The sequence below is a fragment of the Lientehia hominis genome (assembly GCF_021044755.1).
Classification (GTDB): Bacteria; Bacillota; Clostridia; order Lachnospirales; family Lachnospiraceae; genus Lientehia; species Lientehia hominis.
In genome coordinates this window covers 1-57,671 of sequence record NZ_JAJNOR010000008.1, presented here as the reverse complement: position 1 = coordinate 57,671, position 57,671 = coordinate 1, and the positions used below count along the sequence as shown (strand labels likewise).

The following is a 57,671-nucleotide window of genomic DNA, read 5'->3' as shown; positions in this document are numbered from 1 at the left end:
CCATCCGGGACGCAGCATTTTCCCACGCTTCCGCCTCCGAAATACACCGCTCCTCCGAATAAGGCCGTTTTTCTCCGAAACAGGCCGTTTCATAATCATGCTGTTCAAAATAAGCGGCCAGTTCCAAACGGATATTATCGTTGTCCTCAATGATCGCGATTTTATACATCCAATCCTCCTGTACAGTTATCAAAAGTATAATAAAAGAATAAAAGGGAGGAAAATCCCCCCTTATTCCCCCGCCTGTTTCAGGCGGCGTTTTATCCTTCTGGTCTCTTCACTGCCGAAAGCGGCTCCTTCCCAGTTTTTATATACCACCACGGCTGCTATCAGGATATTGCCCACGCAGATTCCCGGCAGACTGCCGCAAAGCAGCGCAATGGCTGAAACCATACCAAACAGCAAGAAGGTATAGACGCTCCGCCGTTCGTTGGGCCGTATGACCACAATCAGAGACAAGAACAGATAGATCAGCGCCAGCAGCCAGACACTATGGCTGTACCGCTGTACACCCAGGAGCACGCCGAAGCTGACCGCTATTGCCTTTCCGCCCCGCATGTTGCGCCAGAACGGAAATGCATGCCCGAGGACCGGCGCAACCATGACTCCCGCAAACCAGAGACTGACCGGAGCCATGAACCTTCCTGCCCACATCAAGGGAAGATACCCCTTTCCGATGTCCAGGACAAGACAGAGGATTCCCAAGGGAAGCCCCGCGTATTTCATCACATTGGCCGTCCCCGGATTGTGATCCTCGCTCAGCTGATCGATGTCCATATTCTTCCGGTACTTTGGCAGAAGATACCCGAACAGTACGCTTCCCGCCATGTATCCCGCAGCCATAAACAACAAGCTTTCCAATAAACCCCGACTCATTCTGTCACCGCCTTATCTGCCGCGGCAATATGCTTCCATATAGTCGCAGATATCAGAAGCGGCCTTCGCATTGATATAGTGCTTCTGCGCCTCTGTCATATTTCTTCTGGCCGCTTCATTCTTCAAAAGTTCCAGAACCCACTTCCCCACTTCTTTCTCATTCTTTCCCAGCACTGACATCCCATGTCTGGAAAAGAAATCCGCGTTTTTCGTTTCGCAGCCGGGTATCGGCTCCGAATGTACCATCGGTATCCCTTTCGCAGCCGCCTCGGTGCTGGTGAGACCGCCCGGCTTTGTCACCAACACGTCGCACATATCCATATACAGATCTGCCTGCTTCGTATAGTCCAGCACTATGACCTTTTTATTTCCCCTGAAGTCCCTTCTCAGTCTTCCCTTCAGCTTTTCATTGTTTCCGCCGAGTACGATGATCCTGCCGTCTTCCGGAAGGCCCCTGCCGATTCGTTCGACCATTCCGGAAACATTTCCGAAGCCCATGCTTCCCGTCATGATCAGCACTACCGGCCCTTCCGTTCCCAAGCCCAGGCCGAGTCTCGTCTCCATTTTATCCCGCCTGTCCGTAAATTTCCGAAAAACCGGAATTCCGGTGGGCACCAGTTTTTCTCTGGGTATCCCTCTGTCAGCAAACTCAGAAATCAGCTCGTCGCTGGGAATGAAATATGCCTCCGCGTCTGTCTCCTCCATGAATGGAATACAGGTATAATCCGTGGCCACCGCAAAGCAGGATGCCTTAAGCGGATAATGCTTCTTAATATAAGTTATCGCCTCAGCCGGAAACAGGTGAGGAAGAACAACGCAGTCAAAGCCTTCTTTTTTGATATAGTAATACAAAACCTTTCCGTAAAAAGTGTTTGCAAAATAAACCGGCGACTTGCGTCTGGCAGAGCTGATGACGCCGCCCGCTTTATACGCCAGCCCAAAAGCACTCGGAAATGAAGTAGTGGTAGTCACGTAAACTTTTGTAGTCCGCCTGGAAGTCTTCGGCTTTGCGAACCTAAGAGCGTCCAGCATCTGACATTCAATGCCTCTCCGGCACAGCTCTTCCTTTACCGCCCTCCCGGCGGTATTGTGTCCCTGCCCTGTATTGCATGAAAGAATCAAAGCTTTCATAAGCGCTCCTTTTTGTCTATCAAGTCAAATATTGAATGGGTGAGCAGCAGATAATACCCTTTGGTGATCTCATCCGCGGACATCTCCATCCTGTCCTCCGTGATCCATCCCTTTATCACGCTGGCAAGGCTTATGGAATAATATTTGGCGATGACCTCCTCTTTCCAAATCTTTATGCCCGGCTGAATCTTAAGGGGATATTTTGACAGACATTCCATGAATATATGATACAAGTACTGCTCCAGAATCTCCTCAAAGGAATTCTGACCGGTGATCTCAAACGCCTTTTTGTAAAAAGCTCTGTCCCGCTCCATTCGGAGAAAGAGCACCCGGATAGCGTCTTCTTCCATGCCGTCCTGAACCAGCTCTTCCATCCGCCCGGCGATATCGCCCTGAAACACGCCCTCTAAAAGCTCATACTTGTCACGGTAATAATTATAAAATGTGGGACGGAGGACCCCTGCCTCATCTGTGATCATTTTTACCGTGATCTTGTCAAAGGAACGAGTCTTCATAAGCTCTTTCAGCCCTTCCTCCAAGAGGATTCTCGTCGCTTCTCTTTTCCGTTCCATGTCAACCGCCCTTTCACCAGCCGCAAAGCGGCCCGGTCAGTCTCCGTTCTGTGCAGTGCCGGACCGGTATTGTCTGCTTCATCCCATATATTATAGCATAAATTCTCTCCGGCATAAAGTATCTGTCCTATTTTCTTCCCCCTATTAATTTTTATAATTACAGTACCCCTTTTGTTCAAAGTGATGTCTCTCCCAGAGCGCCTCAGCTTCCGGCTTCCATTCCTCGGCATATTCCCTGCATTTTCCGCAGAGATGTTCCACCGGCTCTTCTGACTGAAGATCTGTGGAATGTGCCCCCGTCTCCCGCACCATCCGCTCCAGGATCTCCGGATTCTCAAGCATGGGGCAGGGGCGCAGATGATTTCCGTTGAAAGGCTGGTTATTCCGGTAGGCCATAAAAAGCGGCTGCTTCAAAGCCTCTAAGAGCGTGGTCTCCCGAATATTCGCACCGGAATAATGGATGAACACGCACGGCTCCACGTCACCGTTGGGGTTGATATGACAGTAATTCCTGCCTCCGGCGATACAGCCTCCCACAAACTCACCGTCATTCTGAAAGTCCATGGCATATATCTGCTTGCCCCCGATATTCCCCCGAATCTCACGGATTCTGTGGTACATATAAGTCCGCTGTTCTTTTGTGGGCAAAAGCTCCGGCGCCGCCTCATTTCCAACCGGCATATAATGAAAATACCAGGAAAAGCGGCATCCCTTTTCTATGATCATATCCAAAAATTCATCAGAAGTTACCGTCTCCACATTTCTGCTGGTATAGCAGATGGACGTGCCGAACAGCTGTCCGTTCCGCTTCAGGATATCCATGGCCTCCATGACCCGGCCGAATACGCCGTCTCCTCTCCGAAGGTCATTGATCTCTTCAAACCCTTCCAGACTGATGGAAAGAGAGAGATTTCCGACCTCCTTCATTTCTTTGCAAAAAGTCTCATTTACCAGCGTCCCATTGGTAAACGCATGGAAAGCACAGTCATGATGCTTTCTGCAAAGCCTGATAATGTCATTCTTTCTCATCAGAGGTTCTCCGCCGGTCAGCATATAGAAATAAATACCCAATTCTTTGCCTTGTGTGATGATACTGTCCATCTCTTCATAGGTCAGGTTCAGCTTATGTCCATATTCTGCGGCCCAGCAGCCGGTACAGCGGAGATTGCATGCGCTGGTGGGATCCATCAGAATCAGCCACGGGATGCTGCATCCATGAATCTCCCTCATCTGCCGAATAGTTTTTGTCCCATGAAAAGCGGCTTCAAACCCCAGGTTAAGAGCCGACATCTTAATGACGTTGGGGTCGATCTCGTCCAACAACCGGTTGACATACTGCATCCACTTGGATTCCGGATTCTGAATCATCCTCCTGGCCCCTTCGTAGGACTCAGGAAGGAATTGCCCTCCCATGAATTTCTCCGCCAGATCCACCAGCTGCAGCAATCCTTTTTCCCTATCCTTATTTACGTGCTTTAGTGCCGCGTCAATGGCTGATCCAAAACCGGCCCTCGCAGCTTTATGCGATAATGTGCTCATATCTTCTTTTTCCTTTCTGTTTATCTGTACTGAAAATATTTTTCAGCCCTGCAAAAGATAACTGATAAAAATTTCCATACTGACCAGTGCGAGCAAAAGGCCGCCAATGAAATGTGCCTTGTATTTCTGCTCATATCCCAGACGGTATCCGGTGTAAATGCCCAATACTACAGCCGCCGCAGTCAGAATCCCCACTGTAAGAGTTTCCTCCGCAAGACCCGTCTCCATGAATGCGAACCCGACACCCGTCAGAAACGCATCTACACTGGTGGCAAGTCCCAGCAGACACATCTCCTTCGTGCTCCCCCAGGCCTCCAGCTGTTCAAAAATAGGCTCTTTCCGAATCCCCTTCTGAAGCATATAGATTCCGACCCCCAGAAGTATGGCCGCGGCAATCCCATACCAGACCATGGTGATGTGCCGGGACTGCTCTGCAAATGCCGGAACCAGCATGAACAGATTTCCGGTCAGAAGCGCACCTACCTGCCACGCGGAAAAGATCATGCACATCTGAACCAGCTTTTTTTTATCAATCTGTCCTACTACTGCCCCTTTGCAGATTGCGACCGCGTATACATCCAGAGAAAGACCTGCGGAGGTGAGAATCATCTCCCAAATATTCACTTTCCTACCATCCCCTATCCATTCCATTTTCTTCCGCACCTTTAGTTATCTTTTCTGTCTTTTTCGCCAATTATAATTACATTATAAAATTTTTCTTTTCCCATTCCCAGATACAGACCTCATCCGGTGTCGCACAAAATACTACACTTTTTCCAATGTGTAATATTTGCTTTCTGACCGGAACCAGGATATAATAGTTAAAACACACCTGACTCAGTCACAGACGAAAGAGGTAAATCTCCATGAAGAAACTCAAACAGATAGTCTGTATTATATGCGCGGCCCTGCTGGCCGGCATTTATATCATCACTTTGATCTTTTCCATAGCGGACAGCTCTCAGGCCAAATCCTGGCTGAGCGCTTCCCTGTATGCCACGGTCGCCGTCCCGATACTCCTGTACGCATTTCTGCTGATCACCAAGCAGATGCGAAACCGAGATTCTTTGGGACCGGAAAATATGCCGGAGAAAACAGCAAAAGAAGACGGACAGGCTGAAAATAAAAAAGAGTCTTCCAAATAGTCTCCCTGCACGAAGAGACAGCCCGCGGCAGTACGCCGCGGGCTGTCTCTTTCTTCTGATGCCGATTTTATTTATGTTTTTTCCGGGTCAGCATCATCCCTCCTACCATAGCCGTAAACGGAGCGACTGTAACCAGCCCAATGCTTCCTACAACAGTATGCAGGACCTCCGAGGCTATATGCTTATAGTTCAGGATATTATAGACGGGGGTCCCCTGGGCCATGAACACCATAAGGAGCGTCAGATATCCTCCGGAATACGCAAGAAGAAGCGTAGTGGTCATGGTCCCCATGGCGGCACGGCCCACATGGATACCCGATCTCACGGCCTCCCGCCTGGAGATGTCCGGCCGTTTTTCTACGACTTCGTGAATGGCCGAGGTGATATCCACCGCCAGATCCATCACAGCTCCGGAGGCCCCGATAAAGATACTGCTCATAAATATCTGGGTCAGATTCAGATTTTCAAATCCGCTGTATATCAGGCTTTCTGAGTAAGGCATGACCGCCCCGTGTATCTGAAACACATTCGTCAGGAGTATCCCCAGGATACAGGTGGCCGCAATTCCCAAAAGAGAACCGCAGACAGCCGTCAGAAACCGTCTGTCAAACCCATACACCAGAGCAAAGATCACTGCCGTCAGGATGCTGACGATTAAAAGGCTGATGAGGATAGCATTCATCCCGTTCAGGCAGGCCGGCACAATAATCTTCCATATGGAAAGAATGGTAATTCCAAAAGACAGGAGGGCCTGGAAACCTTTCCTCCCTGCGAAACAGACCAGGAGAAGCGCAAAGGCAATTCCCAGCCACAGCTCTTTGTCCATCCGGTAAATGTCGATCATATTGACGGACAGGATTGTGTCATTCTTGTAGCTGATGACTACCATGGCCCTGTCGCCTTTCTGGAAGATCTTGTCTTGTTCCAGGGAACCTGTCAGCATATTGATGCCAACAGTCTCCTGCCCTTTAAAGCGTCCGCCGTCCAGCTCTATGATACACCTCTGTTCCCCGGAACGTATCAGCCCCGTGTCGATGATCGTACTGTTGTCCACCGACACCACAGTCGCTGCACATCTGTCTGTACCCTTATAGATTACGGCATCCTCATAGCCCGTGGGAAGGGCTGCGAGGATGATCAGGAGTACGATTCCAATAAAAAGCGGCATTTGGTCCCAAATCTTACGCCTCATTCATTCCTCCGTGTACTGCTTCACTCGATTCCCGTGAGGGATGCGATCTTATTATAAATATCCGTATTGTCGTAATATCCTTCAAACAGTTCGCTGCCTGCGCCCTGAGCAAATACCGGCACGGGAAGTCCCGTATGTGAATAAGAGGTAAACGCGATGCCGGACTTATTATTGAGGATATGAGTGATCGTCACCGAGAATGGCTCATAGGTACCGTAAAGAACATATTCTTCCTGGCTCATCTCGTCCTGTTTCGCGGCGCCCACTTCCAGAGTCCTGTTGTATGCCGTCTCCAGTCTCTGAAGCTCATAATCTGTAAGCAATAGGGCAGAGTCCTCTGAAGCATCGGGATCATCGGCTTTCATCAGACCAAACAGTTCCTTCACATCGCCGAGGACTGTATCAAAATCTGTCTTCTCTTCTTTATATTTTGCGACATACTCTTCATCAAATCTTGCATAAGAAATCTTCTGATTGCTCAGATTTGTCATGTAGGTATCATAGTTTGTACCTGCGAATCCGATGGTCAGTCCGCCTGTCTCATGGTCGCCTGTTACCAGAATCAGCGTCTCATCAGGATGTTCCGTGTAGAAGTCAAGGGCCTTCTCCACCGCCGCGTCCAAAGCGGTCACATCCCCGATGCTGGATCCGGCATCATTGGCATGACAGGCCCAGTCGATCTTTCCGCCTTCAACCATCATAAAAAACCCATTGTCGTTGCTAAGGACTTCAATTCCCTTTTCCACATAGTCGGCCAGGACCATCTGATCGTCCTTTACGTCTACCTGGTAATTCATGGAATCCGCATCTGCCAGCTGTTCTGCAATGATGATCGCTTTTCCGTCTTCACCGGTCAGCGCCTGAGCCTCCGCTTCTGTCTTGATCACTTTATATCCGGCTTCCTCTGCCAGATCATAAATGCTGATCTCATCCTTGTCGGCGCCTGTATCCTTTAATAAAGCGCCGCCGGCAAAATAATCAAATCCGCTGTCGATGAGTTCCCGGCCAATCTCATAATAGTTGTTCCTGGAATCCTGATGAGCGTAAAATGCGGCAGGAGTCGCATGATTCAAGTTCACGGTAGAAAGAATGCCGATTTTATATCCCATCTGCTCCTTCAGCTTTTCTGCCATTGTCTCATAGGGAACAGTCAGCGAAGTATCCATATTGATGACGCCGCTGTACGTCTTATTTCCCGTGGCAATCGAAGTTGCCGTTGAAGCGGAATCGGGACAGAACGAGGTACTGTCAAAGGTCTGTGCGGAACCTGCAACCGGGAAGTCCATAAAGGACAGTTCGTCTGTCTCCACTCCTCCTGAACTCCCTGTGGTTCCCATATAATATGCGGCAGACTGTATCTGAGGATAGCTCATACCGTCTCCGATAAACAAAAAGATATATTTGGGGATTCTTGTTTCTGCCTGCTGTTCCTGGATATCTGCCGTTTCCGCACTATTCCCTGCAGCCGCCTGTACCGTCTTAGTCGTATCTGATGCAGCCGCATCAGACGACCCGCAGCCTGCCAGGGATGCCATAGCCATCCCCACGGCCATTGTCACGGCTGCGATCTTCGTCAATCTCTTTTTCATGGTTTTTTCTCCTCTTTTATATTATCCACATTCCCTCCAGGGAAAGTTACATGATCACTATAAACGCTCTATGTAAATTCTGTTTGCTGCAGGCAGTAAAAACGAAGTAATTTTTTAAAGAATCTTTTATTGAAAAAAGCTGCCCGCGGCAGTATCCCCGCCGCGGGCAGCTTTCCTACAAATCATTTTAATCTGTTCCTCTTTCGTCTGTTCCCTTTTTCAGCGCTTGATGCAGTTCATGATAAAGGACATTCACGTCAATAGGTTTTGAAACGAATCCGGTCATTCCTGCTGCTATTGCAGAATCCTCATCCTCTTTAAACGCATTCGCCGTCATTGCAATGATCGGGACAGTTTCTGCGTCCGGCCGCGGCAGTCTGCGGATAGCCGCCGCTGCCTCCAGTCCGTTCATCTCTGGCATCTGGATATCCATTAGAATTGCAAGATACTCTCCTGAACAGCTCTTCTCAAACATCTCCAGGGCTGCTTTTCCATTTTCAGCCCGTTTCACTTCCGCTCCTCCTGCGCGGAGCAGCTCTTCTGCAATCTCCGCATTCAAGTCATTGTCTTCCGCCATCAGGATCTTGATCCCCTCCAGCTTCTCCATTCCGGTCTCCAGACCCGCTGTCTGTTTTTCATCCAAACGCCCTTTCCGGAGCGTAAACGTGAAATAAAATTCGCTTCCCTTCCCAGGCTCGCTCCTGAGAAACAGTTCACTCCCCATCAGCTGGACAATACTTTTACTGATGGCCAGGCCGAGTCCAGTTCCCTGGCTCATGGAATAATTGGAACCAAGCTGTTCAAAGCTTTTAAAGATACGCTGCTGATCTTCCGCCGCGATTCCAATCCCCGTATCGATGACCCGTATGGTAAAAGAAGCATCCTTGTCGGACGAAGCATCCTCTGTGATCCGGAGCAGAATTATCCCGCCGGAAGGAGTGAATTTAAACGCGTTGGAAAGCAGGTTGAGCATCACCTGTCGCAGGCGGATAGCGTCGCCCTCCAGTACATCGTCCTGTATTTTCTTCTCCAGATAAAATCTGAGTCCTTTTCCGACAGCCTCCTGTTTCATCATATCCTCTATTTCATCCAATATGGCGTGAAAGGAGAATGGTTCTCTGGCCACTGTCATCTTTCCGCTTTCAATCCGGCTCATATCCAGGATATCATTGATCAGACGAAGGAGATATCGGGAAGAGGACTTTATTTTTACCAGATTCTCCTTCGCCTTTTCCGGCAGCCCTTCTGTCATCCCCATCAGATCCGTCAGCCCCACAATGGCATTCATAGGCGTCCGGATCTCGTGGCTCATGCGGGACAGGAACTCACTTTTTGCCCAATTATCCGCTTCTGCTTTTGCCAGCTCAGCGTGCATAGCGGCCGCATGAAGACGAGACCGGCTGATGATGATCACCACGATCAGCAGAAGGATGAGAACCGTAGCTACCACGCCCACCGCCAGTGCCGGATTGGCGTATACGATATTGAGCAGGGTCATATGAGATTCTCCGATGGAGATCATATTCCGGCTGCCGATCGCCGCCTTCTCCTCACTGGAAAGAGTGTTGATGGATTTATTCAGAATGGAAAGAAGCTCCGGCTGCGCCGGACTTTTCAACGCAAAACTTATATTTTGAATGTCATTGACCAGGTTCACCTGCATCAGATTTGTAAAATTGTTCGCCTGAATGATACTTTCAAGACGAGCGGAGACTCCATAAAAAAAGTCTACCTTGCCGCGGTTGACATCCGCCAGCGCATCTGTCATATTCGCATACTCTATCACTTTGTCCGCCATGATATTCTGCGGCATCTTCTGACCTTTCAAAATGGCTCCCGTAAGCCCTTCCGCAGGATAACTGGATTCCTTATTCCTCACTAAAATAGAATCCAGTTCCACATAGGACGCCGTCAGAGCCAGATCCTCCTCTATGGCATCTTCATCAGAACCCAGATAAAATCCCTGAACGTCCGCTTCTCCGCTCTGGAGCTTTTCAAGGGCCTCATGATAACTGTCGCAGTACAAATAGGAAAACTGCAGCCCGGAGTAATCAGAGATCTTTTCGAGAATATCCGGTATAAAGCCGTTATGACTGGCGTCAGAATTAAGACAGAACAGAGGATGCCACTCCCGCGGGACCGCCACGATCACAGTCTCCCTCTGCCGGATATATTCCTTTTCCTCTTTACTTACAGCTGCGTTCAGATTGGCAGCCTCTGGAAAATTCGCTTCATATAATTTTTTTGCAAAATTCGGATCTGCCTCATAGATTTTTTCCAGCGCCATATTCAAGCCGTCCAATATCTCCTGACTGCCAGGCACAGTGACAATATAATGAGGCTGAGAATCAAAAGAGGCAGCTATATAGAACGATTCTCCAGAATCGGCGCTGTTGCCCAGCAAAAGGTCCACTTCACCGCTCTCCAGAAATTGGTTCAGATTACCGGTTTCCATCAGCTGGTCATAATTATAATATTTAAGCGTACAGTCCAGATCATTGAGGTCCAGGTATATCTGAAGCCTCCGAATGTTTTCTGATGCCCGTTCAAACACTCCGATGGTCTTGCCGTTAAAGGAGCTGAGATCATAACTTTTGATCCCGTCATCGTCCTTTCGCGCCAGCAGAATCAGTTTGCTGTATCCGCAGTTATACTCCGGATACCCAAAAAATTCTTCCAGACCTTCCATGTAGTACTGGCCGCCCATCAAATCAAATTCGCCGGTTTCAAAGCGCTCCAGCAGATTCTCACTGTTCACATCAATATACTCATATTTCCATCCCGTATACTTGGCTATCTCATCAAGAGCATCAACGATCAGCCCATAGTGTTCCCCATCCTCCGCAGTCATGGAATACCCTTTCGTCTGCGGAAATGCAACGCGGAGCACCTTTGGTTCTTCCGACGCCGTACTGGGCAGAGCTGACGCTGCCAGAAACAGTACCGTGAGCAACAGAGCCGTCATACCTTTTTCCATACGATTCCATATATATTTCATAAGATTACCTTCCTCGCTGTCCAAATAACCTGCCGGCTTTTCGCCGTAAAGACTGACCGTTCTGCATCCGGCCTTCTACACGGGCAGCGGACAGCGTTTCTCCTCCTGCTCCAGAAGTTCTTTCCATTCCCTGGAGAAAGCTTCTATATCACGTCTCTCTAAATACCCGGCCATCCGCGCTGCTGATTCTGAATATATCATATCAGGAGTTTCAGCCCTCTTCTGCAAAAATGTAAAAGGACGCCCCCAGGACGCCAACCCTGTCAGCTTTTCATAACATTCCCGGACCATCGCCAGAGGGCATTCCTTTACGAGAAATGTAAGATAGACATCAAAGCATAGATAGCTCTGCTTTTGCCGGCGGATCCGGAACAAGCTTTCCTGCAGTACTTTCAGTTTCTCTTCTGTTACACGTCTCAGAGTATAAAGCGATACGTCCTGAACCGTCAATGCCAGAAGCTGCAGGCTTTCCCGGTACAGCTCCAGACTCCCCCTGATCTCTGTCCCGGAAAGATCAAGCCCGGTAAATTCCATGCAGACCTGCGTCCCCTTCCCCTGAAAGGATCTCGTGACGCCAAGGGCCTCCAAAAGACCCAGCACCCGCCGAACTGTGATCAAGGACACTCCATAGCGCTCCTTCATCTGCGGCAGAGACGGCAGATAGCTGCCGACTGGATACTTCCCGTCCATGATCTCCCGGATGATCTGTGAAGCAAGCACATACCGTATCTGTGGACGCCGGCAGATATTCCACCGGAACGGAACCGGCTCCATATGCGTCAGATGGTATTTTTCCGGCGCCTCTTCTATGAAGAAAAACAGATTATCCACCATATCCTCAAATGATTTTTCATATTCCCGTTTTAATATAGAAACAAAATCTTTTTGAAGATCTTTTTCCAGTCCCGGTATGGCGTTTTTTGGTTCATCTCCGCCGGATAAATATGGAAAACGCAGATAACGGATCCCCTCCCAAAATAGGCTGAGGATCAGCTGATTATCCCATGTGCTGAGTACGATCATATAAAATTTCATCGTGAGGGGTACATCAACAGGTGTGACAGCGTTCAGATCCCGCCGGATCTGTTTCCATCTTTCTTCCTCCCAATTTCGCAGAGCCGTTTCCCATAACGGTACAATCAGAAGGCGTCCTGACTCGGTAAAGTCCAGGATGCCTTCTTTCCTCGGCACGTAATATTTTGCGGCGTTCTCCCTGAAAAGGCTGAGATCTGCCTGGAATACCACTGCCGCGGCTTTTCTCTCCTCATTTCGGATATATCCATTCTTTTCCAGAGCAGCCAAAGCAGACCTGACAGTCCCCCGTCCCAGATGAAAGACCGTACAAATCTGGGAAATGGGCGGCAGATTGTCTCCAAATTTGTAAAATCCAAAGCGGATCTGTGTTTCATAATAGTCATATACAAGCCTGCACAGACCATTACTATTATTCATCGCTTCACTCTTCCACATCGTTCTCTGTCACACCTTCCCCGTTTCTGTCACTGCTTTTTGAACATTGATCCAGTAATTTCCTTCTCTTAACTTCTGCGTTTCACCACTCTGCACAGAGCAGCCCGCAGGATTTCCACATCTATCGGCTTTGCCACATGGGCGTTCATTCCTGCTTCCAGGGACAGCTGTACATCCTCGGCAAAGGCATTGGCCGTCATCGCGATGATTGGTATCTCCGCTGCATCCGGCCGCTGTTCCATCCCCCGGATGGTCCGCGCAGCTTCATATCCGTTCATATGCGGCATTTGAATATCCATCAGAATCGCGTCATAAGTCTCCGGAGCCGCCTCCTTAAACGCTTCCACTACCTGCCGGCCGTCGTTCTTCACCACAGCTTCCGCTCCATACATCTCCAAAATGCCGCAGGCAATCTCTGCATTGATCTCATTATCCTCTGCCACCAGAATACAGCACCCGGCCAATGCCGCATCATCCGCCGCGCTCGTCTTATCTCCGATCCCGATGTCCGCAGGTGTCTCCGCCTCTTCTTCTGTCTCACATTCCAGTTCTACCTGAAAAACCGTCCCCCGTCCGACCTGACTGGACACGGAAATCCTGCCGCCCATCAGATCCACCAGGCCCTTCGTGATACTGAGCCCCAGGCCCGTCCCCTCTATCTGAGCCGTATCGTCACTTCTGAAAAATGGTTCAAAAATATGGGGGAGAAAATCTTCCGAAATACCTATTCCCGTATCTCTGACAGTAAAACGGTAACGCACAGCACCTTCCCGCCCAGACGGGAGTTCCTCTGTAAGAAGGCTCACTCTGCCGCCTCCTGACGTAAATTTGACCGCATTGCTCAAAAGGTTGATGAGAATCTGATTGATTCGCAGGGAATCTCCATAAAAGTGAGTATGACGTACGTTCTCCGTCAGAATCTTAAAATCAAGACCGGCCGTTTTAGCCTGGGGTATCATTATCGCGGAAAGCTGCTCCAGCTGCTCGGTAAGAGAAACGTTCATACGATTCAGCTTGATCTTCGATCCGTCTATTTTGCTCATATCCAGCACATCATTGATCAAGCTCAGCAAATGTTTGGAGGAAACTGAAATTTTCCGCAGATATTCCTCTACACGCTTCCCATCATCCAAATGGGCTAAAGCTAAAGCGGTCATACCCATGATCGCGTTCATGGGAGTACGGATATCGTGGCTCATGGCAGAAAGGAACTCACTCTTCGCCTGATTCGCCTTCCTCGCCTGGTCCAGCGCATTTTCCAGCTCATACTGAGACTTTCGCTCCGCAGCCAGCATATCCGTAACATCTGCCCGTACCAGGCAGATCGTCCTGTGGTCCTGGTCTCCCCAAAGGACATTTATCTGCTTGTACCGTTCTTCCTGTCCCGTATGATACGGCAGCAGGAATTCATATCCCCCCGGTTCTTCCTCCAGGCGTTTTTTTATAACCTCCAGACTGAACTGTGAAGCGGTATCTCCTCCTTGTTTCGCAGACCCATACTGGTCTACAAAACGTTCGATTGCTTTATCATAATCTTCAATATAATACGGAGACAGATTTTCCAATACTGTCTGACGGGTGTGCATGGTCAGCCGCCCGCTATTGACATCAATAAAGCCCGCCAGATCAAATGTATAGGCTATCATATTAAGCAGTCCCTGCTGCTCCCGGAGAGAATCAGTGATATCTGTCCTTGAAAGGCAGACCCGGCCCAGCTTGAGATCAATAACGGAAACTGTCATATTTTTTATTCGGATATCTCCATTATTGTCCACAATAGAAAACGCAAAGGTATAGGGACCGCCATTCTGCAGCCGTTCAGTCATCATAACCGGATCCAGACCTTTTTTGAACCTCTCTCTGTCCCTTGGAACAATCCTGTAATCCAGCATATGATTCATCCATTCCGTATGGCAGCCCTCTCTTGGCGGAATGCAGTTGGCATTCTCGCTGTAAGAAAGAATCCGGTAGGAATCCTTTATCATATCCACGTCGACGACAAAATCATACCCGCTGACTGAAAGCTGGTGCAGAATCCGGTCGGATATCGTCCGTTCTGTAATATCTGTCACCGTCAGAATCCCCGTCACATCATCGTTATCCGGCGTGGACACCATATTCATCTTAAACTGGGCGTACCGGCCGCTGGACTCATTCGGAAGCTGAATGAAACATTCCTGGATCTGTTCTGTTTCATTTCTCCGGAAAGCATCCAAAGACGGGGCGTTCAAATAAGTATTCAAAAACTTCCGACGGGCTCCCGAATCGACAACGAGCGCAGAAATTCCGGTAAAAAATTCCTCACGGACCGTACCGAACCGCTCCAGCACACCGGTATCCGTATAATCTATGATCTCTAAGATTCTGTTTTTTGTAATGTTGCAATGCCCTACAATAAGCGCATCCGGTCCCGGAGTACGGTAATGCTGCACGATCAGATCATTATACTGCTTCCGTATCTGTTCCTGTTCTTCCTTCTCTCTGGTAATATCATGATAAATAGCATACAGCCGTTTCTCTCCTTCCCGGTTCTGGATGATGGAAAAAGAAGCTTTGACCCAAATGTATTCATCTGTTCCTTTCCTCATCCGGTATGACATTTCATAATGGTCTGTTCCGCTGGCCATATATATGGCCAGCTGCTTTTTAATATAATCCAGATCGTCGGGATGAGTACCGTTTGTAGCGTCCTGACGGTACACCTCCCAGGCTTCCTCCACAGACATGCCGGTCAGAGCCGCAAATCCGTCGGAAAGATATTCCGGCGTCATGCGGCCGTCTTCACCATATCGCACGACTGCCACTCCTCCCGGCAGGTTTTTTGCCATTGTCTGGAAATATTCCTCCAGGCGTTCTTTTTCCTTTTTGGTTTTCTTTGCTTCCGTAATATCACGGACAAATTTTATGTACGCAGGAACCCCGTTCCAGTCTGTCTCACGAAACCGGGTCGCATAAAACCGATCGGCTTCACCAACGGCCATCTCATGTTCTTTTCCCTCGGGTTCGCTTTGAAGCGTACAAAATCCGCATGGAGTACTTTTGCCATGAAGCGCGGCATAGCATTTTCTTCCAAGGCTGGGTTTTCCACAGGTAAACAGATCTTTTGACTCGCTGACATAAAGCAAGTCATAATTCTCTTTGTCGATCACATAGATCCCATCGGCAGATTCATTGGCAATATTCTGATATAGCTGGGTTTCCGCCGACATACCGGTAAAGACGGCATAAAATCCCATGTTCTCAGAGAACGGACCCATACGCCGTCCGTTGAGGTGAATCCACGGTATATTCCCGTCTTTATGTTTGACCCGATAAGAAACATCCAGTACCTCCCCGCTCACCAACGCTGCTTTAGCCGCTTCAAGCACCCGTTTCCGATCCGGTTCATATATCACATTCATGGCGTCGTCTCCAACCAGTTCCGTAAACTCTTTTCTCGTATGGCCCGAAAGCTCCATCACGCCGTCGGAATAATAGGTGGGTATAAACCGTTCCCCTTCCACCCGATAGCTGGCGATACCGCCTGGAATGGAATTGACCAGATGCCCAAGTTCCAGCTGGGCTTCTTTCAGATCCGTGATATTGTGAAATACGCACTGAATAAGCGGATATCCCTCTTCTTCTCCAATCTGCCTGGCCTGAATATGGACCCAGACGATGTGTCCGTCGCGATGCTGCTTCCGGAATTCAAAATCCGCCACCGTGTGCTCTGCGATGGCTTCCCGCAATTTGGAGACCACCATATCTTTGTCCTCCCAGTAGGTCATCTCCGACGCATCGCCTCTGGCCTTTTCCCGGTATTCCTCCACTGTATATCCGGACAATTCCGGCACGCCATCGGAAAAATACCGGGTCTCAAATATATCGGACACACGGTAGATGGCCACGCCTCCGGGAATTGCATTGATGATGTCCCGCGTCCTGGCATTGGCATCAATCAATTTCTTTTTTAAATCCTGCTGTTCGCTAACGTCGCTGTATACGCCGTAAAGAAGCTTTGTCCCGTCTATTCCAGGTTTTACCGTGGCTTCCAGGTGGATCCACCGGTATTCTTCTTTCTCACTGTTCCACAGGCGGTAGGTATGCTGTCCGGTTACGTTTCCCCTGATCACTTCCCGCACTTTTTCCTGCAGATCGGCAAGATCTTCCGGATGAACACCCAAATAGCTTGTTTCCCGCTCGACCGACTGAACATGCTCTTTTGAATACCCCATGATACTGTAAAAAGCCGGGTTATGAAACACTGGTGAGAGCTGTTCTCCTTTAACCTGATATACGCCAAGGCCGCAAGGAATACTGCTCAGAGTAGTCTGCAGTTCTTCCTTTAGAGTGTTGGACCGGACCTCTTCTTCTTTCCTCTCGGTAATATCCACCGCATATTCAATGTGAGCGGGCTTTCCGTTCCAGTCGATAAGCCTGCCGTTCAGCTGATACATGCGGTGACTGCCGGGATGTATGAATTCCCGTACAAATGGTTCGGTCCCGCTCAGCTGTTCGGCATGGCAGAACGAGCAGGGTTCTTTAAAACCTGCCAGATGATAACAGCAGCGTATTTCTCCGCCGGCCTGGGACAATAAGGTCTCTTTCGCAAGACGGTTGGCATAGAGAATGCTCCTGTCCTCAATATCGCTGACAAAGACAGCCACCGGCATATTGTCCAAAATAGCATCCGTCTGTTCCACTGTAAGATAATTCCCTATTGCCATGCTCAGTTTCCTCCCATCAGGTCCTGCCGCAGTTTCTCCGCATTTTGGTATTCCGACCGAATCGCTTCATACAGGTCCGCATAATCACTCCGCTCCTCCCTGTTTCTGAGCGGCTCCACCACTGCACAGACAGCGGCATGCAGCGGTCTCAGTCCCAGGTAAAAAGTCTCGTTTTGCAGAAAACGTGCCATCGTATTCGGATAATCGCCGCCATAGGCTTCAAAGGTTTCTCTAAATCCGGGCATAATTCAGCTCTCCTTCCTGGAGATGAAATGATAGAGCGTCTGATAAAGCCGCTCCGAATCTATCGGCTTGGCCAGATGGGCGTCCATCCCGGCCGCCTTGCTCTTCTGTATATCGTCGTCAAAGGCATTGGCAGTCATCGCGATTATCGGAATCGTCCCGGCGTCCGCATTGCTGAGATGGCGGATGCTGGCGGCAGCAGTCAGCCCGTCCATAAACGGCATCCGGATATCCATCAGGACGGCGTCATAATACTTTTCCGGAGATTTGCTGAACAGCTCCATCGCCCGCAGGCCGTTTTCCGCTGTATCCACTGTGAATCCTTTATTTTTCAGTAGCATCACCGCTACCTCCGTATTGATCTCGTTATCTTCTGCCAGCAGTATACGTTTTCCGCTGAAATCATACTCCTCGGCTTTTTCTTCCCGCTCCTGTTCTTCCTTTTCACCCAGCGCTCTGGAAAAAGCCGATACCAGAATAGATTTGTACATGGGCTTGCTCATCAGCAGATTGACGCCGGCCAGCTTTGCTTCATGCTCAATGGATATCCAGTCGTATGCAGTCATGATGATGATCGTGACCTCCGGCCCTACGATCGCACGGATGCGTTTGGCCGTCTCAATACCGTCCATCCCAGGCATCTTCCAGTCTATCAGAATCATATCATAATACCTGCCTGTGTCCCAAAGCTCCTGCACCCTGTCAACTGCCTTCCGGCCGCTGTCCACCCATTCTGCAACGACGCCCATTTCCCGCAGAGTGACGACCGCGCTCTGGCAGACTACCACATCATCATCTACAACCAATGTTTTCAGATGAGAAAAATTATAATCCTGCTTTTTCGGAAAACGCCGGAGCTTTTCTTCTTCCGAAATGCCGAGCTTTACATCCACAGTAAATTCCGTGCCGATATCCTTTATGGAACGTACTGTGATCGCACCGTCCATCATATCCGCTATACTTTTGGAAATAGCAAGTCCCAGCCCTGTTCCGCCATAAAGCGCCGTAGTACCGATGGACTCCTGAGAAAACGGCTCGAAAATATGGGGCAGGAATTCTTCACTCATTCCGACACCCGTATCATTCACAATAAACCGCAGAGCCGCATCATTTTTGGTCCTGTGCCGCTGCGAGGCAGAAAATGTGACCTTTCCCCCTTCCCCGGTGAACTTGATAGCGTTGCTCAGGATATTCAGAAGCACCTGCTGCAGCTTCATCGCATCACCTATATAGCAGCTGTCCAGCACCGGATCCACAATGCACTCATAATCTACACCCTTAGCTTCCGCTTGGGAATAGCAGATAGAATTGATTCCAGTCAAAAATTCTTCCGTGGGAATCTTCTCATTTTTCAAAAGCATCTTTCCGCTTTCTATGCGGCTCATATCCAGAATATCATTGATCAGAGAGAGCAGGAAACGGGAAGATATGCCAATCTTGGAAATGCAGTCCGCCACCTGCTCATCATCCCCTACTGACTGAGCGGCAATGGTGCTCATACCGATAATGGCATTCATCGGCGTCCGTATCTCATGAGACATGCGGGACAAAAAATCAGATTTGGCCGCGTTGGCCTGCTCTGCCGCTACCAGCGCCGAGGCCAGTTCTTCCTTCTGCCGCTGCTCTTTCTGAACGACATCTGTCACATCACTGCGGGCTACACAGACCCGGCCCAGGCTCTTTTCAATATAAAAGACCTGAAACCGCTTTACTCTCTTATTTCCCTGTTCGTCCAACATCTCAATGACAAAAGAATAGACCGGTTCCCGCGCCAGTCGTTCTTCCATATATTGAAAATCCAATTTTTCCAGATATTCCCGTTTTGCATCTTCATCCATAAACCGGTCTGCAATCAAACGGGCCTCTGCCATAAATTCTCCATGGGGAGATATCTTGTCTTCATCGCGTTCAAAAGAAAGAATCCGGTAAGTGTCCTGACGAATATCTACGTCAGTCAGCCGTTCATGATCCAGTCTCGCGATCTTTTGCAGCAGCTGCTCCTGAATCTTATGCAATGTATTATCTGTAGTATAGAAAAACGCGACTATATCGCGGGTCTCTGGCTCCCGGTAAAGGCGGAAGCTCGTGTTGCTCCAGAACGCGTCCCCGCAGTTTCGGCGGCGCAGAAATTCAAAATGAAAATCTGTTCTGCCCGTTTGATAATCCTCTAATACTTTTTCTCTGATGAGAGTGTCTCGGATTGTTTCTCCATATGACGGATCAACGGCGGAAGCGGCAAAATGCTTTACCAGCTCATCGTAGGTGGTTCCTGCCCGGGCAATGGCCATCTGTGGAATAGAAATATAGCTTTCTGTCCTGTTCTGCGTTACATTCGCTCTTCCCTGGCTGCTTCCTTCCTCTGAAGACAGTTCCACAAAGTAAGCCAGTTCGCGCTCATATAGTTCCCTATTCCGTTCCTGCCGCCGCTTTTCGTCCGAAATGTCTATAAACACACAAAAAAGCTGCGCTTCTTCCTTTTCCTGAAAAAACTGCGCTTTCATGGACACCCACTTTACAATTCCATCCTTACAGATCACACGATTCTCACTGTGAACTGTATTTCCGTGATTCAGCTGGCCGCCGGTCCTTTCTGCCATGCCTGCCAGATCTTCCGGATGGATGACTGCGGACAGCCGGCTTCCCATGGAGGCAAATTCTTCCCGGGAATAACCCAAGAAATCAAACAGGCCGTCATTGGCATCGATCACAGAAAAGTCCGCGTCATACCGGCAGCGAAAAATCGCCCCGGGAATATTATTATAAAGATGCAGAAGCTCATCCCTGATTTTTCTCTGATCCGAGATATCGATACATACTGACACGATAGCCGGGCGGCCATCCTCCGCAGTGATCTTCCGGCCCAGATCATGGACCCATATATAGGAACCGTCTTTCTTCCTCATCCGATATTCCGCAATATATTCGTCTGCACCGGCAAGCTGTACGCTGACCATCTCATCCACAGCTTTCCGGTCGTCCGGATGTATGCAGTTGGAGACCATCCCGCCTATATCATTTATAAAATCTGCCTCGTCTTCATAATCCAGATAGTCCAGCAGCTGACGGTTAATAAAGTAATACGGAAATCCGTCTTCTATGTATCCGCCCATCATACCGCCTGCCATAGAATCATTTAAAAGCTCCTGTCTTTGTTTGGCGATATGTTCCATCACCAGCGTTTTGGGATAATGCTCCTTTCCACGCTGACTGCTCCCCGGCTCCGCAAAATGAAGCCCCTGTATCAGCCAGTCCCCGCTGTCCTGCCTCACCAAATCAAAAAACGCGTGAAGATGCCAGGTATAAAGAGAACTGATAAGCGTAAGCTTTGCAGATATGTTGCATATATGGCCCGCCGTCCGGTATTCATGAACTACATTTAACACACAGGAAAACGGCTCAGTAATCTCCTGGATGTCCTCCTGCACATATGCGGACATCTCTGCTCTGCCGAAGGCATGTTCATCCATCCCTGTACCAAAAAAGCTCACATCCTCTGTAAGAAACGAGACTGTTTTCGTTATATCCCTCTGCTCAAACCATGCACGGCAAAATGCCTGAACAGTGTCCTTTGTATCATACTTCATCAGTCCCGTTCCTCCCATAGGCAGCATCCGCCCTTTCCATTAGCCTTTGCCCGGTACAGAGCCAAATCAACTTTTCTCATCACATCTTCTAAAGCGGACTGTGCTTCCCATATCGCGACGCCCACAGAAACTGTCACTGGCAGACCATCCGCAAAGTGGAAATCTGAAAGGGACCGGCAGATCTCTTTTCCCTTCTTTAAAGCTATTTCACCAGACGGCATAGATTTTATAACAGCCACAAATTCATCCCCTCCGTATCTTGCCAGGATATCCGTCTCTCTGACTTTGGATCGGAGGATCTGGCTGAATTCCTGGATCAGCCTGTCCCCTTCCATATGCCCGAAGGTGTCATTGATTTGTTTTAAGTCATCCAGATCAAAAAGATAAAAAGCAAAGGGGGCCTCCTCTTTCCTTAAAGAGCCGAGAGCCGCTTCCCATCCCCGCCTGTTCAGGACACCGGTCATATGATCCCGGTAAGCTTCCTCCTGCAGATTTTTCTCCCCATTTTGTAAAGAAGCCAGTCTGGTAGCGTGGACCACCCTTTTCCAAAGGCTCTCCTTTGCATGGGGTTTAACGGCATAATCAGCAGCTCCCAGCTCCAAAGCTTTTTTCTCCATCTGAAGATCCGGCCCGCCAGTAACTATAACAGGAATATCCCACACTGCCTTGTTTCTTTTGAGTGCCGTCAACACCGCAAGACCGCCGGCTTCCGGCAATGTAAGGCTGAGGAGAACTGCGGTTATCCGACCCTTGTACGCTTCAGCCGCCTCTAAAGCAGCATCCATGTCCGCCGCCTCTGCCACTTGGAAATATTCCAGAAAAGCCTCCCGGAACTGATTCCGGTAATCTTTGTCCTCGTCTGCGATCAGAAGGAGCTTCTTCTGGTAACCGCTACCTATATCTCCATCGGATTCTTTCCTCTGCTGTTCCTGCTCGTCATCCGTCAGCTGTTCTCTGATCAGATCTTCAAAATCTTTCTCCGGCATCGGCCGCGCAAAAAAATATCCCTGCACATAATCGCAGCCGGTCTCTAAAAGGCGTTCCAGCTGCTCTCTGGTTTCCACTCCCTCCGCCACGACACTCAAGTGCATCCAGCGGGCAAGCTCCATGATAAACCGGAATACTCCCTGATTCGCCGGCTTCACCGTTTCGCTCTGGATAAATTTCATATCCAGCTTCAAAATATCGATCGGCATCTGGTTCAGCATATTCAAAGACGAATAGCCGCTTCCAAAATCGTCCATTTCAATAATAAATCCCAGCTCCCGCAGATGGCTCACGGTCTCAATGATCTGTCCAGGATTTTCCGTATAAGCGCTTTCCGTGATCTCCAGATGAAGTCTCGACGGCGGCAGTCCATATTTTTTGACCGTATTCATCAGGATATCTGCAATGTCCGCATTATAAATATCCGCTCTGGATACATTCACAGAAACCGGAATGGGTGGATATCCTTTTTTATCCCACTCCCGAAGATAGGAACAGGTCTTGTCCCACACGAACTGATCCAGTTTTGTGATAAAGCCATTTTTTTCAAACAGCGGAATAAATTCTGCAGGAGACTGGACCCCCCACTTCGGATGATTCCAGCGGACAAGCGCTTCCGCCCCGGCCAGCTTATCATCCCGGATCCTATATTTGGGCTGCAGATATATTAAAAACTGCTCTTCTTTTAATGCAGATTCCATTTCATCTATGATGGCCTGCTGTCTCAGCAGCTCATCCCGAAGCTTGTCATCATAAGCGGCAAAATACTTACCATACTGTCCCTTGATGCTGCGGGCCGCTAAAAGGGCGCGGTCGCACATCTGCTCTACGCTTACGTTTCGGTCCTCGACAGAATAGATTCCCCACTTCATCACAACATTTTTAGCATTGGGAAGCTGTGAGACTTTTTCATTGATCTGGATAAACATCTCATCTGTATAGGAACCCTCCGGCTCAATCAGGCAGACGAACTGATCCGCGTTCAGCCGTCCATAAGCTCCTCTGGCATTTACGACCTGCCGGTACAGTTCCGCAATCCCACACAGAAGCCTGTCTCCCGCCGGTATACCAAAAACATCATTTATGAGCTTAAAATTCTCAATATCAGAACAGATGATGTCATACCGCCGCTCAGGATTCTGCTGAAGCGTCTCCTTTGCCTTCTGATAAAAGTACTCTTTGCTGTAAAGTCCGGTCAGACGGTCGTACTGGAACTGATTGATCATGGCGGCCGTTTCCCGCAGATGAATGATGCTGGCCACCCTATGTAATATGATCTGAGGTTTATATGGCTTTGCCACAAAATCAGCAGCCCCATGAGACAGTGCGGACACCTCGTCCGCTTCGCTGTCGCTCTGAGTGGTGACAATTACCGGAATAGAGGAAAGAGAAGGATCTGCCTTTGCGATGGACAGGAATGTATAACCATCCATAACGGGCATGATGATGTCCAGCAGAATCAGAGCCACGTCATCCTTATGCTTCTCGAGGACCGCAAGCGCTTCCTGTCCATTCTCCGCATCCAGTACATCATATTCCGAGGACAGAAGCTCGCACAGCATCATTCGGTTGATCTCATTATCTTCTACAACTAAAATTTCCTTTTTTGCAAGCATGCCATAGTCTCCTTTTGACTTCTTACTTAATTTTTATTCTTTATGGACAAAAGGACTTCTCTGAGAAAAAAATAGACGGCGCCCTATATTCACAACTTAAAGCCCCGACAAAAAAAATTCAACTCTGTTCATCCTCGAATCAGTTCCAGTATAACATACAAAATATAAAGATTCAATCGCATGTGGCGTTTCTGTAAGAACCCAGAAAATGATTCCAGAAAACATTTTGTATCATATACCTTTAAAGATCTTTCAAACAAGTTTTCTATACCTGCTCTTTCTTCCGCACCGAAATAAGCGCTCATTTGTTGTGAAAGTCATTGGGGCGGCTCACGGCAGCCCGCCGCCATAAGGCGTGCGGGCTGTGTGGATATCCGCTCCTTTTCTGGAATCTAAGAAATGAATTTTATCCAGTATAGTGCGGCAGGCAGGGCACCGACAGAAAGATTCCGGGCTGGCCTAAAGGCGAGCGCCGCAGGGCAGCGGCCGGTGTTTTCCAGGAGAAGGGAGACAGGAAATCATAAAGATTTTCTGTCGACATGTGAGCGGTACTGCCGGAACGGAGATAAAGCAGCCCCTGCATCGCCAGCGAACCGAAATCGTGACGGTCCGGAACTACTGTCGGTGTTTGACTGGAGCTTAATCGGAATTAGCTAAAATGATTCTTAAAGGTATAATAAAAAACTGCCCTGCGGCGTAGCAGCCGCAAAGCAGTCTCTCTGTTCCATTATCCCATTTTTATCATTTATCTAGTCAGTATCCACCACATTCAGCCAGGACTGCAGTAGTTCTGACTCTTCCGGCCGTTTCTTTGTCAACTGAGCAGCCGCTACCAAAGGAAGCCAGTTCTGTACATAGATCTTCGCCGTACCGGTCCTTTCGCAGAACTGATTCAGATAATAGTACGCCGCATCCAGATTCTGCAAAGCCAGAAGCAGATATGTCCTGGCCACATCAGCGCTGGCGTTTCCCTGTGACGCATGAATCCAGTCCAAAATATACCAGCCGTCTTCTCCCACGATGATATTGGACGGGCAAAAGTCCCCATGGCAAAGCTTCGCGTGATCCGGCATGCTGTTTAACTTCGTTAAAAGCTCATATCTGGTGATATCATTGATGCAGTCCAGACTCTGAATCTGCCGTTTCATTTTACTCTTCAGATTATTCAGGAGAGGCGCCTTTTTCCCAAACATCTCCAGCTGGCAGTCCAACATTCCGTCCACATATTCTTCCAGCTTTTCCGGATGTTCTTCCATCAGCTGCATCAAGGTTCTTCCCTCGATATAATCATATGTGATCGCCCAGCTCCCGTCTTCTGTAAGTCCCACGGAATGAAGCTCCGGCACATGCATCCCCAGGCCTTCCACCAGAGACATATGCATCGCCTCCCGAAGGACCTCAGATTTGGGAAAGCCCTTTTGGAATACTTTCACCGTATAATTCCCTTCCCGATACACATTGTGATTTCCAGATGCGATCAAAATCTTTTCATTCATACTATCACCTCATTTCCACCAAACACTTTTTCTCTTCTACTTTTATTATATCAGCATTTTGTACAAATGATATTAGTAAAAATGACGGAATTATCTTTTTCTATTTGTCTAATATTTTGTTTCTCCTCCTATTTGTTAACTGTCTACTGTCTTCATTTCTCTTTTTTATCAGCGTTCTTTTTCTATTAAAAGTTCTACCGCGTGTACTGCTGCCCGTATCGCCAATGATGTATCATGGCAATGGGGGTCAGAGAGCCCGTTTTTCTTTCTCTCCTGATTCCAGATCACATTGAGGATGCAGCCTGCTCTGACCCCTAAGATCTGGGCTGCGATATACAAGGCGGCACTTTCCATCTCCGACGCCAGGCATCCTGCCTTTATCCACATATCCCATTTTTCTTCCAGTTCTTTTCCACAAGGCATCCGGTCCGGACTGTGCTGGCCGTAAAAGCTGTCCTTGCACTGGACAATACCCAAATGGAATCTGGCGCCCAGATCCATAGCTGCCTGCTCCAGTGCCTTCGTCACCTGGAAATCTGCTACAGCCGGAAAAGCGATGTCCACATATTCTTTTGAAGTGCCTTCCATGCGGACTGCTCCGTTGGCGATCACCAGGTCGCCTCCCATCACCTGTTCCGCCATCCCTCCACAGGTTCCAACACGAATCATGGTCCGGACTCCCGTCTGGTACAGTTCCTCTGCACCAATCGCTGTGGACGGTCCCCCCATGCCGGTGGACATGACCAGGATCCGTTCTCCGGCCAGTTCTCCAACCCAGGAAGTATATTCCCGGTTTTGCCCCAGAAACTCAGGATTCTGCAGATAACCTGCAATCTTTTCCACCCTTCCCGGGTCCCCCGGAAGGATCGCATATTTTGCTCCGTGGCTGTCATCCAACCCAATATGATACATTTTATCCATGATCCTCTCTCCTTTCCGCCTCTAAGCTCTCATCCTGCTGCCAGTCATCGGCATATTTTTTCATGACCGTCTCAATACGCCCTCTCACTGTTTTCGCAATCTCTGTGGAACGCATTCCTTTATAATCTTCATACTGAAGAGGTTCCAGATAATGGAGCTGCACGGTCACTTTTTCTATGGAATGTGTGTCAAACGCTTTGTAGCTGTCAATAACGGCCACCGGGACAATCGGGCATCTGGCATTTATGGCACTTTTAAAGCTGCCTCCCTTAAAATCGAGCAGATGGTTTCCGTCTTTGCTTCTGGTCCCCTCTGCAAATATCAGATAATTGCGGCCCTGTTTCACTTCTTCCGTCATCCGGTTAATCACCCGAAGAGAATCCCGCAGATTTTCCCGGTCAATGCTCTGGGCTTTTAAAAGAAGACGGACCTGCTTCAGCAAAAAAGTATTTTCCACTTCTTTTTTCATCACCACTGTAAAAGGCATTGGAGCGGCTTCCAGAAATCCCAGCACGTCAAAAAGCCCCTGATGATTGGGGAACATGATATAACCTGGATCCTTTGGGAGATTTTCCAGGCCATGAGGTTCGATCACGACCCGGCCCGCACGGTTGGCCCGGATCGTAACACGCTTCAGCAGGGCAAACTTCTCGTCCTCCGTATGTCTGTCATTCCGTCCCCAGCTCCATATTTTGAAAAACCAGACGGGCGCAATATAAAACAGGCGGAGGACCATCAGACAAATTCGTTTCATAAACAGTCCTCAATCTTTAACTGAAATAGTGAAATCTTTACTATTATTCCCAAAAAAGTATACCTTTAAGATATATTTTGCTAATTCCGATTAAGCTCCAGTCAAACACCGACAGTAGTTCCGGACCGTCACGATTTCGGTTCGCTGGCGATGCAGGGGCCGCAATGAGCCGCCTCAATAGCTTTTATAACAAGTGAGCGCTTATTTCGGTGCGGAAGAAAAAGCAGGAGGAACGATCCGGTTCCATCGTAAGGCGAGCGCCGCAGGGCCGTTTGCAGAATCTTCCCGGCCGCAGGAAGGTAAAAACCGAATTTCATGCAGGTTTTTATTGGAATCTGACATGGAAAAATATCAATTTATCCATGTCAGTTGGAAAGGACCGACCGGAGGCCGCAAAGATTCTGGTTACGGCTGCCAGCGAGCTGCCTGGATGGAAGCGGATTTCCTCTTGCCTGGTAAATCAGGCATAGAAAACTTGTTTGAAAGATCTTCAAAGGTATACTATCGTACCCCCGGCCTGCACTTCCATGCAGACCGAGGGTACTGAAATCATACCACCTTTATGAATGTTTTACCAGTCAGGCAAAGGGATTTTCACTGGGATACAGCATGCCCTTAGGCTGATTGAATCCAATATCATCCACTCCCAAATAACGGAATGTGTTATACAGCGCCTTGCCAAAATGACCGAAAGCCACCGCTCCATGATGAGGGAAGTTCTTTTCTACCAGCACATGACGGTAGAAGCGTCCCATCTCCGGTATCGCAAATATGCCGATTCCTCCAAAAGATCTGGTCGCCACAGGAAGCACTTCTCCCTGTGCCACATATGCGCGAAGCCTGCTGTCCGCTGTGCTCTGCAGGCGGAAGAATGTGATGTCGCCGGGCACGATATCTCCTTCCAGGGTTCCCTGAGTCGACTCTTCGGGAAGTGTTCTGGTCATGATAAGCTGATTCTTCATCTCACAGGATACCAGCTTTCCGGAAGAAGTGTTACCGCAGTGGAAGCCCATGAAAGTATCTTTATGAGAATATACATATTTTTTCTTGATCTCTGCTTCATACATATCATCAGGCACGGTATTGTTGATATCCAGAAGGGTCACTGTATCCTGGCTCACAACAGTTCCTATGTACTCACTCAGCGCGCCATATATATCTACTTCACACGAAACCGGTATTCCTCTGGCTGTCAGACGGCTGTTCACATAGCAGGGAACAAATCCAAACTGAGTCTGGAATGCGGGCCAGCATTTTCCGGCGATCGCCACAAATTCTCTTGAACCCTTATGCGCCTCTACCCAATCAAGAAGAGTCAGTTCATACTGGGCAAGACGGCTGAGAACTCCCGGCTTTTTATTGCCGGCACCCAATTCAGCCTCCATCTCTTTTACCACGCCGGGTATTCTCTCATCCTCTGCATGATGCTTAAAGGACTCAAATAAATCAAGTTCGGAATTTTCTTCAATTTCCACGCCCAGATCATAAAGACGTTTTATGGGCGCATTGCAGGCCAGGAAATCCTTGGGCCTGGGGCCAAAGGAGATAATCTTCAGATTTCTGAGTCCTACAACCGTTCTCGCTATAGGAAGGAATTCAAAGATCATATCCGCACATTCTTCCGCTGTCCCCACCGGATATTCAGGAATATAAGCATTGACCTCGCGAAGCTTCAGGTTGTAGCTGGCGTTCAGCATCCCGCAGTACGCGTCTCCGCGGCCTTCCACCAGATCATCTCCCGTTTCTTCCGCAGCCGCCACGAACATTACCGGTCCGCCAAATTCTTTGGCAAGCAGGGTCTCCGGAGTTTCAGGACCGAAGTTTCCCAGATACACTACGAGCGCGTTGCATCCTGCCTCTTTCAGTTCCGAGAGAGCCTTCCTCATGCCAAGCTCTTCTTCTACGCAGGTAGGACATTCAAAAATCTCTCCATATTTTTTCTCATATGCCGCTGCTACAGCTTTTCTCCTGTTGACCGACAGGGTCATGGGGAAACAGTCACGGCTTACGGCCACAATGCCGATTTTGATGTTTGGAACGTTGTTCATTGCAAATTCCTCCCTTTCCTTTTCTGTCATTTCCAATAGGGCGGCAGAGGCCTTTCCGGTCTCCTCCGCCCACTTGAATTTTATGTTTTTCCTTCTCCTGGAAACCGGCTCACAGCCGGGTTGTGGGATACATACGGCATCTGGCTTTTCGTATTAACCAATCTCCTGTGTCAGACTGTCTGATCAAATGCTTCCATGATCAGCATCGCCACCGCTGCCCCGGGATCCTGCAGTGACCGGGAAGCCTCTCCTCTGGTCGCCGCCCTGCCGTGGACTGCTACCATGGATGTCGTAGCCTTAAAGCCTTTCTCCGCCGCCTCTCTCGCGTCATGAGCAGCTTCCTTTACATTTTTTCCTGCATCCTTGGCCGCTTTCATCGCTTCCACCGCGGGAACTATGCCATCCAGGAACGTTTTATCGCCTACCTTTGCTTTGCCCAGGTTCATGACTCCTTCTGTATAGCCCTCAAAAAGCTCTACATATTCTGCCAGACCCAGATCTGTCTTACCTCTCAGACGTTTCCCCGCCTGCATGAGCCCTGAAGCCATCAACGTGCCCATGGTGGAAGGAACCGCAATCGACATAGCTTTTCCCGCCGCATACAGAAGCTTCCCGGAATCAGTTTCTCCGCTTCCATGAACTGCTTTGTAAGCAGCGGCGAAACCATCGGACATGGTCAGGCCCAGATCTCCGTCTCCTACTACGCTGTCCAGATCGATCAGATAATCCTTCTTATCCGCCATTATTTCCTTGACGTTCTTTAAAAAATCAGCCAGAATATTCGTATCCGCTTTTTCTATATTACCACTTTCTCCAGCCTTTTGTGTTGTGCTCTCAGCACATTTTTTCGCGCGTTTTATAGTACCTTCCTCATTCATGCTTCCCTGACGGAAGAAGGGAGTCTGCGCGGGCTTGAGCAGAAGCTGCTCCAGCTCCTCGTCCAGCTTAAGAATCGAGATGGAGACACCGGCCATCTCCAAAGCTGTCGCGTATTCTCCAACATAATATTTCTTTACGTCAATATTTCTTCCTTTCAGAATCTGGTCAATCTTCCTGGTTACAATATACTGCTCATCCAGGGTCGTCGCTCCCAGTCCGTTTACCAGAACAGCTACAGTGCTGCCGTCTATTTCATCAAAGTCACCCAGAATCTTTTCCAGCATCTCTTCTACTATCTCATCCGCGGGTTCCAGCTTGCCCCTGCGGATCCCGGTCTCACCATGGATTCCCATGCCGATCTCCATTTCATCATCACCGATGGAAAATCCGGGATGTCCCACACGCGGAACAATACAGGGTGTCAGAGCTACTCCCATCGTCCGGACGCTCGCCGCAGCCTTTTCCGCTATACGCTTTACTTCATCCAGGCTCATCATCTCGTCCGCTGCCGCCCCCGCACACTTATATACAAAGAAGATACCGGCTACGCCGCGGCGGATGCTCTTCTCGCCGTCTCCAGGGAGAGGACCAGAGGCCACGTCATCGGCTCCCAGTACGCTCTCCACCCGAATTCCATCCTCAAACTCTGCCATCTCGGCCGCCATATCAAAGTTAAAAATGTCTCCGTTATAATTTCCATAAATATAAAGAACACCTGCGCCGGAATCAATAGACTTCGTAACTGCCAGCATCTGTTCAGAACTGGGGGACTGGAACACATCACCCACACAGCAGCCATCCAGCATTCCTCTTCCTACGTAGCCCAGGAACAGGGGAAGATGTCCGGAACCACCGCCCGTCGCAATCCCTACTTTTCCTTCCTTTTTATCAGCCGTGACCAGGCAGCGCAGGTCATTGTTCACATAAGTCACCAAATCAGGATGGGCTACATAAATGCCCTCCAGCATCTCATCCACATAGTTTTCCGGTGCGTTGATTATTTTTTTCATTCTAATCCCTCCGATTTGTCATGATAACTAAAATTTAGTTTCTGTCCACTTAATTTAATTTTATACTAGCAAGTTCTTAAGCACTTGTCAAGTTTTTCCGTCATATTTTATTATTATAATCCTTTATTTCTTTTTTCTTTATACACATTTTCCATATTCATTCTTGTATTTGTTTCTAAATATTTAGTATTTTCTAAATTTTAGTTTCCTTTTTCTAATATTTATGTTATAATATTTAGTGAAACAGTACGTTTTCAAATCAGAGGAGACAGGAAATCATAAAGATTTCTTGTCGACATGTGAGCGGTACTGCCGGAGCGGAGATAAAACGGCCTCTGCACCGCCAGCGAACCGAAATCGTGACGGTCAGAAGCTTTTGCCGGTGTCTAACCGGGACTTAATCAGAAGCAGTTAAAATGATTTCAAAAAGTATTTTATTTTATGGGATCGGAGAGTGCACAGATATGAGAAAAGAACATAAGCTGAAGGATATCGCGGCGGAGCTGGGAGTTTCCCCGGCAGCCGTATCTATTGTGATCAATCACAGAAAAGGGGTCAGCACCGAGACCAGAGCCAGGATATCTGCGGCGCTGGAACAATACGGATATTCAATTGAAAAGAAGGAAGAGGTTTTCGGTGGATTCCGAGACGGAGCTTCTGCTGTCCGGAAGAGCATTCGTTTTTTGAAATATAAAAATTCCGCGATACTCGTAGAGGAAAATGGGAATTTCGTTTCCTCCATAATCGATTCCCTGGAAGAAGAATGCAGGAAGCTGGGCTATCGCCTCGTCATCACTTCCTTCGGCCCGGAAAATAAAGAAGAAATCTACCGCATGGTCTCTTCTGAGCCATTGGACGGCATTGTCGTCCTGGGCACCGAACTGGAAGCGCATGACCTGCCGTTTTTTGAAAAGCTTTCCGTGCCTATTATCCTGGTGGATACTCCCGCTCCGGGGTATTCTCTGAATTGTGTGACAATGAACAATGAGGAGATCGTGGAAAAAGCAATGGACTACTTTTTTTCTCTCGGCCACAGGGACATCGGCTATCTCCACAGTTCCATGAACACCGGCAACTTCAGCGCCCGTTTTCAAGGCTACCAGAATGCGGTCAGCCGGCTGGGGCTTCCCCAAACGGAAGAGCGCATCTATTCCCTCACCCCCTCCATGGCGGGCGCATATCAGGAAATGAGCCGCCTGCTGGACCAGGGCGCCGATCTTCCCGCGGCGCTTCTTGCGGACAACGACATGATCGCACTCGGATGCAGCCGCGCTCTTAAAGACAAAGGCCGCCGGCTTCCTCAGGATTATTCCATCGTGGGCATAGACGACATTTCTTTCAGTGCCATCTGCGCCCCTCCTCTCACATCCGTTCGGGTACCATGTAAAGAGCTGGGCGCCCAGGCAGTCCAGCTGCTCCACTATAAACTGAAAAATCCGGGAACGGCTCCCGCCAAGATTCTTGTGAGCGGAGAGCTGATCATACGGGGCAGCGTGATTCCCGCCGGTGAATCATGATCCTGGCAAGCCAAAAAGGCGGCATACCTCTCGATATGCCGCCCTGATCATATTTGATCCTTCACTTCGCATGGAATTATTTAAGAGTAACCTTTGCGCCCTCTGCTTCCAGTTTGGTCTTGATCTCTTCAGCCTCTTCTTTGCTGGCCTGAGCCTTTACAACCTTGGGAGCGCTGTCTACTACTTCCTTAGCCTCTTTAAGACCTAATCCAGTAGCCTCACGTACAACCTTGATGACCTTAACCTTGTTGGGTCCGATCTCTGTCAGCTCTACGTCGAACTCAGTCTTCTCTTCCTCAGCTGCGCCGCCTGCTGCACCGCCCGCTGCCACAACAACACCTGCTGCCGCGGATACACCGAACTCTTCTTCACAAGCTTTTACCAGATCATTTAACTCTAATACGCTTAACTCTTTGATCGCATCAATAAATTCTGCAGTAGTTAACTTTGCCATTTCATTTACCTCCATAAAGTTTTATTTTCACAAATAGTTTTTTCTTGGTGATGATCATTCTGCCTTGGACTCCGCAATCTGGCTGATTACGCGAGCAAAGTTCGCGATCGGAGACTGCATGCTTCCAAGCAGCTTGCCCAGGAGCTCTTCTCTGCTGGGGATAGTCGCGATCAGCTTTATGCCTGCTTCATCATAATAGCTTCCTTCCACGACACCGGCTTTCAGCTGCAGCTTGTCTGCCTTTTTACTGAATTCGTTCATGATGCGGGCAGGCGCAGTTTCATCCGTGGCGGATGTAGCCAGAGCCGTAGGGCCTTCCAGATTCGCTTTCAGAGGCTCAAATTCTGTGCCCTGGATCGCAAAATTGATCATGGTATTTTTATATACCTTGTAATTAACGCCGGCTTCTCTCAACTGTTTACGCAGTTCTGTATCCTGCTCAACTGTCAGTCCGCGATAATCCACGATGACCGCAGATTTGGCTTCCTTCAGCAGATTGGAGATTTCTTCCACAACCGGCTGTTTCAATTCCACTTTTGCCATTCTTTCTTCCTCCTTATTTTATTTTGCCGCCGTTTAAACACGCCGTCTGCGTGTTTGCTAGACGCGAGATAAGAAGTCCTGTTTCCTATGAAATAAAAACCCCTGTACGCAAAGACGTACAGGGGGCATAAGAATTCACATACTGTCAATCTTATCTTCCTCGGCAGGCGCGGTGCTTACACCCGTGGGTACCTGCTGTCTTCGGCGAATATACGGCAAAAGCCGTACTCATATAAATTAACACACATTATTTCAGGTGTCAATCCCTTTTTCCCATCATTTTCGGAAGGAATCCTAAATCGAATCAACCCATGAATTTGAGGGGATTTACCTTCACACCGGGGCCCATGGTGGATGTCAGAGTCACACTCTTCAAATACTGGCCCTTCAGTGCGCTGGGTTTTGCTTTTATAATTGCATTCATTAACGTCTGGAAGTTTTCGGACAACTGCTCCTCTGTAAAAGAAGCCTTGCCCAGCGGTACATGGACAATATTGGTCTTATCCAGTCTGTATTCAATCTTACCAGCCTTGATTTCAGCGATGGCTTTTGCCAGATCCATGGTCACGGTTCCCGCCTTAGGGTTGGGCATCAGACCTTTCGGTCCGAGCACACGGCCCAAACGGCCCACCACGCCCATCATGTCCGGGGTAGCGACAACCACGTCAAAATCCAGCCATCCTTCATTCTGGATCTTCGGAATCAGTTCCTCAGCGCCTACAAAATCTGCGCCTGCGGCCTGAGCCTCGTCGGCTTTCGCATTCTTGGCGAATACCAGGACACGAACGGTCTTGCCGGTTCCGTGGGGCAGCACAACGGCGCCTCGAATCTGCTGGTCAGCATGACGTCCATCACAGCCTGTACGGATGTGGGCTTCAATGGTCTCGTCAAATTTGGCAACTGCGGTCTTCTTTACAAGAGCAACCGCGTCTGCCGGCTCATACTGGATCGTACGGTCGATTAATTTAGCAGCTTCTGCGTATTTCTTTCCTCTATTCATAAAATAAACCTCCTAGTGGTAATTGCGGGAATATCCCTCCCACATCTAAAACGATTGACTGCTGAACAATCCTTTGCTCAGTCTTCTACAGTGATTCCCATGCTGCGTGCGGTGCCGGCGATCATGCTCATGGCCGCCTCAACGGATGCAGCGTTCAGGTCAGGCATCTTCATCTCAGCGATCTCCTGAAGCTTAGCCTTGGAAATGCTGGCGACCTTGGTCTTATTGGGAACACCGGATCCGGATTTAATGTTGCATGCCTTCTTCAGAAGAACGGCTGCCGGCGGCGTCTTTGTCACGAAGCTGAAGCTTCTGTCCGCATATACGGTGATGACAACGGGAATGATGAGATCTCCCTTGTCTGCCGTCCTAGCATTAAATTCCTTCGTAAACTGAACGATGTTCACACCGTGCTGACCCAGCGCGGGACCAACCGGCGGTGCGGGTGTCGCCTTACCAGCAGGAATCTGTAATTTAATATAACCAACTACTTTTTTTGCCATTTTAGGCACCTCCTAAATCAATTGTGGTAGTGGATGGAACCTCCATCCTGATTAACGGCTCAACGCCTCCCACGCGCTGCCTCCGAACAGCCAGCTGCAAGGCTCTCCCGGCAGACGTTTTAGTTACATCTTTTTCACTTCTGTGAAATTCAGCTCCACCGGGGTCTCCCGGCCGAACATATCCACATTGATCGTGACACTCTGCTTGCCCTGATTGATTCCCTTGATGTTGCCGACGGTGCCTTCCCAGGCGCCGGAAATGACTGTCACCGCATCTCCCAGCTCGAAGTCTACGATCACTTCGCTGCTCTGGATGCCCAAAGGACGCATCTCCTCTTCCGTCAGCGGCACCGGCTTGGAACCCGGTCCCACAAAGCCTGTCACGCCTCTGGTGTTTCTTACGACATACCATGTATCGTCATTCATAACCATGTTGATGAGGACATAGCCGGGGAACATCTTTTTCTGAACCTGTTTCCTCATGCCGTTCTTAACCTCTACAACATCCTGCATCGGTACGGTTACTTCCAGGATTTGGTCATGCAGGTTCCGGTTTTCTATTGTTTTTTCAATATCGACTTTTACCTTGTTTTCATAACCTGAATAAGTATGGACTACATACCAATTCGCTTCTGACATATCATCACCCTTATCCTTATATAACGAAATTGATGCCGAATTTAATCACCAAATCCAACAATGCAATCACTGCACCCAGGAACACAGATGTGAGCACGACCGCGACGGTCTGTCTTGTGAAAGACTTCTTATCCGGCCAGATAATCTTTTTGAACTCTGCCTTCAAATTCTTGAATAAGCTCTTTTTCTTCTTTGCGCTTTCTTCCATGCCATTCTCACTTTCCTGCCGCAAGCACCAATTACTTGGTTTCCTTATGCATTGTGTGCGTTTTGCAGAATCTGCAATACTTCTTGGTTTCCATTCTCTCAGGATGCGTTTTCTTATCCTTCGTCATGTTGTAATTCCGCTGCTTGCATTCCGTACATGCCAATGTAATCCTTACACGCATAACTTCCACCTCCGTTATCGTTTTTTGTAATTAGGGCCAAAAAAAAAAGCCCTTTTGCTTCCATACGCCTGTTTACTATATCATAAATCCATAGCTCCGTCAAGGATTTTCCTTTGTTTTTCGGCCTTTTCAGGCATTTTCCGCGTCTCAGGGACCCAGGCGGCGGCGTCCTGTTTCCAATACAGGATGCCGCCGTCTGTTCCGCATATCCTTTTAAAGCTTAAAAAGACTCGTCGCAATGGAAAAATAGATCAGTATTGCCGCCGCGTCCACGCAAGTGGTAATGAGCGGCGCGGCCATGATCGCCGGATCCAGCCTGCACTTTTTGGCAAGCATAGGCAGCGTACAGCCTATGAGTTCCGCCAGGGTAATGGTACACACAAGGGTCAGCCCGATCAGGACCGCCATCCTCACATCGCCGTACATTACAAAAATCCGGATGCCGTTCACCACCGCCAGCGTCGTACTCACCAGCACTGCCACCCTCATTTCCTTCCATACCACCCGTGCCACATCCTTCAGGTGTATTTCGTCAATGGCCATGCCGCGGATGATCAAAGTGGCGCTTTGGGAACCACAGTTTCCGCTGGTATCCATTAACATCGGGATAAACGACACCAGAAGCGGAATAGCCGCAAACGCATTTTCATATTTTGTGATGATTATGCCGGTGAACGTGGCCGACAGCATCAGAATCAGCAGCCATACGATCCGGTTCCTCGCGTGCCGAAACACGGAAGTCCCGAAATAGGAATCCTCACTGGGTGCGATGGCCGCCATCAGGGCGATATCCTCGGTGGTCTCATCCTGCATGACCTCCATGGCATCATCAACAGTCACGATGCCGACCATGCAGCCTTCCTTATCCACTACAGGCAGAGCCAAAAGACCATATTTCCGCACCAGCTTCGCAGCGGCCTCCTGGTCGTCATGGGTATTGATGGAGATGATATTGGACTCCATGATCTCTTCTACGGTCTTTCTCTCATCTGAGATCAGGAGGGCTTTCGCCGTCACGATTCCCAAAAGCTTCTTGTTCCGAATCACATAGCAGGTATAGATCGTCTCACTGTCGATTCCTACCCGGCGAATCTTTTCCAGGGAATCCCGGACGGTCATCTCCGGCTTCAGATCCACGTATTCCACCGTCATGATGCTGCCCACGCTGTCCTCCGGATAACTGAGCAGCTGGTTTAACTGCCTCCTGGTATCCAGATCCGTATTGGCGAGGATCCGTTCCACCACGTTTGCCGGCATCTCCTCCAGGAGGTCTGCCGTATCGTCCAGGAACATTTCATCCAGCACCGCTTTTAATTCCCGCTCAGTCAGCGCCTCTACCAGGATCTGCTGCTGTTTCGGCTCCATCAGGCTGAATGTCTCCGCCCCCTCTTCTTTTCCGATCAGGCGGAAAGCCATTATCATCTGTTTCTCCGGCAGCCTTTCCAAAAGCTCCGCCAAATCCACTTCATTTATGTCCGCAAAGGACTCTTTGATCACTTTATACTGCTTTCTTTCCAGCAGTTCACATACTTCTTTTTCCGTCATACTCTGCCTCCTTCTGCGTATTCTCCGCCGGACGACATTCCGGCTCTTTCCATCCGATATACGCAAAACATGAGACAAAAGCCCGTTTTTTATCAGGCATCCGTCATGGTGGACCTATGGGCTTCCCTCATCATGCTTTGCCTGCAACTGCCGTCTGAATCCATAAATCCACCACCTTTCAAAATGCTCCTGGTCAATTCTTGTCAAAATGCTCCTGGTCAATTCTTGTCAAAGGAAAAGGCACGTCAGTGACTGGGTGACGTGCCTCTTTCGCCTTATTCATTTATACTATATTTCTCTTCGCTTTGTCAACCGGCTTTACATGTATTTTACATGGTTCTTCCGATTCTTTACTCATTCGTCCATGTCCACCGTCACCTTATCCAGATGCCAGATCTCATCCACATACTGCTGGATGGTACGGTCAGATGTGAATTTTCCGGAGCATGCCACATTCATGATGGCAGCCTTCGCCCACCACTTCTCATCCCGGTAAGCCTGATCCACCCTTTTCTGTGCTTCCGCATAGGAACGGAAATCTTTCAGATTGAAATACGTATCCGCTTTGCTGGTGCTCAGAGTATTGAGGAGTGAATTGTAAAGATCGCGGAACAGCTCCGTATTGTTCGGCGCATAATAGCCGTTGATCAGCTGCATCAGCACCCGGCGGATATCCTGGTCATTGTTGAAGATGTCCATGGGATTGTAGCCGCCTCTAGTCTCATAAGCGATGACTTCGTCGGAGGTCATGCCGAAAATAAAGGAATATTCCTTCCCAACTTCTTCCACGATTTCCACATTGGCGCCGTCCATGGTGCCGAGAGTCAGGGCGCCGTTCAGCATAAATTTCATATTTCCGGTGCCGGAGGCTTCCTTGCTGGCCGTGGAGATCTGCTCGCTCACATCGGCAGCCGCAAAAATCCACTCCGCATTGGACACACGGTAATCCTCGATAAACACTACTTTAATCTTGCCTTTGATCGACTTATCGTTGTTTATCACATCTGCCACGGAATTAATCAGCTTGATGGTCAGTTTGGCGATCTTATAGCCTGCGGCGGCTTTTGCCCCGAATATAAAGGTCCTGGGCACCATATCCATCTCCGGATTATCTTTCAGCTGGTTATACAGGTACATCACATGGAGGATGTTCAGCAGCTGTCTCTTATACTCATGCAGCCTCTTTACCTGTACGTCGAAGATAGAGCGGGGGTCCACATCAATGCCGTTATTTTCCTTGATATACCGCGCAAGCCGAAGCTTATTCTGATATTTGATGTTCATGAACTCCTGCTGGCATTTCTCATCGTCGGCATAGAGCGCCAGCTTTTTGATATGGGGCAGATCGGTTATCCATTCATCTCCGATCTTATCTGTCACCCAATTCGCCAGCAGTTCGTTCCCGTGAAGCAGGAAACGCCGCTGTGTGATTCCATTGGTCTTATTATTGAACTTCCAGGGGTCCATTTCATAAAAGTCTTTCAGGACCTTACTCTTCAGAATCTCCGTATGGAGCTGCGCCACGCCGTTGACAGAAAAGCTTCCTGCGATGGCAAGATGTGCCATCTTCACCTGTCCGTCGTAAATGATGGCCATGCTCCTCACCTTTTCCTCATTTCCGGGATAGGTCTGCCGGATCCGCTCCACAAACCGGCGGTTAATCTCTTCCACAATCTGATATATACGGGGAAGCAGCCTGGAGAACAGCTCCAGCGGCCATTTTTCCAGCGCTTCTGCCATGATCGTATGATTGGTATAAGCGCAGGTCTTTGTCGTAATGTCCCACGCTTCCTCCCAGGTAAGCCCTTCTTCATCCAGGAGGATCCTCATGAGCTCTGGTACAGCCACCGTCGGATGGGTGTCGTTCATCTGGAATACGACCTTTTCCGGAAGCTTATGGATGTCGTCATGCTTTGCCTTGAATTTATTCACTGCGCGCTGAACGCTGGCGGAAATAAAGAAATACTGCTGCTTTAACCGAAGCTCCTTACCCGCATAGTGGTTGTCATTGGGGTACAGGACCTCTACGATGTTCTTAGCCAGATTCTCCTGCTCCACGGCGGTCTGATAGTCTCCCTTGTCAAAGGATTCCAGATTAAATGTATTGATGGGCTCCGCGTCCCAGATCATCAGCGTGTTCACCACGTTGTTACCATAGCCCACGATAGGCAGGTCATAAGGAACGGCGCGCACGGACTGGTAATTCTCCTGAATGAAATGATTGCGCCCGTACTGGTCACATTCCGTCCGCACATATCCGCCGAATTTCACTTCGACTGCATATTCATCACGGCGCACCTCAAACGGGTTGCCGTCGCGCAGCCAGTCATCGGGCGCTTCTATCTGGTAACCATCCTTGATCTCCTGCTTGAACATCCCATACTTATAGCGGATCCCGCAGCCATAGGCCGGATATCCCAGCGTGGCAAGGGAATCCAGGAAGCAGGCGGCCAGACGTCCCAGGCCCCCGTTCCCCAGCGCGTAATCCCGCTCCTGGTCTTCGATCACATTCAAGTCGAAGCCGAGTTCGTCAAGAGCCTCGCGGATACCGTCCCTCGCTTTGATATTGATGATATCATTTCCAAGGGCACGGCCCATGAGGAACTCCATGGACATATAATACAGAGTCTTAGCGTCTTCTTTCTCATATTCCTTATGAGTGGCAATCCACTCGTCGATGAGAACATCCTTCACTGCATATGCTACAGCCTGGAACACCTGCTTCGGCGTTGCCTCCGCAATGGTGCGCCGGAACAGATTCTTCACATTGCTGGTCACTTCCTGCTTGAATTCTTCTTTATTAAACTGATAACTGGACATATTTTCCTCCTATCGGATTTTTGCCCCTCCCACCTGACGGCTTCCGCCGGCAGAGGTGCGCACGGTTTTTATTATACCGTTGCTTTTTCCACTCCTAGCATAACATTTTCTCCGTTGATATTCCAGTCTTTTTCATAGCCTGTTATCTTTCCGATAAAAATCTTCTCGGCCAGAACCTCGTTTTTGATCGTGTCCGTATACTTCTTGAGAATTTCAGCGATCTTGTCGCTGTCATCCTGATATAAATTGATATGGTCGGTAACTTCAAAGCCGGCTTCCTTCCGCATGGTCTGAACCTTGCTTATGATCTCGCGGACAAATCCTTCTTCCACAAGCTCCGGTGTCAGATTTGTATCCAGCACCACCGCCGTCTCCTTATCCCCTTCTGTTACATATCCTTCTTTCTGTGCCGTATCAATGAGCAGATCCTCTGCCGTCAGAGAAACGGCGGTCCCATCCACTGTCATGGCCAGCTCTCCTTTGGCGTTCAGTTCATCCATGGCGGCGCTGCCGTCCAGCTCAGAAAGCCTCTGCTTGATCTGTCCCAGCAGCTTTCCGTACTTCGGACCGACTGTCCGCATCTGCGGTTTGAAGGTGTAGGTTGTGAACTCCCGGACGTCCTCCGTAAACGACACTTCTTTTACATTCAGCTCATCCTCCACAATCTCCCGATAGTAGCTGCTCAGTGTAAACGGCGCTTTCACGAACATCCTGCCGATGGGCTGCCTGTTCTTGATATTGGCGGTATTGCGGCACGCGCGGCCCATGACCACCACTTTCAGCACATGCTCCATGTTCTCTTCCAGAGCCTTGTCGATCTGTTCCTCACATACTGCAGGGAAATCGCACAAATGGACACTCTCCGGCGCATTTTTGTCAATGCTGCATACCAGGTTCCGGTAAATCTCTTCTGTCATGAACGGAATCATAGGCGCCGCCGCCTTGCTCACGGTCACCAGAGCCGTATAGAGCGTCATATACGCGTTGATCTTATCCTGCGGCATGCCCTTAGCCCAGAAACGCTCGCGGCTCCTTCTTACATACCAGTTGCTCATGTCATCCACAAACTCCTGAAGCGTCCTGGCGGCTTCGGGAATCTTGTAGTTCTCCAGATTATTGTCTACATCCTTTACCATACTATTCATCTTGGACAGAAGCCATTTATCCATTACGGAAAGTTTTCCATAGTCCAGAGAATACTTCGTGGCGTCAAAATTGTCGATATTTGCATAAAGCACAAAGAAAGCATAGGTGTTCCACAGAGTACCCATGAATTTTCTCTGTCCTTCCTGGACGGCCTTTCCGTGGAACCTGTTGGGCAGCCACGGCGCGCTGTTGACATAGAAATACCAGCGGATGGCGTCGGCCCCGTAAGTTTCCAGGGCGTCAAAGGGATCCACCGCGTTCCCTTTGGACTTGCTCATCTTCTGCCCATTCTCATCCTGGACATGGCCCAATACGATCACGTTTTCATAAGGCGCCTTGTTGAAGATCAGAGTCGAGACCGCCAGCAGAGAATAAAACCATCCTCTGGTCTGGTCAACCGCCTCTGAAATGAACTGGGCCGGGAACTGCTGATGGAACAGCTCTTCGTTTTCAAAAGGATAATGGTGCTGGGCAAAAGGCATGGAGCCGGAGTCAAACCAGCAGTCAATCACCTCCGGCACCCGGTGCATCTGTTTTCCGCAGACCGGACAGGTGATGGTCACTTCGTCGATAAAAGGACGGTGAAGCTCTATATCATCCGGGCAGTCGGGCGACATGTTCCGAAGCTCTTCTATGCTTCCGATGGAATGCTGGTGTCCACATTCACATTCCCAGATGTTGAGCGGCGTCCCCCAGTACCGGTTCCGGCTGATCCCCCAGTCCTGAATGTTCTCCAGCCAGTCACCGAAACGGCCTTTCCCGATGCTTTCCGGAATCCAATTGATGGTATTGTTGTTCCGGATCAAATCCTCTTTTACATCCGTCATCTTGATGAACCAGGATTCGCGGGCATAATAGATCAGAGGAGTATCACATCTCCAGCAGTGGGGATAGCTGTGTTCAAATTTGGGAGCGTCGTACAAAAGCTTCCTCTCATCCAGCCACTGCAGCACCTTAGGATCCGCATCTTTTACGAACAGGCCGGCAAAAGGAGTCTCTTCCGTCATATCCCCTTTTTCGTCGACCAGCTGTACAAAAGGCAGATCATATCTGCGGCCCACCCGGGCGTCGTCTTCACCAAACGCCGGAGCGATATGGACGACGCCGGTGCCGTCCGTCAGCGTCACATAAGTATCGCAGAGGACATAGAAAGCCTTTTTGCGCTGCTTTTCCGCCACCTTCGCGGCACATTCAAACAAAGGTTCATATTCTTTATATTCCAGATCCCTGCCTGAATAGGTCTCCAGGATTTCATAAGCAGCTTGTCCTTCCTCCGCCAGCCGGCCCAGGACCGTATCCAGAAGAGCGACGGCCATATAGTAAACGTATCCGTCAGCCGCCTTTACCTTTACATACTGCTCATTGGGATTCACGCAGAGGGCAACGTTGGACGGCAGCGTCCAGGGCGTCGTTGTCCATGCCAGGATATAGGCGTCCTCACCCTTCACTTTAAAACGGGCGATGGCGGAACGTTCCTTCACGTCCTTGTATCCCTGAGCCACTTCGTGACTGGAAAGGGGAGTCCCGCATCGCGGACAGTAAGGCACGATCTTAAAACCTTTATAGAGCAGCCCTTTGTCCCAGATCTTCTTTAACGCCCACCACTCGGACTCAATGAAATCATTGTCATAGGTGACGTAAGGATGCTCCATGTCTGCCCAGAAACCGACTGTGGAAGAGAAATCTTCCCACATCCCTTTATACTTCCACACGCTCTCCTTGCAGTGCTCAATAAACGGCTTCAGGCCATACTGCTCGATCTGCTCTTTTCCGTCCAGGCCCAGCATCTTTTCAACTTCCAGCTCAACAGGGAGGCCATGGGTATCCCATCCGGCTTTCCTGGGGACCATATACCCTTTCATGGTACGGTAGCGGGGGATCATATCCTTGATCACCCTGGTCAGCACATGGCCGATATGAGGTTTTCCGTTGGCCGTCGGAGGCCCGTCATAAAAAGTATAGGTCTCGCCTTTCTTCCTGTTGTCAATGCTCTTTTCAAAAATATCATTTTCCTGCCAGAATTTTTCTGTTTCTTTTTCACGCTCTACAAAATTGAGGTTTGCAGATACTTTGTCATACATGTTTTCTACCTCCTGAATATAGAATAAAGAATTCCGTTCCCGGGATTTTCCGCCTGCGGCGGATCACTTATTTCCACTCCGCCTCGGTGCGATCCGCCACGGAGTGCTTTTATGAATAACAGAAAAATCCGGAAGGCTTTTCTATTATTCAAAAAAGGGCTCCGTCCAGAAAAGGACGAAGCCCGATGTCTCCGCAAATACCACCCGTTCTGTATACGCCGCCCTATAAACGGTTATATACGCTCCCTCTAACGGTGGATACCGGCATAGCCTACAAGATTCTCATCATTCAGCCTGCAACTCCGGAGTGATTTTCACACAGCCTTACTCGTCCCGAACTCACACCACCGCCGGGTCTCTGAACCTTTCTTACTGTCTTACTGTCTCCATCACAGTCTTTATTATATTGCTCTCATTATAAAATTCCGGGAATTAATTGTCAAGCCCAAAATCCTTTGTTTACCGCCGTTCTCCCCTGTCTTTGAGTCCGCCGGGGTCCAAACTCCCCCATTCATGGCGGCGGCCTCTCGTGGGTGTTCTCAAACACCACCTGCCTGTCCTCGTCGTTGTAGACGATTTTCTTGCACTTATAGGACTTCGTGGTGGTCTTAAAGTTCACCGGACGCCCTTGTCCGGGAACAGGATTTCTGTATACATTCCCACCTTCAGATAATCGCGCCGGAAGCGGAACATATCCTTGACAATCACGGTTTTCAAAAGCCCCGCCTCCATGTCGGCAATCATCTTCTGAAAATCAGGACGGTCGAACGTTGTCCCACTGATTCCATCGTCCAGGTAAAAATAGCAGTTATAATATCCGTTCTCCTTTGCGTGCCGCTCTAAAATCCGGCACTGATTCGATATGCTGCTGCTCCCGCCCTGTTATCCATGCTTTTTGCCGCCGGTTTATGGTTCCTTCCGCACCCCGTCCGGTCCGACCTTATAACCGTCTATTTTTGTATTCACGGCCATGGAACCATCCGCATGGAAGTAGTACCACCTGCCGTCAATCTGCTTCCAGCCCCCGGACTGCATCAGGCCCGCCGCATCAAAGTAGTACCAGCGGCCCGCCGCCTGTTTCCAGCCGGTTACAGGCTTCCCGTCCTCGTAATACTTCCATGCGCCGCTGTCATTTTGGGCAAAGCCCTGGGCGGTTTCCGGTGTGATGACCACCTCCATGTACCGGTGCAGGGCGGCAGCGGCTTCGGCACGGGTGGCGGCGGCTTTCGGCTCAAACTTCCCATCGGAACGTTCTGCCATGATTCCAGCCTGCCATGCAGTCTGTACTGCCGTTTTCATGCTGTCCGCGACCTGTCCCGCATCAGTAAAAGCTGCTGCTTCACGGGCGTCGGGCAGTCCCTGGCCGGACTGTTTGGCATACCGGACTAAGATTGCCGCCATTTCCTCACGGGTGACAGGCCGGTCCGGTGCAAAGGAATTGACGTCTGTTCCGTTTACAATGCCGTTTTTTACCGCCCATTCCACAAAGGGCGTATAATAAGCGCCTGCCGGAACGTCCGTGAACCGTCCCGTTTGGGGATAATCCGCCGGGTTTACTCCCGCCAGCCTGCCAAGGGCTGTTACGAACATGCACCGTGTCAGGGTGGAATCCGGGCTGAAGTTTCCACCACCTGTCCCGTTCAAGATTCCACGGGAGGCAGCAAATTCCATATCGTCCTCTGCCCAATGCCCGGAAATATCATGAAAGCTGTCTTTCTCCTGATAGCCTATCCCGTAAACCTGAAATTGGCTGTACGCAAACACCAGGGTCTGCCGTTTTGCATTGTAGCTGGAATATTTAATCCAGTCCAACGCACCACTTTCGTTTACGGCAGCCGCATAGAGGTTCCCGGCCCGTTCCCCCTCTGCCTGCGTATAGGGGATTTCCAGACTCATGCTTCCCTGGTTCAAACCAGAAATCTGTTTCCCATTGTCCCGGACAGCGGCTGTTACCCGGAATACCGGACGGTTTCCGATGGCTGTCTCTGCCCCGCCGGAAAGAAAAGCATTCTCCAGCCGGGTAACGCTCACCTGCACATCAGCCCGCGCCTGATCATAGATGGACTGAATGCCGGAAAGGTTTAAGCTGATCTTGATTTCCGGGTGGTTGACCACTAAGGTAATCCGGACAATCTGATTGCTGATGACGGCTTCCTGGGTGGACTTTGGCAGATTGACGGTGACTGTCCTTGTATCGGCGGACGGGGTATTGATTTGAACCGCCACAGACAGCTCGCTGATGGACACGCCTTTCTCCGCCGCCCGTTTCTGTGCGTCCTTTACCGCGTCGGCTATGGTTTTAGTTGTGACCGTTACAGCGGCTGTGTTGTTCTGTCCCAGCTCCGCTTGAATCTGGGTGGTTCCTTTCACCGGTTTGGCCGGTTTTGAGCCGGAAAAGCTGCCGCTGCCAGAGGAAGAACCACCGCCGTTTGTGGGTTGTGTTACCGTCAAAGTGCCTGTTCCAATCTGAATCTCATAGTTATCCTGCGGCGCAAATTCAGGGGGCACAATGAACACAATATCGAAGCTGCCCGCCCGGACCGTATCAAGACGGATACCATTTTCCCGCGCCTCCATAGCCACCCGGGCCGCATTGTTGGCAGTAATGGTGTCACCGGCAGCGCCTGTGTCCACACTCCAGGTAAGGACCGGCATGGCCTCATTGGATTTTATGCTTACATCGTCAGGCTTTGCGGTGATTTTCTTTTTCGCCACACGCAGTGTATAATCTGCCGTTGCTTCCGCATAGGTATCGGTTTCCGCCGCTGTTGCGGTAATAGTGGCTTGTCCTGCCTTTTTGATGGTCACTTCTCCGGTATCCCGGTTTACTTCCGCAACCTCAATATTATTGCTTTCATAGCTGATTGATCCCTGTACCGTGGTTTTGTTCAGCGGGTTGGTGAACGCTGCATCGCCATAGGTTTTCTCTACCGTGTCTTTGGCGTAGGAAATATCCTGCGGGGTTTTTGCGGTGGAGGTAATGGTAACGATAATCGCATAGTCCTTGTAGTTTGTCGCTCCTGTCACCGGTATGGTGACAGTTCCGGCCTGTCCCGCCTCGCTTACCGGAGCGGTGTAGGTCAGTAGATTCCCTTGAATACTTATATTAGTCATGGTGATTGTGCCGCCTGCCTCCGGTGTACCATATACCCCGCCGTCAGGCATGCCGGGCAGTATAACGGTTGCGTCTGTTTTGCCGCTGTCCCATACCTTTGTTTTCACACTGTTCATCTTTTCGCCTGCGTCAATTCTTCTAATGGTATAGCTGCCAAGGTCCAGATCAGCAGAGGTATACCCATCGCTTTCCCCAATCCTCACCGTTACGGTATAAGTACCGGCATTGACAGGGGCTTTTGTATCTCCATTGTACTGCACGGTGACTGTGCCTAAATTCTTGTCCGCCGCAGCGCTTACAGTCACAGGCTGTGCTTCTCCGTTATAGTCTACGGCAGTAAAGGAATAGTCAAGGTCAGTGGGCTTTGGCACTGCCCTGATTCTAACCTCTGTGTAGTCACTTGCCAATGCTTGTCCGGCCGCTTTGATACGAATCTGATACAAACCGGGCGCAAGGCCTGTTACCGTCTGGCACTTACAGTCTTTCCAGATTGTCTCCGCTTCCGCAGACAGCCTGTACTCCATGGCGGCGCTGACATTCGTGATTATGCCGTCATTTCCGCTCTCTGTTTCATCTGTTTTTCCTACGTCTGATGGTGTCTGGGCTTTTGTTACCTGAATAGTCTGCGCCTCACTGTCAAGCGTAGTGGTGCCATTCCCCATTTTTATCACCTGGATACCGTTCACAGTTCCTATGCCGCTTGAAATTATTGCCGGTGCTTCTGTTATATCCGTCCAGTTCTCGCCGCCGTCTATGCTGTATTTCATGTTTGTTGTCACATCAGTCAGTGTTCCGCTGTCCGGCCCGGTGGCGTTAAATGTGGCGGCTGGGGCGGTTTCCAAATCCTTGATCGTTATTTTCTGGCTAGCTGACGCCAGCACCATGTCGGCTGCTTTTACACGGACATAATACGTTCCCGCAGAAAGACTGGTGTTTGTCCCCTCCGCTGGTGTCCAGTTTGTTTCAAAGTCAGAGCGGTACTCATGTATGGAAGTCATAGGAATTCTTCCCCTGCCTCCTGCGGCAGAGGCGTGGGTCGGAATCAGGTCCGGTGTGTCCGCTTTTGTCACTTTGATCTCCTGTGCCGCACTGTCAAGCGTAGTAGTGCCATTCCCCTTGTTCACTACCTTGATCGTACATGGAGAAAGCCTGGTGAGAGGGACTTCCATGGCAGTTATATCCACCCATGTTGTGCCGCCGTTTATGCTGTATTTCATATCCGTTGTCACACCGGTCAGCTTTCCGCTGTCCGGCCCATCAGCCGTAAAGCTGGCGGCTGGGGTAGTTTCCAAATCCTTGATCGTTATTTTCTGGCTGGCTGACGCCAGCACCATGCCGGCTGCTTTTACACGGACATAATACGTTCCCGCAGAAAGGCTGGTGCTTGTTCCAATCGCTGGTATCCAGTCTGCATTGCCGTCACGCCGGTATTCATGCGTTGAGTTCATGGGTATACTTCCCTGGGCTCCTGCAGTGGATGCATGTGTTGGCTCCAGGTTTGGTATGACCGCTTTTGTCACTTCGATTTCCTGTGCCGCACTGTCAAGCATGGTGGTTCCATTCCCTGCTTTTATTATCCGGATCGTACATGGGGACAGACCGGTGAAATGGACTTTCTTTTCTGTCATTTTCACCCAGCCTTTACTGTCAATCTGATATTTCATTTCCGTTGTCACATTAGTCAGTGTTCCGCTGTCCGGTCCGGTAGCAGTAAAAGTTGCGTTAGGAATTGTTTTCTTCCATCTCGCATGGAGGTCAGTTTTTTGAGAAATGGTGGACACCTCAAAATCAAAGCTATTTGTTTCACTTGATAACTTCCAATCGTTAAATATCAAATCATCCTTTATTGGGGCATCCGGTTTATGAGCTTTCTGCCCGTCCAGAATGATCTGCGGCTTTTGCTCTGTGCCATCACTGTAAGGGTCAGCGCCGTCATAAAACGTCACCGTATAATAATGAACTGGATCTGTACTGTCAACATCACCGCCGTCCACGGTTACATCCACACCGGTGTCCACGCCATTCGAATCCACTCCGGTGTCCGTGGCGTCATAAATATCGTAGATTCCATCCGCCACAGCGGTCAGGTCTGTGGTTGCAGCATCATTGCTCACCAAATAAAATGTCCTGCCATGGTCACCCCATTCCGAGCCATCCTTTTGGACGGTAATGGTTACGGAATAGGTGGGAACAGGTAATTCCCAGCCGTACCAGACATTATCCGTGACATTTCCGTCATTTACCTCTTTGTATGCTTTTGCCGCCGCTCCCAGAGTAGGGATAGTAGTACCATCAATAGAATCTCCGCTGTTGTCAAGAAATACAATATTCCTAGAGAATATGCCATCTGTAAATGTATCCTTCTGCACCAAAATCGGTGTAATGCTTGTATCATCCTTCAATTTTATTTTCAGCGTTGTAAATTCACACTCGTTAAACGCAAAATTCCCAATGCTTGTTACACTGGCGGGGATCGTCAAATTCCCGTCCAGTTTACTACAACCATAAAACGCAGAATTCCCGATGCTTGTCACACCGGTAGGGATCGTCAAATTCCCGGTCAGGTTGCGGCAGTTATAAAACGCATACGCCTCGATAGTTGTCACACTGGCGAGGATCGTCAAATTCCCGTCCAGTTTACTACAGCCAGAAAACGCATGAATTCCGATGCTTGTCACACTGGAGGGGATCGTCAGATTCCCGGTCAGGCTGCGGCAGTTACTAAACGCAAACGCTCCGATAGTTGTCACACCGGTGGGAATCTTCAAATTTCCGCTCAGATTGCCACAGTTCTCAAACACAGAATCCCCGATGCTTGTCACACCGGCGGGAATCTTCAAATCCCCTTTCAGATTGCTGCAGTTCTGAAACGCAAAACTCCCGATGTTTGTCACACTGTCGGGGATTGTCAAATTCCCAGTCAGATTGCTACAGCCCTGAAACGCATTTTTCCCGATGCTTGTCACACTGTCGGGGATTGTCAAATTCCCAGTCAGATTGCTGCAGTTCTGAAACGCAAAACTCTCGATGCTTGTCATACCGGTAGGAATCGTCAAATTCCCTCTCAATTTTCTGCAGTCAGAAAACGCATAACTCCCGATGCTTGTCACACTGGAGGGAATCGTCAAATTCCCGTCCAGTTTGCTACAGCCCCAAAACGCATAACTTCCGATGCTTGTCACACCGGTGGGAATCTTCAAATCCCCTTTCAGATTGCTACAGCTAGAAAACGCATAACTCCCGATGCTTGTTACTTTGTCAGATATTGTCAGATTCCCGCTCAGATTACTACAGTAGCTAAACACAGAATTCCCTATGGTTGTCACACTGTCGGGGATTGTCAAATCCCCCTCCAGTTTGCTACAGTTATTAAACGCAAAATCTCCGATAGTTGTCACACTGGAGGGAATCGTCAAATTCCCCTCCAGTTTGCTACAGCCAGCAAACGCATAACTTCCGATGCTTGTCACACTGGAGGGAATCGTCAAATTCCCGTCCAGTTTGTCACAGCCCCAAAACGCAGAATTCCCGATGCTTGTCACACTGGAGGGAATCGTCAAATCTCCTGTCAGATTGTAACAGCCAACAAACGCACCGTTCCCAATACTGGTCACAGCATAGGCAATGCCTCCTTCTGATACTGAAACCTGCGCCGGGATGTTCAATTCACCCGTAGCTCCTGTTCCAGCAAAATGCCCGGTCACTTCCACTTCGGCAGGATCAATGCCTGTCACCTTATAATTTAACAAATCCACTGTAAACTTATCGCCAACCGCCAGCGTCTCCCTCTGCCCCAGCTTGTCCGCAAATTCTATCTTCTTGAAAGTCTCCTCCATATCCTCATAAATACTTTCCACCGTGGGGAGCGCGTCAATCAGGGCACAGACCGCCTTTGCTTCATTCGTCTCCTTAACCGTCACAGTGATTGTGGGAACAGCCCTGCCGTCCTGAACCGGATAATCCTCCGTAAACTCTGGCGTCAACACATAGGTTCCCGGCTCCCCCTCGTAGGCCGGTTCGCTGTTCCAGGACAGGACTTCTATGGAAACCACCGTAATGGTATCTGAATCACCCGTTTCATCCCCGGAATAGACCGTCGCCTCCAGGCTCTCTGGCAGCTTTAATACGTCAAGGGCTGTTCCAGCCTCCACTTCCCGTGTCTTCACGGCCTTGTCCAGACTGGAAAACTCCATCACGGTTTCTCCCTCAACCACCGGTTCCTTTGCCGCGTGGCAGTCCCCGCTGGGAATGCTGTTGTCTTTCCCGCCGCAGATGCCGCACACATACTCACAGGGGTGCGCTTTTTCGTACCCGCAGGTTTCATCATGGGTGTGAGGGCAGTCCAATACCCTTTTAATACAGCCGTTATCTCCGCTGCATTCGTGTTCCTGTTCCTCCGCGTCTGATGGGGTAGCCTTACCGCCGTCCTCCTCATAGACACACTCCGGCACCAGGGAATAGCAGCTCTCGTCGTGCTCATGCCCGCAGGGATGGCCCTCTGTATAGCCGCAGTCCTGGATATGCGCCGGATGGTGTTCACACAGGCCCCCTGGATCGTTCTCTCCCTGCGTCCCCTTTGCGTAAGCGCCTATCCCTGCCTGAGAAAACAGCAGCGATACCGTCAGCAGATATGCGAATATCTGTTTCATCCTTTTATTTCTCATGTCGTTCTTCCTCCCGATGCAAATCCATTTGACTTTCCATGGAAAATCATTAAACTTGAAATCATAAATATAAAATCAGAACTTTTCAGCTCCAATTCCCATTACTCTACCATATCCGTCAACAGAATAAAGCCGGACTTCCCGAAGTGTCGATCTGACTTCCCGAATGTTCCGACAACCTCTGCCAGACAGCCTGACGAAAGGAGAAACCGCCATGCCAACCCTTGCTGTATGCGATGATGATTCTAGCTGCTTAGAACAGATTGCAACGCTGGCCCGTTCTTTTTTTGATACACAGGACAGTACGGCCTGTATAGATGTTTACCCTGACGCCGAGAGCCTGCTGGCTTCCGGGAAGCGTTACGATCTCTACCTGCTGGACATTCTCATGCCCGGCAGAAGCGGCATTGAACTGGCCAAAGAAATCCGCCTAAGTGACCGGGACTGTGTCCTCATTTATCTGACTACCTCCGATGAATACGCGCTCTACGCCTACCAGGTAGGCGCGCTCCAGTATCTGTTAAAGCCAGTCCGGGAAACGGACTTTCAGGAGACGATGGAAAAGGCCCTGCGCCTGCTTATTAGAGAGGAACCGCCGCGGATGGCCGTCCCCACGCCTAGGGGAACCATCCAGGTGAACCTGCTGCAGACCGCTTATATTGAGCATTACGAAAAGACGCTGTATTTTCATATGCGGGACGGAAACGTGGTGCGCACCTCCACTGCCTCCCTCACCCTCCATGAGATTGCCCCGCAGGTGCTGTCCTGCCCGGACTTTATTCCCCAGGGCAGGGCCTACCTCATCAACATGGACTGTGTCCGGCTTTTTTCCGCCGATATCATCACGATGGAAGACGGCGCCAACATTCCGGTGGCCCGGCGTACCTACCGGGAAACAAAGGACCGGTACATGGATTTCCTGCTGAAGAAAGGGGGAAGCTGATATGCTGGTACTCCGCACTTTAGTTCTTGTCCCCGTCTTGTGTCTGGTTGTCTGCTCCCTGATCCGGCTGCGGTTTTCTGTTTGGAAGTCCGTGGCCGTCATGGGGATTTTCACGCTGGCCCTTGCCGCCTACGGCCTCCTTATGGAGCGGCTTGCCATCACGAACGGCCCGGCCTATCTGCTCCCCATCATGGGAGCTGCCTTCCTGGTGTTTTTTTACCTGTCCGCCTACCGGGATATGCGGTTTGTGTTCTCCTTTTTTACGGAGCTTTCCGCCGCGCTTTTATGCTTCCTGTCCTCCGGGCTGCTCAGCGCGCTGCTTCCCTTATCGGTTCCGGTTCCCGGCTTTCTGGCGGAGGGCCTGCTCCTTCTGGCGTGCGGGTTCCTGGTGCTGCGTTACCTGCGCGGCCCCATGCTGTCGGTTATGGAAAACGGCTCCCGTGGGTTCGGGGCGCTCAGTCTGATCCCCGTGCTGTTTCTTTCCGCTTATGTTGCCTTTCTTGCCGCCTGTATGCGCACCCCGCACGGTCCGGATACGATCGTCCTGCACTATGGGAGCGTCTTAAAAAAAGAATTTATCCCGGCCCTCGCCCTGCTGGTCTGTTTCCTTGCCGCCGTCTATGTCACCCTGATCCGGCATTTCCATTCCAAGGAACAGCTCTACCGGGAACTCTATAACCGGTCCCTCATGGAATTTCAGGTTTCGGCGCTTCAAAACCAGTGCATGGTCTATGACACGGCCCAGGAAAAAATGAGCGGCCTGCGCCATGACATGCGCCACCATGTGGCGGTGCTTTCCACTCTTTTGGGGAACGGACAGGCCGGGGAAGCGGCACAGTACCTGTCAGAGCTGGGGGCGGTGTTTGAAGAAACAAAGGTGCGTAAATTTTGTCTCAATCCGGCGGTCAATTCCGTGCTTTCCGTATTCGCAGAACAGGCCGGGAAAGAGCGGACCACGCTCCATTTTGATGTGGATTTCCCAAAGGAAGTCCCCTTGTCTCCGTTGGATTTGGGCGTGGTGTTAAGCAACGCCCTGGAAAACGCCATAAACGCCTGCCGGGACGTGGAACCGGGACGGCGCGGGATATGGCTCAAGTTCCGGTTCTTTGGGGATAAGCTGATTTTTGAGGTCAGAAACCCCTATACCGGAAACGTCGTCTTTGATAAAGACGGCCTCCCGCTTTCCACCAGAGAGGGCCATGGCACGGGAAGCCGGTCGATTGCGGCCTTTGCGAAAAAATACCACTCCACCCTGGATTTTAAGGCCCAGGACGGCATGTTCACCCTGCGGCTTTTAGTGGACGGCCTCTCCACGAAAGGGTAGGGGAAATACCAGCGAACCTATTGATATATTTTCCGGTCCTGCGTATAGTAATAGTGCAGAGTTCTCTTATACGAAGTGCGTCTGCCCAGAGGGCATGTATTTAGGGGTGCCCTTGGGTATGATACTAAATACTTTTTGGAATCATTCTATTAGTCCTAGTCAGGAAATCGTGACGGTCCGAAACTTCTGTCTGTGGACCGCCTCAATGGCTTTCAGAACAAACTAGAGATTATTTCAGTGCGGGAAGAGGAGCATTTCTTTCAAATTAGCAGCCAGAAAACAAAAATGGATTTTTTCCTGTATGACTGTCATCTGTTACACAGCAAAGAGCCCGGCAAGCCGGACTCTTCATACTCTTCTGTAGTGGCACGTTTCACTTATGATACAAGATCCTTATGGAATTCAGCACGCATAACATGGCGACTCCAGTATCCGCAAATACCGCTGCCCACATGGACGCGTACCCGCAAAGACCAAGTACCATGACTGCCGCTTTAATGATCAGGGCGAAGGTCACATTCTGCCAGGAGATCCGCTTTGTGCTTCTGGCGATTCCAAGGGCCTGAGGAATCGCTTCCACTCCTGAAGTCATAAATACTACATCCGCCGCTTCAATGGCCGCGTCAGCACCGCTTCCCATGGCCGCTCCCACATCGGCTCCGGCCAGCACCGGCGCGTCGTTGATTCCGTCTCCCACAAACATTACGGACCCATATTTTTCTCTTATTCTGGTCAATTCAGCCAGTTTATCCTCAGGGAGCAGCTTTGCTCTGACCTCATCCAGCCCAATCTCTTCTGCCACGGCTTTGGCACTCTCTTCACCGTCGCCGGTCAGCATGGCCGTTGCCACATTCATTTTCTTCAGGCAGCGAAGCGCAGGCTTCGCGTCCTTTTTAATGGTATCCGCAACAACAATATGCCCGGCATACAGCTGATTGACCGCAACATACACCTCAGAACCAAAGGTTCCGGCACGGCTTCCCTCTATGGACACCAGGAACTTATCCATCAGCTTCCTGTTTCCGCAGAGAATCTCCGCTCCATCCAAGGACGCCCGTATCCCGTGTCCTGCTATTTCCTCCAGGCTGTCGGGTTTTTCCAGCTCAAGACCCCGCTTCCGGGCCTCTGCCACGATGCTGGCCGCTATGGGATGGGTGGAGCTTTGTTCACAGCTGGCGCAGATTCGGAGCAGACCATCCGCAGTCAATATTCCCTGCGTTCCGTTTGTCCCGGCATTTTCTCTGCCGCTGGCTGCGGGCACCGCCTCCTGAACTACAAAATTTCCCTCCGTGATGGTCCCGGTCTTATCCATTACCACGGCGTTGACCGCGCTCATCGCTTCAATGGATGCTCCGCCTTTAAACAGAATTCCTTTTTTTGATCCCGCTCCGATGCCGGAAAAGAACGCAAGCGGCACGCTGAGCACCAGAGCGCAGGGACAACTCATCACCAAAAATGACAGAGCCGTATAGACCCAATAATCCCAGTTTCCCGTCACCAGAGACGGAATTACCGCCGTCGCTGCTGCAAGCACCACTACAAACGGAGTATATATTCTGGCGAACTTTGTGATAAACCGGTCGATTTTCGGCTTGCTGGCCGCCGCGTTCTCCACAGAATCCAGAATCCTTGTCACCATGGATTCCTCCAGTACCTTTTCCACACGGACCTTAAGCTGTCCTGAGGTATTCACGCAGCCCGACGTAACGGCATCGCCCGCACCGGCATGTACCGGCACCGGCTCTCCCGTGATCGGCGAGGTATCGATCCGGCTCTCACCCTCCAAAATCACACCATCCAGGGGAATTCTGTCTCCCGGCCTCACCAGGAGCACGTCGCCGGCCCGCGCCTCTTCCGCTCCGATCACCCGGACCTCATCACCTGATACCAGGCTCACCACCTCCGGCCTCATATCAATGGCATCCATGATCTGGCTGCGGCTTCTCGCTACCGCTCTCTGCTCAAAGTATTCTCCTATCCGGTAAAACAGCATAACGCCCACGGCTTCCGGATATTCTCTGATGGCAAAGGCTCCCAGCGTAGCAATACTCATCAGGAAATTTTCGTCAAACAGGTGGCCCTTTGTCAGATTGCGGAGTGCTGTCCATACAATCTTGGCTCCCAAAATGATATAGGCTACAACATTTATCGGAATCACGATCTCCGGACCGAATCCGTTCTTCTCCAGCAGCTCGCCTGCTATGAACAGAACCGCGCCGAGGATAATACAGATTAGGGATTTCCGCTCCACCGAAATGCTTTCTTCTCTTCTGCGGCTCTTTTCTGCCTTTTCGCTCCGTTCCTGTTTTTCCACTGTTCCGGTGGCCGCGGCAGCATCCCGGTCCACCACTCGCACTCCCGCTTCTATGGAAGTACAGATTTTCTGAATCTGAGGGAGATATTTTTCAGGATTCGGCGCTGTGATCCGCAGCTGTTTCGTCGCATAAGTCAGTGTTGCGGCCTCCAAACCGGGCAGCTGCGCGATTTTTTGTTCCATATTGGAAGCACAATGAGCGCATCCCAGATTCTCCAGTATATAAGTTTTCGTTCTGGACGCCGCGTGTCCAACACTCGTTTTCCGAGTTTCCTTCCGCACAATCCGGACATCCGGTTCAATGGATGTACATATCTCTTCAATCTGAGGCAGAAGGCCCTCCGGGTCGCCCGCCGCCAGCCGAAGCTGTTTCGTCGCATAAGTGATTGACGCTGACTCCACTCCCGGCAGCTTCTGAATCTTTTCTTCCATCTTGGAAGCACAGTGGGCACATCCCAGATTTTCCAGAAGAAAAATACTTTTTTCTGTCCCTTTTCCCGCCTCATCTAAATCAGAAGTATGGCTGTGGACATGTTCATGATGGCCGTGACCGCATCCACATTCCTCATCGTGATCTTCATGGTCATAAACGTGGTCGTGGTCGTGATGGCCGCAGCCGCAGCCACATTCGTCAGGCTGATGCTCCAATATCGTTATAGGACGTCTCATAACAATCCTCCTCCGGAATATATTCTCATAAAAACATATGAATAACTGTTCATATATTAATATAAGCACTTTTTCCGTGGATTGTCAAGTAAAACATATGAAAAATACCACCATAATTCAAGAGTCTTCCAGCTGCCGAAAACAGCAGACGTATATTAATTAATCGAGAAGCTGAAATCAGGATTATATAGTGTCTCCCAAAGGCCTAAAAATTCACTGATATCACGACTCCTCATCCTGGTATTGTGATTTAAGTGAGAATATCCCTCCTGCTGTCACAAATACCTTCGATGATTCCACATAAAAGCCGCCTGTCCTCTTCCGGACAGGCGGCTCAATATGTATCTGCAGCAAAAGATTTTTATAGTCCTCCAAGTCCCATGGTGGAAGGAAGCCACGTACAGGTCCAGGGAACCATCGTCACAATAAACAGTGCGGCAAGGAGCACGATAAACCATGGTATCAGCGCTTTCACCAGACGGCCGAAGGAGATCTCTCCTACCTTGTTGATGGCGAACAGCACCACGCCGAAGGGCGGAGAAAGAACGCCGATCATCAGGTTCAGCACCATGATGATGCCAAGATGGATCGGGTTGATCCCAAATGCCACGGCTACCGGCAGGATGATGGGCGTCAGGATCGTGATAGCGGACACCGTCTCCATGAACATACCCACCAGCAGGAGCGCCAGGTTCAGGATCAGCAGGAACACGTACTTATTGCTGATGCTGTTCACGATGAACTCCATGACTGTCTGCGGGATCATGGCCTTGACCAGCACGTTCCCGAACAGGGTCGCCGCCGAGATCAGGATACAGATGCCGATGGCATCCGCCACGGTCTCCTTCAGCACTTCTACAAATTCTCTGAAATTGATCTCCCGGTATACAAAGATACCCAGGATTGCCGCATAGATCACCACGATGGCGGCCGACTCTGTGGGTGTGAAGATACCGGTATAGATGCCTAACAGGATGATGACAGGCGTCATACAGGGCAGGAATCCCTGCTTGCACGCGTGAAGGAGCTGACGCTTCGTATAAAGCCGGTCCTTCGGATACTTCTTAATGATGGCATAGACGAACACCAGAGCCATCATGACTACGCCCATGATGATCCCCGGAACTACGCCAGCCACGAACAGGGCTCCAATGGAGGTCCCGGAAATGGTGCCGTATACCACGAGGGGCATGCTCGGCGGGATGATCGGGCCAAGGGTCGAAGAAGCGGCTGTGACGGCACAGGAGAA

Annotated in this window: 38 protein-coding genes, 1 pseudogene and 1 other annotated feature (1 of these 40 running past the window's edge); of the genes and pseudogenes, 6 read left to right on the top strand and 33 right to left on the bottom strand. The window is 49.9% G+C overall.

Annotated features, from left to right (window positions below; all coding sequences use genetic code 11):
* The 6 genes from LQE92_RS12350 to LQE92_RS12325 form a co-directional block, all read right to left on the bottom strand.
* On the bottom strand, nucleotides 1-169 hold the start of the coding sequence (locus LQE92_RS12350) for a response regulator transcription factor (protein ID WP_231063261.1). Its footprint begins 563 nt before the window's first position; 169 of the gene's 732 nt are visible here — the first part of the coding sequence; it begins with the start codon at nucleotides 167-169; its stop codon lies beyond the left edge, outside the window.
* A gap of 62 nt (nucleotides 170-231) precedes the next feature.
* The gene (locus LQE92_RS12345) at nucleotides 232-876 is read right to left on the bottom strand and encodes a glycerol-3-phosphate acyltransferase (RefSeq protein WP_231063260.1); all 645 of its coding nucleotides are present in this window, start codon (nucleotides 874-876) and stop codon (nucleotides 232-234) included.
* 12 nt (nucleotides 877-888) lie between these two features.
* On the bottom strand, nucleotides 889-2,007 hold the full coding sequence (locus LQE92_RS12340) for an MGDG synthase family glycosyltransferase (protein WP_231063259.1): 1,119 nt from the start codon (nucleotides 2,005-2,007) through the stop codon (nucleotides 889-891).
* On the bottom strand, nucleotides 2,004-2,579 hold the full coding sequence (locus LQE92_RS12335; protein WP_231063258.1) for a TetR/AcrR family transcriptional regulator C-terminal domain-containing protein: 576 nt from the start codon (nucleotides 2,577-2,579) through the stop codon (nucleotides 2,004-2,006). The genes LQE92_RS12340 and LQE92_RS12335 overlap by 4 nt, the downstream gene beginning before the upstream one ends.
* A gap of 144 nt (nucleotides 2,580-2,723) precedes the next feature.
* Entirely contained in the window at nucleotides 2,724-4,118 is a 1,395-nt protein-coding gene (locus LQE92_RS12330; protein ID WP_231063257.1) for a radical SAM protein, read from the bottom strand.
* Nucleotides 4,119-4,160: 42 nt separating this feature from the next.
* A complete protein-coding gene (locus LQE92_RS12325) occupies nucleotides 4,161-4,769 on the bottom strand; it encodes a manganese efflux pump MntP (RefSeq protein WP_231063256.1) in 609 nt (202 codons plus the stop codon).
* Nucleotides 4,770-4,984: 215 nt separating this feature from the next.
* On the opposite strand from LQE92_RS12325, the gene LQE92_RS12320 reads away from it, so the two are divergent.
* Complete coding sequence (locus LQE92_RS12320; RefSeq protein ID WP_231063255.1) at nucleotides 4,985-5,263, top strand: hypothetical protein; 279 nt, start codon at nucleotides 4,985-4,987, stop codon at nucleotides 5,261-5,263.
* 67 nt (nucleotides 5,264-5,330) lie between these two features.
* Here LQE92_RS12320 and LQE92_RS12315 read toward each other — a convergent pair whose 3' ends face one another.
* The 8 genes from LQE92_RS12315 to LQE92_RS12280 all read right to left on the bottom strand — a co-directional run bounded on the left by LQE92_RS12315 (nucleotide 5,331) and on the right by LQE92_RS12280 (nucleotide 23,648).
* The gene (locus LQE92_RS12315; RefSeq protein ID WP_231063254.1) at nucleotides 5,331-6,455 is read right to left on the bottom strand and encodes a YibE/F family protein; all 1,125 of its coding nucleotides are present in this window, start codon (nucleotides 6,453-6,455) and stop codon (nucleotides 5,331-5,333) included.
* A 20-nt stretch (nucleotides 6,456-6,475) separates the two neighbouring features.
* Nucleotides 6,476-8,044 (bottom strand): alkaline phosphatase, encoded by a 1,569-nt coding sequence (locus LQE92_RS12310; protein ID WP_231063253.1) that lies wholly within the window; start codon nucleotides 8,042-8,044, stop codon nucleotides 6,476-6,478.
* A 187-nt stretch (nucleotides 8,045-8,231) separates the two neighbouring features.
* Complete coding sequence (locus tag LQE92_RS12305; protein WP_231063252.1) at nucleotides 8,232-11,042, bottom strand: ATP-binding protein; 2,811 nt, start codon at nucleotides 11,040-11,042, stop codon at nucleotides 8,232-8,234.
* Between the two features lie 75 nt (nucleotides 11,043-11,117).
* Complete coding sequence (locus tag LQE92_RS12300; RefSeq protein ID WP_231063251.1) at nucleotides 11,118-12,494, bottom strand: GntR family transcriptional regulator; 1,377 nt, start codon at nucleotides 12,492-12,494, stop codon at nucleotides 11,118-11,120.
* Between the two features lie 86 nt (nucleotides 12,495-12,580).
* Nucleotides 12,581-17,218 carry a PAS domain-containing protein gene (locus LQE92_RS12295; protein ID WP_231063250.1) on the bottom strand — a complete coding sequence of 1,546 codons (4,638 nt, stop codon included), beginning with the start codon at nucleotides 17,216-17,218 and terminating at the stop codon, nucleotides 12,581-12,583.
* A 2-nt stretch (nucleotides 17,219-17,220) separates the two neighbouring features.
* On the bottom strand, nucleotides 17,221-17,463 hold the full coding sequence (locus LQE92_RS12290) for a hypothetical protein (protein WP_231063249.1): 243 nt from the start codon (nucleotides 17,461-17,463) through the stop codon (nucleotides 17,221-17,223).
* Between the two features lie 3 nt (nucleotides 17,464-17,466).
* Complete coding sequence (locus LQE92_RS12285; RefSeq protein ID WP_231063248.1) at nucleotides 17,467-21,045, bottom strand: response regulator; 3,579 nt, start codon at nucleotides 21,043-21,045, stop codon at nucleotides 17,467-17,469.
* Nucleotides 21,045-23,648, bottom strand: a complete 2,604-nt coding sequence (locus LQE92_RS12280; RefSeq protein ID WP_231063247.1) for an EAL domain-containing protein — start codon at nucleotides 23,646-23,648, stop codon at nucleotides 21,045-21,047. The genes LQE92_RS12285 and LQE92_RS12280 overlap by 1 nt, the downstream gene beginning before the upstream one ends.
* A gap of 399 nt (nucleotides 23,649-24,047) precedes the next feature.
* Here LQE92_RS12280 and LQE92_RS12275 point away from each other — a divergent pair, with 399 nt between their 5' ends.
* Complete coding sequence (locus tag LQE92_RS12275; protein WP_231063246.1) at nucleotides 24,048-24,305, top strand: hypothetical protein; 258 nt, start codon at nucleotides 24,048-24,050, stop codon at nucleotides 24,303-24,305.
* Between the two features lie 92 nt (nucleotides 24,306-24,397).
* Here LQE92_RS12275 and LQE92_RS12270 read toward each other — a convergent pair whose 3' ends face one another.
* The 3 genes from LQE92_RS12270 to LQE92_RS12260 form a co-directional block, all read right to left on the bottom strand.
* On the bottom strand, nucleotides 24,398-25,144 hold the full coding sequence (locus LQE92_RS12270) for a phosphotransferase family protein (protein WP_231063245.1): 747 nt from the start codon (nucleotides 25,142-25,144) through the stop codon (nucleotides 24,398-24,400).
* A gap of 168 nt (nucleotides 25,145-25,312) precedes the next feature.
* On the bottom strand, nucleotides 25,313-26,065 hold the full coding sequence (udp, locus tag LQE92_RS12265) for a uridine phosphorylase (RefSeq protein ID WP_231063244.1): 753 nt from the start codon (nucleotides 26,063-26,065) through the stop codon (nucleotides 25,313-25,315).
* Nucleotides 26,058-26,819: a lysophospholipid acyltransferase family protein gene (locus LQE92_RS12260; protein ID WP_231063243.1), complete on the bottom strand. Its 762-nt coding sequence runs from the start codon at nucleotides 26,817-26,819 to the stop codon at nucleotides 26,058-26,060. Before LQE92_RS12260 ends, udp begins: the two co-directional genes overlap by 8 nt.
* 209 nt (nucleotides 26,820-27,028) lie before the next feature.
* Between LQE92_RS12260 and LQE92_RS12255 the strand changes: the two genes are divergently transcribed.
* Complete coding sequence (locus LQE92_RS12255) at nucleotides 27,029-27,289, top strand: hypothetical protein (protein ID WP_231063242.1); 261 nt, start codon at nucleotides 27,029-27,031, stop codon at nucleotides 27,287-27,289.
* 108 nt (nucleotides 27,290-27,397) lie between these two features.
* Here LQE92_RS12255 and LQE92_RS12250 read toward each other — a convergent pair whose 3' ends face one another.
* A complete protein-coding gene (locus tag LQE92_RS12250) occupies nucleotides 27,398-28,867 on the bottom strand; it encodes an L-fucose/L-arabinose isomerase family protein (protein ID WP_231063241.1) in 1,470 nt (489 codons plus the stop codon).
* A 170-nt stretch (nucleotides 28,868-29,037) separates the two neighbouring features.
* Complete coding sequence (locus LQE92_RS12245) at nucleotides 29,038-30,756, bottom strand: dihydroxyacetone kinase family protein (RefSeq protein ID WP_231063240.1); 1,719 nt, start codon at nucleotides 30,754-30,756, stop codon at nucleotides 29,038-29,040.
* A 464-nt stretch (nucleotides 30,757-31,220) separates the two neighbouring features.
* Here LQE92_RS12245 and LQE92_RS12240 point away from each other — a divergent pair, with 464 nt between their 5' ends.
* Nucleotides 31,221-32,273 carry a LacI family DNA-binding transcriptional regulator gene (locus tag LQE92_RS12240; RefSeq protein WP_231063239.1) on the top strand — a complete coding sequence of 351 codons (1,053 nt, stop codon included), beginning with the start codon at nucleotides 31,221-31,223 and terminating at the stop codon, nucleotides 32,271-32,273.
* 76 nt (nucleotides 32,274-32,349) lie between these two features.
* Here LQE92_RS12240 and rplL read toward each other — a convergent pair whose 3' ends face one another.
* From rplL to LQE92_RS12180, 12 genes and pseudogenes are all read right to left on the bottom strand, one after another.
* The gene (gene rplL, locus LQE92_RS12235; RefSeq protein WP_147595243.1) at nucleotides 32,350-32,727 is read right to left on the bottom strand and encodes a 50S ribosomal protein L7/L12; all 378 of its coding nucleotides are present in this window, start codon (nucleotides 32,725-32,727) and stop codon (nucleotides 32,350-32,352) included.
* 54 nt (nucleotides 32,728-32,781) lie between these two features.
* Nucleotides 32,782-33,270 (bottom strand): 50S ribosomal protein L10, encoded by a 489-nt coding sequence (gene rplJ, locus LQE92_RS12230; protein ID WP_231063238.1) that lies wholly within the window; start codon nucleotides 33,268-33,270, stop codon nucleotides 32,782-32,784.
* Nucleotides 33,271-33,354: 84 nt separating this feature from the next.
* Nucleotides 33,355-33,493 (bottom strand) — a sequence feature (ribosomal protein L10 leader region).
* Nucleotides 33,494-33,574: 81 nt separating this feature from the next.
* Nucleotides 33,575-34,270: a 50S ribosomal protein L1 gene (gene rplA / locus LQE92_RS12225; protein WP_231063237.1), complete on the bottom strand. Its 696-nt coding sequence runs from the start codon at nucleotides 34,268-34,270 to the stop codon at nucleotides 33,575-33,577.
* A 77-nt stretch (nucleotides 34,271-34,347) separates the two neighbouring features.
* Entirely contained in the window at nucleotides 34,348-34,773 is a 426-nt protein-coding gene (gene rplK, locus LQE92_RS12220; protein WP_147595246.1) for a 50S ribosomal protein L11, read from the bottom strand.
* 123 nt (nucleotides 34,774-34,896) lie between these two features.
* Nucleotides 34,897-35,412, bottom strand: coding sequence for a transcription termination/antitermination protein NusG (gene nusG, locus LQE92_RS12215; protein ID WP_231063236.1), 516 nt, complete (start codon nucleotides 35,410-35,412; stop codon nucleotides 34,897-34,899).
* Between the two features lie 16 nt (nucleotides 35,413-35,428).
* The gene (secE, locus tag LQE92_RS12210; RefSeq protein ID WP_147595248.1) at nucleotides 35,429-35,620 is read right to left on the bottom strand and encodes a preprotein translocase subunit SecE; all 192 of its coding nucleotides are present in this window, start codon (nucleotides 35,618-35,620) and stop codon (nucleotides 35,429-35,431) included.
* Nucleotides 35,621-35,651: 31 nt separating this feature from the next.
* Nucleotides 35,652-35,801: a 50S ribosomal protein L33 gene (rpmG, locus tag LQE92_RS12205; protein ID WP_147595249.1), complete on the bottom strand. Its 150-nt coding sequence runs from the start codon at nucleotides 35,799-35,801 to the stop codon at nucleotides 35,652-35,654.
* Between the two features lie 213 nt (nucleotides 35,802-36,014).
* Nucleotides 36,015-37,346 (bottom strand): magnesium transporter, encoded by a 1,332-nt coding sequence (gene mgtE / locus LQE92_RS12200; RefSeq protein ID WP_231063235.1) that lies wholly within the window; start codon nucleotides 37,344-37,346, stop codon nucleotides 36,015-36,017.
* A gap of 354 nt (nucleotides 37,347-37,700) precedes the next feature.
* Nucleotides 37,701-40,166, bottom strand: a complete 2,466-nt coding sequence (locus LQE92_RS12195) for a glycogen/starch/alpha-glucan phosphorylase (RefSeq protein ID WP_231063234.1) — start codon at nucleotides 40,164-40,166, stop codon at nucleotides 37,701-37,703.
* Nucleotides 40,167-40,237: 71 nt separating this feature from the next.
* The gene (gene ileS, locus LQE92_RS12190; protein WP_231063233.1) at nucleotides 40,238-43,393 is read right to left on the bottom strand and encodes an isoleucine--tRNA ligase; all 3,156 of its coding nucleotides are present in this window, start codon (nucleotides 43,391-43,393) and stop codon (nucleotides 40,238-40,240) included.
* A 618-nt stretch (nucleotides 43,394-44,011) separates the two neighbouring features.
* Nucleotides 44,012-44,275, bottom strand: a pseudogene (locus tag LQE92_RS12185) (recombinase family protein); the annotation flags it as partial.
* Between the two features lie 24 nt (nucleotides 44,276-44,299).
* Nucleotides 44,300-51,172, bottom strand: coding sequence for a leucine-rich repeat protein (locus tag LQE92_RS12180; protein WP_231063232.1), 6,873 nt, complete (start codon nucleotides 51,170-51,172; stop codon nucleotides 44,300-44,302).
* 214 nt (nucleotides 51,173-51,386) lie between these two features.
* On the opposite strand from LQE92_RS12180, the gene LQE92_RS12175 reads away from it, so the two are divergent.
* The gene (locus LQE92_RS12175) at nucleotides 51,387-52,115 is read left to right on the top strand and encodes a LytR/AlgR family response regulator transcription factor (RefSeq protein ID WP_231063231.1); all 729 of its coding nucleotides are present in this window, start codon (nucleotides 51,387-51,389) and stop codon (nucleotides 52,113-52,115) included.
* A 1-nt stretch (nucleotide 52,116) separates the two neighbouring features.
* The gene (locus tag LQE92_RS12170; RefSeq protein ID WP_231063230.1) at nucleotides 52,117-53,439 is read left to right on the top strand and encodes an ATP-binding protein; all 1,323 of its coding nucleotides are present in this window, start codon (nucleotides 52,117-52,119) and stop codon (nucleotides 53,437-53,439) included.
* Between the two features lie 373 nt (nucleotides 53,440-53,812).
* Here the strand turns inward: LQE92_RS12170 and LQE92_RS12165 are convergent, their stop codons facing one another.
* Nucleotides 53,813-56,422: a heavy metal translocating P-type ATPase gene (locus LQE92_RS12165; RefSeq protein WP_231063229.1), complete on the bottom strand. Its 2,610-nt coding sequence runs from the start codon at nucleotides 56,420-56,422 to the stop codon at nucleotides 53,813-53,815.
* Nucleotides 56,423-56,783: 361 nt separating this feature from the next.
* Nucleotides 56,784-57,671, bottom strand: an 888-nt coding sequence (locus LQE92_RS12160; RefSeq protein WP_231063228.1) for a TRAP transporter large permease, incomplete at its 5' end; no start/stop codon positions are given.

Excerpts from the sequence above, each read along its gene's own strand:
- LQE92_RS12340 (WP_231063259.1), bottom strand. The coding sequence starts at position 2,007 with ATGAAAGCTTTGATTCTTTCATGCAATACAGGGCAGGGACACAATACC.
- LQE92_RS12275 (WP_231063246.1), top strand. The coding sequence starts at position 24,048 with ATGAATTTTATCCAGTATAGTGCGGCAGGCAGGGCACCGACAGAAAGA.
- rpmG (WP_147595249.1), bottom strand. The coding sequence starts at position 35,801 with ATGCGTGTAAGGATTACATTGGCATGTACGGAATGCAAGCAGCGGAAT.
- LQE92_RS12325 (WP_231063256.1), bottom strand. The coding sequence starts at position 4,769 with ATGGAATGGATAGGGGATGGTAGGAAAGTGAATATTTGGGAGATGATT.
- LQE92_RS12175 (WP_231063231.1), top strand. The coding sequence starts at position 51,387 with ATGCCAACCCTTGCTGTATGCGATGATGATTCTAGCTGCTTAGAACAG.
- LQE92_RS12280 (WP_231063247.1), bottom strand. The coding sequence starts at position 23,648 with ATGCTTGCAAAAAAGGAAATTTTAGTTGTAGAAGATAATGAGATCAAC.
- LQE92_RS12285 (WP_231063248.1), bottom strand. The coding sequence starts at position 21,045 with ATGAAGTATGATACAAAGGACACTGTTCAGGCATTTTGCCGTGCATGG.
- LQE92_RS12260 (WP_231063243.1), bottom strand. The coding sequence starts at position 26,819 with ATGAAACGAATTTGTCTGATGGTCCTCCGCCTGTTTTATATTGCGCCC.
- secE (WP_147595248.1), bottom strand. The coding sequence starts at position 35,620 with ATGGAAGAAAGCGCAAAGAAGAAAAAGAGCTTATTCAAGAATTTGAAG.
- LQE92_RS12290 (WP_231063249.1), bottom strand. The coding sequence starts at position 17,463 with ATGCCCGGATTTAGAGAAACCTTTGAAGCCTATGGCGGCGATTATCCG.
- rplL (WP_147595243.1), bottom strand. The coding sequence starts at position 32,727 with ATGGCAAAGTTAACTACTGCAGAATTTATTGATGCGATCAAAGAGTTA.
- LQE92_RS12245 (WP_231063240.1), bottom strand. The coding sequence starts at position 30,756 with ATGAAAAAAATAATCAACGCACCGGAAAACTATGTGGATGAGATGCTG.
- LQE92_RS12165 (WP_231063229.1), bottom strand. The coding sequence starts at position 56,422 with ATGAGACGTCCTATAACGATATTGGAGCATCAGCCTGACGAATGTGGC.
- LQE92_RS12305 (WP_231063252.1), bottom strand. The coding sequence starts at position 11,042 with ATGAAATATATATGGAATCGTATGGAAAAAGGTATGACGGCTCTGTTG.
- mgtE (WP_231063235.1), bottom strand. The coding sequence starts at position 37,346 with ATGACGGAAAAAGAAGTATGTGAACTGCTGGAAAGAAAGCAGTATAAA.
- LQE92_RS12330 (WP_231063257.1), bottom strand. The coding sequence starts at position 4,118 with ATGAGCACATTATCGCATAAAGCTGCGAGGGCCGGTTTTGGATCAGCC.
- LQE92_RS12195 (WP_231063234.1), bottom strand. The coding sequence starts at position 40,166 with ATGTCCAGTTATCAGTTTAATAAAGAAGAATTCAAGCAGGAAGTGACC.
- rplJ (WP_231063238.1), bottom strand. The coding sequence starts at position 33,270 with ATGGCAAAAGTGGAATTGAAACAGCCGGTTGTGGAAGAAATCTCCAAT.
- LQE92_RS12320 (WP_231063255.1), top strand. The coding sequence starts at position 4,985 with ATGAAGAAACTCAAACAGATAGTCTGTATTATATGCGCGGCCCTGCTG.
- LQE92_RS12315 (WP_231063254.1), bottom strand. The coding sequence starts at position 6,455 with ATGAGGCGTAAGATTTGGGACCAAATGCCGCTTTTTATTGGAATCGTA.
- LQE92_RS12300 (WP_231063251.1), bottom strand. The coding sequence starts at position 12,494 with ATGAATAATAGTAATGGTCTGTGCAGGCTTGTATATGACTATTATGAA.
- ileS (WP_231063233.1), bottom strand. The coding sequence starts at position 43,393 with ATGTATGACAAAGTATCTGCAAACCTCAATTTTGTAGAGCGTGAAAAA.
- LQE92_RS12345 (WP_231063260.1), bottom strand. The coding sequence starts at position 876 with ATGAGTCGGGGTTTATTGGAAAGCTTGTTGTTTATGGCTGCGGGATAC.
- udp (WP_231063244.1), bottom strand. The coding sequence starts at position 26,065 with ATGGATAAAATGTATCATATTGGGTTGGATGACAGCCACGGAGCAAAA.
- LQE92_RS12240 (WP_231063239.1), top strand. The coding sequence starts at position 31,221 with ATGAGAAAAGAACATAAGCTGAAGGATATCGCGGCGGAGCTGGGAGTT.
- LQE92_RS12295 (WP_231063250.1), bottom strand. The coding sequence starts at position 17,218 with ATGGCAATAGGGAATTATCTTACAGTGGAACAGACGGATGCTATTTTG.
- LQE92_RS12335 (WP_231063258.1), bottom strand. The coding sequence starts at position 2,579 with ATGGAACGGAAAAGAGAAGCGACGAGAATCCTCTTGGAGGAAGGGCTG.
- LQE92_RS12270 (WP_231063245.1), bottom strand. The coding sequence starts at position 25,144 with ATGAATGAAAAGATTTTGATCGCATCTGGAAATCACAATGTGTATCGG.
- LQE92_RS12310 (WP_231063253.1), bottom strand. The coding sequence starts at position 8,044 with ATGAAAAAGAGATTGACGAAGATCGCAGCCGTGACAATGGCCGTGGGG.
- LQE92_RS12170 (WP_231063230.1), top strand. The coding sequence starts at position 52,117 with ATGCTGGTACTCCGCACTTTAGTTCTTGTCCCCGTCTTGTGTCTGGTT.
- rplK (WP_147595246.1), bottom strand. The coding sequence starts at position 34,773 with ATGGCAAAAAAAGTAGTTGGTTATATTAAATTACAGATTCCTGCTGGT.
- LQE92_RS12250 (WP_231063241.1), bottom strand. The coding sequence starts at position 28,867 with ATGAACAACGTTCCAAACATCAAAATCGGCATTGTGGCCGTAAGCCGT.
- nusG (WP_231063236.1), bottom strand. The coding sequence starts at position 35,412 with ATGTCAGAAGCGAATTGGTATGTAGTCCATACTTATTCAGGTTATGAA.
- LQE92_RS12180 (WP_231063232.1), bottom strand. The coding sequence starts at position 51,172 with ATGAGAAATAAAAGGATGAAACAGATATTCGCATATCTGCTGACGGTA.
- rplA (WP_231063237.1), bottom strand. The coding sequence starts at position 34,270 with ATGAATAGAGGAAAGAAATACGCAGAAGCTGCTAAATTAATCGACCGT.